At 50.5% G+C, this 57,671-nt stretch carries 49 protein-coding genes, 1 tRNA gene and 2 pseudogenes (1 of these 52 cut by a window edge); 28 read left to right on the top strand and 24 right to left on the bottom strand.

Translation table 11 applies throughout. From position 1 onward, the window contains the following. The first annotated feature begins 237 nt into the window (after positions 1-237). From P4D80_RS04480 to P4D80_RS04460, 5 genes are all read left to right on the top strand, one after another. Positions 238-792, top strand: coding sequence for a DUF2808 domain-containing protein (locus P4D80_RS04480; RefSeq protein ID WP_421657683.1), 555 nt, complete (start codon positions 238-240; stop codon positions 790-792). Between the two features lie 221 nt (positions 793-1,013). After that, entirely contained in the window at positions 1,014-2,204 is a 1,191-nt protein-coding gene (locus P4D80_RS04475) for a Coenzyme F420 hydrogenase/dehydrogenase, beta subunit C-terminal domain (protein WP_421657681.1), read from the top strand. A 146-nt stretch (positions 2,205-2,350) separates the two neighbouring features. Next, on the top strand, positions 2,351-2,542 hold the full coding sequence (locus P4D80_RS04470; protein ID WP_421657679.1) for a hypothetical protein: 192 nt from the start codon (positions 2,351-2,353) through the stop codon (positions 2,540-2,542). A gap of 61 nt (positions 2,543-2,603) precedes the next feature. After that, positions 2,604-3,431, top strand: coding sequence for a 4-hydroxy-tetrahydrodipicolinate reductase (gene dapB, locus P4D80_RS04465; RefSeq protein ID WP_421657678.1), 828 nt, complete (start codon positions 2,604-2,606; stop codon positions 3,429-3,431). A gap of 487 nt (positions 3,432-3,918) precedes the next feature. Then, complete coding sequence (locus tag P4D80_RS04460; protein WP_421657677.1) at positions 3,919-4,533, top strand: sensor histidine kinase; 615 nt, start codon at positions 3,919-3,921, stop codon at positions 4,531-4,533. On the opposite strand, the gene P4D80_RS04455 is transcribed toward P4D80_RS04460, so the two are convergent. From P4D80_RS04455 to P4D80_RS04440, 4 genes are all read right to left on the bottom strand, one after another. Beyond that, complete coding sequence (locus P4D80_RS04455) at positions 4,523-5,470, bottom strand: cytochrome c biogenesis protein CcdA (RefSeq protein WP_421657676.1); 948 nt, start codon at positions 5,468-5,470, stop codon at positions 4,523-4,525. The two genes, P4D80_RS04460 and P4D80_RS04455, sit on opposite strands and share 11 nt — an antisense overlap. A 31-nt stretch (positions 5,471-5,501) precedes the next feature. Beyond that, the gene (locus P4D80_RS04450) at positions 5,502-6,419 is read right to left on the bottom strand and encodes a hypothetical protein (RefSeq protein WP_421657675.1); all 918 of its coding nucleotides are present in this window, start codon (positions 6,417-6,419) and stop codon (positions 5,502-5,504) included. A gap of 34 nt (positions 6,420-6,453) precedes the next feature. Beyond that, positions 6,454-8,679: an O-linked N-acetylglucosamine transferase, SPINDLY family protein gene (locus tag P4D80_RS04445; RefSeq protein ID WP_421657673.1), complete on the bottom strand. Its 2,226-nt coding sequence runs from the start codon at positions 8,677-8,679 to the stop codon at positions 6,454-6,456. Positions 8,680-9,176: 497 nt separating this feature from the next. Next, the gene (locus P4D80_RS04440; protein WP_421657672.1) at positions 9,177-9,719 is read right to left on the bottom strand and encodes a type IV pilin-like G/H family protein; all 543 of its coding nucleotides are present in this window, start codon (positions 9,717-9,719) and stop codon (positions 9,177-9,179) included. Between the two features lie 167 nt (positions 9,720-9,886). On the opposite strand from P4D80_RS04440, the gene P4D80_RS04435 reads away from it, so the two are divergent. Continuing rightward, positions 9,887-13,432, top strand: a complete 3,546-nt coding sequence (locus P4D80_RS04435; RefSeq protein ID WP_421657671.1) for a tetratricopeptide repeat protein — start codon at positions 9,887-9,889, stop codon at positions 13,430-13,432. Between the two features lie 238 nt (positions 13,433-13,670). On the opposite strand, the gene P4D80_RS04430 is transcribed toward P4D80_RS04435, so the two are convergent. Together P4D80_RS04430 and P4D80_RS04425 are read right to left on the bottom strand one after the other, a co-directional pair. Next, positions 13,671-15,002 carry a class I SAM-dependent methyltransferase gene (locus P4D80_RS04430; RefSeq protein ID WP_421657670.1) on the bottom strand — a complete coding sequence of 444 codons (1,332 nt, stop codon included), beginning with the start codon at positions 15,000-15,002 and terminating at the stop codon, positions 13,671-13,673. Positions 15,003-15,005: 3 nt separating this feature from the next. After that, positions 15,006-16,337, bottom strand: coding sequence for a class I SAM-dependent methyltransferase (locus tag P4D80_RS04425; protein ID WP_421657669.1), 1,332 nt, complete (start codon positions 16,335-16,337; stop codon positions 15,006-15,008). 290 nt (positions 16,338-16,627) lie between these two features. Between P4D80_RS04425 and P4D80_RS04420 the strand changes: the two genes are divergently transcribed. From P4D80_RS04420 to P4D80_RS04405, 4 genes are all read left to right on the top strand, one after another. Continuing rightward, entirely contained in the window at positions 16,628-16,879 is a 252-nt protein-coding gene (locus P4D80_RS04420) for a YkvA family protein (RefSeq protein ID WP_421657668.1), read from the top strand. 69 nt (positions 16,880-16,948) lie between these two features. Beyond that, positions 16,949-17,479: a hypothetical protein gene (locus tag P4D80_RS04415; RefSeq protein WP_421657666.1), complete on the top strand. Its 531-nt coding sequence runs from the start codon at positions 16,949-16,951 to the stop codon at positions 17,477-17,479. A 348-nt stretch (positions 17,480-17,827) separates the two neighbouring features. Next, the gene (locus tag P4D80_RS04410; RefSeq protein ID WP_421657665.1) at positions 17,828-18,013 is read left to right on the top strand and encodes a YqaE/Pmp3 family membrane protein; all 186 of its coding nucleotides are present in this window, start codon (positions 17,828-17,830) and stop codon (positions 18,011-18,013) included. A 64-nt stretch (positions 18,014-18,077) separates the two neighbouring features. Then, positions 18,078-18,479: a phage holin family protein gene (locus P4D80_RS04405; protein ID WP_421657664.1), complete on the top strand. Its 402-nt coding sequence runs from the start codon at positions 18,078-18,080 to the stop codon at positions 18,477-18,479. A gap of 730 nt (positions 18,480-19,209) precedes the next feature. Here P4D80_RS04405 and P4D80_RS04400 read toward each other — a convergent pair. Next, positions 19,210-21,441 (bottom strand): phosphoketolase, encoded by a 2,232-nt coding sequence (locus P4D80_RS04400; protein ID WP_421657663.1) that lies wholly within the window; start codon positions 21,439-21,441, stop codon positions 19,210-19,212. A 389-nt stretch (positions 21,442-21,830) separates the two neighbouring features. Here P4D80_RS04400 and P4D80_RS04395 point away from each other — a divergent pair, with 389 nt between their 5' ends. Beyond that, a complete protein-coding gene (locus P4D80_RS04395; RefSeq protein WP_421657662.1) occupies positions 21,831-22,205 on the top strand; it encodes a hypothetical protein in 375 nt (124 codons plus the stop codon). 128 nt (positions 22,206-22,333) lie between these two features. Here the strand turns inward: P4D80_RS04395 and P4D80_RS04390 are convergent, their stop codons facing one another. The 4 genes and pseudogenes from P4D80_RS04390 to P4D80_RS04375 all read right to left on the bottom strand — a co-directional run. After that, a complete protein-coding gene (locus P4D80_RS04390) occupies positions 22,334-22,813 on the bottom strand; it encodes a DUF1643 domain-containing protein (protein ID WP_421657661.1) in 480 nt (159 codons plus the stop codon). Between the two features lie 137 nt (positions 22,814-22,950). Continuing rightward, on the bottom strand, positions 22,951-24,051 hold the full coding sequence (locus P4D80_RS04385) for an SIS domain-containing protein (RefSeq protein WP_421657660.1): 1,101 nt from the start codon (positions 24,049-24,051) through the stop codon (positions 22,951-22,953). A 587-nt stretch (positions 24,052-24,638) separates the two neighbouring features. After that, positions 24,639-24,899: a hypothetical protein gene (locus P4D80_RS04380; protein WP_421659624.1), complete on the bottom strand. Its 261-nt coding sequence runs from the start codon at positions 24,897-24,899 to the stop codon at positions 24,639-24,641. A 44-nt stretch (positions 24,900-24,943) separates the two neighbouring features. Next, a pseudogene (locus P4D80_RS04375) lies at positions 24,944-25,048 on the bottom strand (ISKra4 family transposase); the annotation flags it as partial. 863 nt (positions 25,049-25,911) lie between these two features. On the opposite strand from P4D80_RS04375, the gene P4D80_RS04370 reads away from it, so the two are divergent. Further along, positions 25,912-26,016 (top strand): nucleotidyltransferase domain-containing protein, encoded by a 105-nt coding sequence (locus tag P4D80_RS04370; RefSeq protein ID WP_421657659.1) that lies wholly within the window; start codon positions 25,912-25,914, stop codon positions 26,014-26,016. A gap of 131 nt (positions 26,017-26,147) precedes the next feature. On the opposite strand, the gene P4D80_RS04365 is transcribed toward P4D80_RS04370, so the two are convergent. Then, positions 26,148-26,220: transfer RNA gene (locus tag P4D80_RS04365), tRNA-His, on the bottom strand. Positions 26,221-26,372: 152 nt separating this feature from the next. Between P4D80_RS04365 and P4D80_RS04360 the strand changes: the two genes are divergently transcribed. Further along, on the top strand, positions 26,373-26,678 hold the full coding sequence (locus P4D80_RS04360) for a DUF4090 family protein (protein WP_421657658.1): 306 nt from the start codon (positions 26,373-26,375) through the stop codon (positions 26,676-26,678). A gap of 279 nt (positions 26,679-26,957) precedes the next feature. Here the strand turns inward: P4D80_RS04360 and P4D80_RS04355 are convergent, their stop codons facing one another. Together P4D80_RS04355 and P4D80_RS04350 are read right to left on the bottom strand one after the other, a co-directional pair. After that, the gene (locus P4D80_RS04355; protein WP_421657657.1) at positions 26,958-28,187 is read right to left on the bottom strand and encodes a sulfite exporter TauE/SafE family protein; all 1,230 of its coding nucleotides are present in this window, start codon (positions 28,185-28,187) and stop codon (positions 26,958-26,960) included. Between the two features lie 12 nt (positions 28,188-28,199). Beyond that, positions 28,200-30,020, bottom strand: coding sequence for an ABC transporter ATP-binding protein (locus tag P4D80_RS04350; RefSeq protein WP_421657656.1), 1,821 nt, complete (start codon positions 30,018-30,020; stop codon positions 28,200-28,202). Positions 30,021-30,253: 233 nt separating this feature from the next. Between P4D80_RS04350 and P4D80_RS04345 the strand changes: the two genes are divergently transcribed. The 4 genes from P4D80_RS04345 (at position 30,254) to P4D80_RS04330 (ending at position 39,390) form a co-directional block, all read left to right on the top strand. Further along, the gene (locus tag P4D80_RS04345) at positions 30,254-30,790 is read left to right on the top strand and encodes a hypothetical protein (protein WP_421657655.1); all 537 of its coding nucleotides are present in this window, start codon (positions 30,254-30,256) and stop codon (positions 30,788-30,790) included. 128 nt (positions 30,791-30,918) lie between these two features. Beyond that, positions 30,919-34,452: a filamentous hemagglutinin N-terminal domain-containing protein gene (locus tag P4D80_RS04340; RefSeq protein ID WP_421657654.1), complete on the top strand. Its 3,534-nt coding sequence runs from the start codon at positions 30,919-30,921 to the stop codon at positions 34,450-34,452. Further along, positions 34,453-36,354 carry a ShlB/FhaC/HecB family hemolysin secretion/activation protein gene (locus P4D80_RS04335; protein WP_421657653.1) on the top strand — a complete coding sequence of 634 codons (1,902 nt, stop codon included), beginning with the start codon at positions 34,453-34,455 and terminating at the stop codon, positions 36,352-36,354. Positions 36,355-36,804: 450 nt separating this feature from the next. After that, the gene (locus P4D80_RS04330; protein WP_421657651.1) at positions 36,805-39,390 is read left to right on the top strand and encodes a CHAT domain-containing protein; all 2,586 of its coding nucleotides are present in this window, start codon (positions 36,805-36,807) and stop codon (positions 39,388-39,390) included. A 197-nt stretch (positions 39,391-39,587) separates the two neighbouring features. On the opposite strand, the gene P4D80_RS04325 is transcribed toward P4D80_RS04330, so the two are convergent. Next, positions 39,588-41,726: an S-layer homology domain-containing protein gene (locus P4D80_RS04325; protein WP_421657650.1), complete on the bottom strand. Its 2,139-nt coding sequence runs from the start codon at positions 41,724-41,726 to the stop codon at positions 39,588-39,590. Positions 41,727-42,150: 424 nt separating this feature from the next. Here P4D80_RS04325 and P4D80_RS04320 point away from each other — a divergent pair, with 424 nt between their 5' ends. From P4D80_RS04320 to P4D80_RS04295, 6 genes are all read left to right on the top strand, one after another. Beyond that, the gene (locus P4D80_RS04320) at positions 42,151-42,492 is read left to right on the top strand and encodes a hypothetical protein (RefSeq protein WP_421657649.1); all 342 of its coding nucleotides are present in this window, start codon (positions 42,151-42,153) and stop codon (positions 42,490-42,492) included. Positions 42,493-42,546: 54 nt separating this feature from the next. Further along, on the top strand, positions 42,547-42,897 hold the full coding sequence (locus tag P4D80_RS04315; RefSeq protein ID WP_421657648.1) for a YtxH domain-containing protein: 351 nt from the start codon (positions 42,547-42,549) through the stop codon (positions 42,895-42,897). 22 nt (positions 42,898-42,919) lie between these two features. Continuing rightward, positions 42,920-43,468: a DUF948 domain-containing protein gene (locus tag P4D80_RS04310; RefSeq protein ID WP_421657647.1), complete on the top strand. Its 549-nt coding sequence runs from the start codon at positions 42,920-42,922 to the stop codon at positions 43,466-43,468. A 181-nt stretch (positions 43,469-43,649) separates the two neighbouring features. Continuing rightward, positions 43,650-45,134 carry a GTP-binding protein gene (locus P4D80_RS04305; protein ID WP_421657646.1) on the top strand — a complete coding sequence of 495 codons (1,485 nt, stop codon included), beginning with the start codon at positions 43,650-43,652 and terminating at the stop codon, positions 45,132-45,134. Between the two features lie 116 nt (positions 45,135-45,250). Then, the gene (locus P4D80_RS04300; protein ID WP_421657645.1) at positions 45,251-45,544 is read left to right on the top strand and encodes a hypothetical protein; all 294 of its coding nucleotides are present in this window, start codon (positions 45,251-45,253) and stop codon (positions 45,542-45,544) included. A 54-nt stretch (positions 45,545-45,598) separates the two neighbouring features. Beyond that, positions 45,599-46,504, top strand: a complete 906-nt coding sequence (locus P4D80_RS04295) for a S66 peptidase family protein (RefSeq protein WP_421657644.1) — start codon at positions 45,599-45,601, stop codon at positions 46,502-46,504. A gap of 23 nt (positions 46,505-46,527) precedes the next feature. Here P4D80_RS04295 and P4D80_RS04290 read toward each other — a convergent pair whose 3' ends face one another. The 5 genes from P4D80_RS04290 to P4D80_RS04270 all read right to left on the bottom strand — a co-directional run bounded on the left by P4D80_RS04290 (position 46,528) and on the right by P4D80_RS04270 (position 49,823). Beyond that, a complete protein-coding gene (locus tag P4D80_RS04290; RefSeq protein WP_421657643.1) occupies positions 46,528-46,815 on the bottom strand; it encodes a cupin domain-containing protein in 288 nt (95 codons plus the stop codon). Between the two features lie 335 nt (positions 46,816-47,150). Next, entirely contained in the window at positions 47,151-47,483 is a 333-nt protein-coding gene (locus P4D80_RS04285) for a hypothetical protein (protein WP_421657642.1), read from the bottom strand. A 98-nt stretch (positions 47,484-47,581) separates the two neighbouring features. Next, positions 47,582-48,535, bottom strand: coding sequence for an asparaginase (locus tag P4D80_RS04280; RefSeq protein ID WP_421657641.1), 954 nt, complete (start codon positions 48,533-48,535; stop codon positions 47,582-47,584). Positions 48,536-48,657: 122 nt separating this feature from the next. Further along, positions 48,658-49,143, bottom strand: coding sequence for a CGLD27 family protein (locus tag P4D80_RS04275; protein ID WP_421657640.1), 486 nt, complete (start codon positions 49,141-49,143; stop codon positions 48,658-48,660). A gap of 347 nt (positions 49,144-49,490) precedes the next feature. Beyond that, the gene (locus P4D80_RS04270; RefSeq protein WP_421657638.1) at positions 49,491-49,823 is read right to left on the bottom strand and encodes a hypothetical protein; all 333 of its coding nucleotides are present in this window, start codon (positions 49,821-49,823) and stop codon (positions 49,491-49,493) included. A gap of 692 nt (positions 49,824-50,515) precedes the next feature. On the opposite strand from P4D80_RS04270, the gene P4D80_RS04265 reads away from it, so the two are divergent. Together P4D80_RS04265 and P4D80_RS04260 are read left to right on the top strand one after the other, a co-directional pair. Continuing rightward, positions 50,516-51,784 carry an ABC transporter substrate-binding protein gene (locus tag P4D80_RS04265; protein ID WP_421657637.1) on the top strand — a complete coding sequence of 423 codons (1,269 nt, stop codon included), beginning with the start codon at positions 50,516-50,518 and terminating at the stop codon, positions 51,782-51,784. An 11-nt stretch (positions 51,785-51,795) separates the two neighbouring features. Then, entirely contained in the window at positions 51,796-53,001 is a 1,206-nt protein-coding gene (locus P4D80_RS04260; RefSeq protein ID WP_421657636.1) for an ABC transporter substrate-binding protein, read from the top strand. 408 nt (positions 53,002-53,409) lie between these two features. Here the strand turns inward: P4D80_RS04260 and P4D80_RS04255 are convergent, their stop codons facing one another. Both P4D80_RS04255 and psb35 read right to left on the bottom strand, forming a co-directional pair. Beyond that, a complete protein-coding gene (locus P4D80_RS04255) occupies positions 53,410-53,751 on the bottom strand; it encodes a hypothetical protein (RefSeq protein ID WP_421657635.1) in 342 nt (113 codons plus the stop codon). A 57-nt stretch (positions 53,752-53,808) separates the two neighbouring features. Further along, positions 53,809-54,003 (bottom strand): photosystem II assembly protein Psb35, encoded by a 195-nt coding sequence (gene psb35, locus P4D80_RS04250; protein ID WP_421657633.1) that lies wholly within the window; start codon positions 54,001-54,003, stop codon positions 53,809-53,811. A gap of 265 nt (positions 54,004-54,268) precedes the next feature. Here psb35 and P4D80_RS04245 point away from each other — a divergent pair. Next, a pseudogene (locus P4D80_RS04245) lies at positions 54,269-54,496 on the top strand (IS1-like element transposase); the annotation flags it as partial. Between the two features lie 219 nt (positions 54,497-54,715). On the opposite strand, the gene P4D80_RS04240 reads toward P4D80_RS04245, so the two are convergent. After that, entirely contained in the window at positions 54,716-54,949 is a 234-nt protein-coding gene (locus P4D80_RS04240) for a hypothetical protein (RefSeq protein WP_421659623.1), read from the bottom strand. A gap of 133 nt (positions 54,950-55,082) precedes the next feature. Between P4D80_RS04240 and P4D80_RS04235 the strand changes: the two genes are divergently transcribed. After that, a complete protein-coding gene (locus tag P4D80_RS04235) occupies positions 55,083-55,316 on the top strand; it encodes a transposase (protein WP_421657631.1) in 234 nt (77 codons plus the stop codon). Between the two features lie 202 nt (positions 55,317-55,518). Here P4D80_RS04235 and P4D80_RS04230 read toward each other — a convergent pair whose 3' ends face one another. Next, positions 55,519-57,078: a phytoene desaturase family protein gene (locus tag P4D80_RS04230; protein WP_421657630.1), complete on the bottom strand. Its 1,560-nt coding sequence runs from the start codon at positions 57,076-57,078 to the stop codon at positions 55,519-55,521. A gap of 451 nt (positions 57,079-57,529) precedes the next feature. Between P4D80_RS04230 and pruA the strand changes: the two genes are divergently transcribed. After that, positions 57,530-57,671, top strand: partial view of an L-glutamate gamma-semialdehyde dehydrogenase gene (pruA, locus tag P4D80_RS04225; protein ID WP_421657629.1) — the beginning only. The gene runs 2,915 nt beyond the window's last position; only the first 142 of its 3,057 coding nucleotides appear in the window; it begins with the start codon at positions 57,530-57,532; its stop codon lies off the right edge, out of view.

Below are 57,671 nucleotides of genomic sequence, written 5' to 3'. Positions count from 1 at the left end.
TCTTAACAGTCAATCGTTTATTTTCATTTACAGTGCTGCGATAGTTCATGATAACTAGTTTCTAATTCATCTTAACTTTTCTCCATTCTTCAAGTTTCTCCATTGCACTGACTCGGCGTATTCTGAAATACAATTTTGATTAAAATACAATTTTGATCAAGTTTAATCCTGCTCTGTTTCCTAATTTGGTTCTTAGTTTGGTTCTTAGTTTAAGCGTTGATTCGGAGTGCGTTTACCATGAGATTTCCCTGGCAATCTCTAATCAGCACAACATTATGCATTAGTTTCTTCAATGTGACTCCTCTAGATGCGGGGGCGATTGAACTGGCAGATGGCACCACCTATTTCCTTAACCCACCCCGTCTTTTATCTGCCTTCTCCAGTCAAGATGGTACCTACATTTGGGGAGCAACCTATTATTTCACCCTAAACCTGCCGGAAAATGCCGGAAGACCGCTTCAAAAAATCGCGATCGTTCAAGAAGGTGGCTTAGGTCGTCCTCTTTTTGATGCAGATAATACAAGAGCCTTTGAGGGTACTCGTAATCGTCCTGGAACAAATCTGCCTATCAAACAGGTAGAGTTTAACCCCGATTTCCCTGCTCTAACGGTTGAATTTGAACAACCCATCCTTCCCGGCACTACAGTTACAATTCGTCTGTATCCAGTCCGAAACCCTGGTATTGCCGGAACCTACTTATATGGCGTAACCGCATTTCCCACCGGGGAAAGACCCTACGGCCAATACCTTGGAGTCGGACAAATTCGGATTTACGATAGCAATCTCGATTGATTAGGGTATTCCAGGTAAGACAGCACTGGCTCCAGCTCTCCTAATGGCAAGGGAGGAGTTGCAGGGTTGGGTCAAGCTATAAACCAATTGCAGGCATATGATCTCAGCCTCATGAGGATTGGGTTTCCTTCGAGCATCCTAAATACTTATCCCAACCTATTACAGAGTGCAAGATTGAGGTATGGTGATCAACAGTGAGCTTTAATAAACATCTCCATTCCATGCCCCTAGCCCCTCATAAAAAGGCAAAAGCCCTTAAATCGACCAGTCGGCGTCCCGCAAAGGAACTGTGCAGCGAATGTGGGCTGTGCGACACCTACTACATTCACTACGTTAAAGAAGCCTGCGCCTTTATTAATCAACAGATTGCAGAACTGGAAAAACAGACCCACGATCGTAGCCGCAATCTCGAAAATCCCGATGACTGGTATTTTGGCGTTCACCAGGACATGATGGCAGCACGAAAGCGAGAACCGATTCCGGGAGCCCAATGGACGGGGATTGTGAGTACTATCGCCATTGAAATGCTGACCCGGGGCCTGGTAGAAGGGGTTGTCTGTGTTCAGAATACAAAAGAGGACCGCTTTCAGCCCAAACCTGTCATTGCCCGCACTCCTGAAGAAATTTTGGCGGCACGGGTCAATAAGCCCACTCTGTCACCCAATCTGTCGGTATTGGAACAGGTAGAACAGTCGGGCATGAAGCGATTACTTGTGATTGGAGTGGGTTGTCAAATTCAAGCACTGCGGGCCGTTGAAAAACAATTGGGGCTGGAAAAGCTCTACGTGCTGGGCACCCCCTGTGTGGATAACGTCACCCGCGCCGGGTTACAGAAGTTTCTGGATACCACCAGCCAATCGCCTAATACTGTCGTTTATTACGAATTCATGCAGGATTTCCGCGTCCACTTCAAGCACGAAGATGGTTCGCTGGAAACGGTGCCCTTCTTTGGTTTGAAAACCAATCAACTGAAGGATGTATTTGCCCCCTCCTGCATGAGCTGTTTTGACTACGTAAATTCTCTAGCTGACCTGGTGGTCGGTTATATGGGTGCACCCTTTGGCTGGCAATGGATTGTGGTACGCAACGATCGCGGCCAAGAAATGCTCGACCTGGTTCATGACCAGCTTGAAACGCAACCTGTGACGTCTCAGGGCGATCGCCACAATGCTGTTCAGCAAAGCATTCCCGCCTATGATAAAGGAGTGACCCTACCCATGTGGGCCGCCAAACTGATGGGAGTTGTGATCGAAAAAATCGGGCCTAAGGGGCTGGAATACGCCCGCTTTTCCATTGACTCCCACTTCACGCGCAACTATCTCTACGTTAAACGCAACCATCCCCAGAAATTAGAAACCCATGTACCAGAATACGCCAGGCGGATAGTCGGCCAGTATAAGCTTCCAGAGTGAGTCTCTTTTGAGGTTTTGCTGAGGCTAGATCACAAAAGAAATAAAAAATTTGTATATTTTGCTACTTTTTCTGTCATTCTTTCATCAAATTTGAAATAATGGGGAATAATACGAACGTTAGAAAGCCGTCAATTCGAGGTTGAGTGATGTTTGAGTGCCCTAATATTCCCCGTCCCAAAACTTCCAAGGAACTGGAACAGGCAATTCGCCGCTATCGCACCAGTGATTTGAAAGGAGTTGACCTGTTCTGTCAGTGGCTGGCGATTCGGGACGCCTCCTTAGAGCAAAATGGTTCAGAATTTGAAGGCGATCGCATTCCTGGAGAAGACAGTTATTAGCGAATCGAGTGGCTTCCCGGTTTAGAATACCTAAGTCCACTCAATCTTTACGAGTCAAGTTATGACCAACCAGCTTCCCATCCCGGTTCTAGTCAATGGTGCAGCGGGCAAAATGGGGCGCGAGGTCGTCAAAGCCGTTGCCCAGGCAGAAGATATGACGCTGATGGGGGCGGTGGATTTCAATCCAGAGCATCTGGGTAAGGATGCGGGAGAACTGGCTGGCTGTGGGACGCTGGAAGTCCCAATTACCAATGAATTTCAGCCTATGCTAGCGTTTGTCTCCCAGGAAAAGCAGCTTGCTGTCATGGTAGACTTTACCCACCCAGATTCGGTTTATGAAAACATCCGGTCTGCGATCGCCTACGGAGTTCGTCCAGTCGTTGGTACCACAGGTTTAAGCCCAGAACAGATTCAGGATTTGGCTGAATTCGCTGACAAAGCCAGCACTGGCTGTCTCATCGTTCCCAATTTTTCCATTGGGATGGTTTTGCTCCAGCAAGCTGCCATTCAGGCTTCCCAATACTTTGACCACGTCGAAATTATTGAACTGCACCACAACCAGAAAGCCGACGCCCCCAGTGGCACTGCTCTCCAAACAGCTCAAATGCTGGCAGAGTTTGGCAAATCCTTCAACCCACCCAGTGTTCAAGAAACTGAAAAGTTAGCTGGAGCCAGAGGCAGCAAAGCTGATGCCAATGTTCGCATTCACAGCGTCCGGTTACCCGGTTTAATTGCCCATCAAGAAGTTATCTTTGGCGCCCCTGGTCAAATTTACACCTTGCGTCACGACACCAGCGATCGCGCCTGCTACATGCCCGGTGTCCTACTGGCCATTCGCAAAGTTATCCAACTCAAGACTCTAGTGTATGGGTTAGAGAAGATTTTGTAGAAGTTAGGCGTACTGACCACAAAGCTGTACCTGGAGAGTACTGTTAGCGATAGCGTAACGCCACCGATCAAGTGGGAATAACGTCTTGTGTCATTACAGTTAGGAGACAGTTAGGAGTTGTTCATTGTTAGTGATTAGCGAGAGGGGAGTGGATGGGTGGATGCCCCTTCCCTCCGTTCCCCGCTTCTGACTCCTGGCTCCTGATTCTCTTATTTCACACCTGATTCCCTTACTTCACAAATGCTGTGACATAGCTTAAGTCACTGATAATTCTGAGTAAATCTTAAGAAAAAGCAAAAATCTCAGCAAAAAGCTGAAAAATTGTTACTTTCCTTAACAAGAAAGATTATGATTATTAGCATAACAACTACCTTTATTGGACACTATGTCCCAACAGAGCGCTCCTACACAAGTTCGCTCGAATTCTTTGCAGCAGATACAGGCAGAGAATGCTGAGCTTAGAAAATATTTATCCGCTCAAAAATCTGTGATTGAATCCTTGGAGCGGAGGGTGGGACGATCGCTCGAAGCATTTGTCAAGCAACTCCGTTGTCTGACAGAATCACCCCAGGGCTGTCCCGATTGGCAACCGCATCTGGATTCTATGCAGCAGGAAGTCAGTAGTCTATGTGACTTGATTGCGGATGCCATGCTGCTGCAAAAACTAGAAGCTGGCAAAGTCTCTGTTCGCCTTGAGTCCCTCGATCTCTATCCGTTATTAGAATCGGTTAGCCGTCATCTGATAAACACAAAAGCGGGAAGCACTGTTCGTCTGGTTTGTGAGATTGATCCACGGTTACCCCATGTTCTGGCAGACCGGGAACTGACTGAAGCAGTTTTGACCGATTTGTTGGCAAGGAGCATGAAATATTCCGATCCCGGCTCTCCAGTTGTTTTGGCAGCGAGATCGGTTGCAGGTAAAGTTTTTTTACAAGTAACCGCTCAGCGGTTTGCATCACCGGGCGATCGCGACTTTGCAACGGAAGTCGTTCTTTGCTGCCGTCAAATTGAAGTGCAGAACGGTCAGGTAACCTGCCAGCACCATCCCGATGGCTTGCAAACAGTAGTCATCACTCTTCCAGTGGCTCCTGCTACATTTTGAGAGTGGCGACAATCCAGCGACTGCCATCAACCACATAAAAACCACCAACCAGCAGCATTGCCAGACTGGCCAGGTGAATAATAGCTTCTGAGTGTTTTAGTAGGCCGCCAGTTTGTTTGGCTAGGCCGGTAAACAAACTGGCCAAAAAAATAATTACGGTGTAACCCAGAGCGTAACTAACCATTGTGAGTACGCCTGTGAGTACGCCCAATCCTTGAGAACCCGTCGCTGCACCTGCCGCCAGAACTGCAAACATAACCGGGCTGGTGCAGGGCGAACTTACTAACGCAAAAGTGAGCCCAACCCCATAGGGACCCGCAAGCAGCCCACGGATTCTACCAACTAATATACCAACTAATAAAGTAGAATTTTTTCGATGCTTCCCTTCCAATGGCTCCACAACTTGCACAAAATGCGGCAGCGGCAGAGGTAAGCGAATAATTCCAGCCAGGCTCAAACCCATGACCAGAATGATCATTCCAACCAGGACATGAAAGTAGCCGCGAAACCGAATCAGCACGATCGCAGCCAGGGAAGAAAACAAACCAAACAAGCTCAGGACTGTGACGACTCCCAAAACAAACAAACCTGCCTTAGAAAAGGCATCACGCCGAGAGGTAATTTCACGGGTGCCAATATAACTGAGGTTGACGGGCAACAAAGACAAAATGCAGGGCGAAATACTGGCAACCAGCCCTCCAGCAAAAGACAGAACCAGCAACAGCGGCAAATTCGTTGTTAGATTCTGCTGTTGAAACCACTGCCGATACTGGCTTCCCAAATCAGTCACAAATCGATCGAAGGCCCGTAGAGTTCCCACCCGGTTGAGGGATTCAACTCCCAACACCGTAAGCGCGACTGCAATACCAAGCAGCATGAACAGGAGAACCTTTGTCAGCCGGGAAGCTCGAAACAGGCTTTTAGTATCCTTTGTCATTTGAGCACTTTTGTCAGCTATGGCAGGGGAATTAGCCACCAAAATTACGAGAACCTTGATAACCCGAAAGATTAGCAAGCTCCTGTAAAGGATACCCACCCGGTGGGTAAAGGCGACCATTAATTTCCCATGTGGGGTAGGCAGCAATGTTTGCCTGGTTGCACAGGTCAGGCTGAGGATTGGAACCGCCAGGATCGCATTCTACATAAGTGATCTGGCTGAAGGCTGCTTCACCAAACTGTTCACGTTGCCAGTTGCAAACCGAACACCAGTAGGTGCCATACATCTTTGCCCCGCCTTTCCTCAGGTGCATCGCCAAAGCCATTTGAGGGCTGCTGGCAACAGGTTCAGGCGCACTGTTGGAAGAGGAATTTGAGGCAACTGATGTAGCGGGTGGGGGAGTTTTGAGGTCTTCGATGCGGGTCTGGGCAAGGCGGGCATTTGCCCGATCGCCCTGTTGTGAGAAGAGTTGGGCGGCTTTGTTAAAGTCGGCGATCGCCTGCTCCCGGTGACCCATTGCGGCGTACTCATCGGCCCGGTTGAGGTAAGCTGCTGCAAAGCCAGAATCCAGTTTAATGGCCTGGTTGTAATTCTGAATTGCAGCCTGACGCTTCCGCAAACCAGAGTAAGCGATCCCACGCCCCAGGTAAGCCTCTGCCAGGCGCACATCGGCCTGGATCGCCCGATTGAAGGTACTCAATGCCCCATTCAGGTCGCCTTTGGAAAGCTTTTCAACGGCCTGGTTATTGAGAGCCACAGCTTTTGGATTTCCCTTTCTGAGGGGTTTTGCTACAGGAGCTGGCAGCGCTTCTGGGGATGGACTGGGAATGACTGAAGGGGATGCCTGAGACTGGATACTCCTGGAATCTACCGACTGAGGCTTCTGAGTAGACGAGGAACAGCCTACCGCCATTGCCAGAAGAGCGATCGCCAATAGCTGACGCCCCATTGATGTAAAACGGATTATTGGAGTTATTACGATTTTAATGGCACATTTCCCACATCTTTTCATAAGCATTCTCCATTTGTCGGGTAAATGCTTTGGCGTTCCATAGTGGAGCTGTTGCACGAGATTTCCATAGCTTCCAGGCAATCTGTTGACGCAGTTGAGGGTCTTTCCCAAGGCGCACGCCCCATTCCACATATTCTTCATCCGTCCAGGCAATACCTTCTGTAATGCCTGCGTTAACCATCATGGTGTAGCTATTGCGGCTGGAAAAATGTTCTCCCACTCGCGTCACCATTGGAATTCCTATCCACAAAGTTTCTAGCGTTGTGGTTGCTCCGTTGTAGGGGTAGGTATCTAGCACCACATCGGCAATTCCCAGATTGGCCCGGTGGGTTTGCTCTTCTGCAACATCCGGCAAGAATCTCAATCGAGAAACATCTACTTCCATTTCCGCGGCCATTTGTAAAAAGTACTGCTGAATGGATCCTTCATCGTTAATTCCCTTAATCAGGAAGTAGCTGTTGGGCACAGCTTTGATGATTTGCAACTGCGATCGCACTGTATCGGGATGGCGCTTGTAGGCACTTTGCCCACTCCAGTAAATGACTGCATCGCCTGGGATATTCAAATCTTCGCGTCGCAACGTCGGCACTCCAACTTCAAACCCATCGACTGCAATGTAGGTCTGGGGTAAGCGCCAAATTTTTTCGGAATAGTGATTTTCGGCGTAATCTGGCAACACATAGGGATCGGCGATATAGTAATCAATCGCCGGAATTCCAGAGGCATCCCAACCCAGCCAGGTCACCTGCACAGGCGCAGGCTTTAGCATCATCACCTCACAGATGATGTCTGCTGTAATACTATCCAGGTCAACCAGGATGTCAATTTCATCTTCAAAAATTCGGCTGGCAATTTCCTGACTATCTCGTCCCAGAATCCGTGAGTGGTGCACCCGTTCCATAAACCAGCGCTGCAAGCTATCTGTCACAGGCTCCTGAGAATTCCAGAAGTAGCCGTAGAGATGAAACCGCTCCCGGTCGTGGTAGTTAAACAACCAGCGGCTGAGCCAGCCAACGGAATGCCGCCTCATACAGTGGGAAACATAGCCAATTCGGAGGGGGCGCGTTCTATCGCGACGGGCAGAGCGAGTGGCAAAACCCTGTTGGAAGCGATCAACCAGTTCCCTGGAATAGGTTTGCACACTGAACTGACACACCCTCATCAAACGGTTCTGGTTCAACCGATTTTTTACCAGTGAGTCGCGGATGTAGGGCTGGCAGAAGGTGGAGGTCGTCAATTGAAAAACCGTCGCCTGGTCGAGCGGCTCTACCTGAGTATTGACCAGGTCTTCAATTAAGGTATCTTGATGTTCAAAAATCGGGAAAATACTATCCCAGTAGCCCCCTGCCCGCAGCAGCGATCGCAGCATCACAAATGCCCCAAACACCTGATCGGGCAATGCGCGGGCGATCGTGCAATACTGCCGCGCAGCCTCAATCCCTTCTGCGTGCCGATTGGCATTCTGGTAGAAGTGCGACAGGTGGCCCAGAATCGATAAATTGTTTGGCAGCACCTCCAGGCATCGTTTTGCGTAATCAACCGCCACCAGCGGTTGCCCCATATTATTGGCAATTTCGATCGCCCGGTGCATCAGCACCAACACAAACTCCAGAACTTGGGAACTGTGCTTCAGACAGGCGGTTGCAAAATCCAGGGTAATCGGTTCCAGGGGAGCAATGGCGAGAAGGCGCTTTAAGGTCTGTAAAAGCAACTCAGAATCTACCGCATCTCTGGTTGCGGTCCCATGCATTAGGGGAATCACCCCCAGATCAGCCAGGTTTTCGACGGAAAAAGTACCCAACTCAATTGAAAGCTGCACCAGATGGAGCAAATTGGTTAAATTCCCTGGAGCAATTTCCCGGATGTGTTGGCGAATAGCCCAGGCCATTGAATAATCACCAGCTCCTTCCCGTCGCTCAACCTCAGCACTTAAAACAGAAACCAATTCTGCTGTCCATTGCTGCACCTGGCTGGTGTCTCCCTCCACCATTGCCAGCATCCATACCGTTTGGGCCTCAGCCTCCTGCTCCTGCAAAAGCAATGCCAACCCCAGATACCAGCAGTGCATTTTGGTTTCAGGTTCCGCTTCAATTAGCCGCTGGTACAGGTCGACTGCCTGAGTATAATTTCCTGCCAGCAAACATTGTTCTGCCTGCTGCCGCCAGCCAACCACTTCACTAGGAGTTGCCTCAATCATCGCCGCTATGGTGTAAGTTCATCGTGAATTCTAAGTAAGTAGCCAGACGCAATTACCAGACGCAATTAAATTAAGGATAATTTTGGGGTGGAGGGGGTGAACCCCCCTTGCCTGTGGGCGCAGCCCCCACTCCCCCCTTTACAATTAATGATGGCTACCTACTTAAGAGTTCCCGTATTGACTAGAAATACAGCGGTAGTCATTGTGGTTAGAACGGGGTGCAGGGGTGGAACCCCTGGCTGGGGGCGAAGCCCCAACTCCCTTTCTAATTCCAATGTCCTAACGCACCTGCGTAGAGCTATACTTAGGGACTCGCTGAGAAATAACCTTCCACTTTCATCCACCCATCCACCCCGTTTAATCTGGGATTTTATTTGTACGCTGATCCCTTACTATGGCAGGAGTCACCCACAAAACAGCGAGAGTGGATAGAAACTCTACCCACTCTCGCCAGGTTCTAGACCAAAATCACTGCGAAGGAGGTGATTGTAACCTTTTTAGTTGAGCAGAGGCTCGAAGTCGTTGGTGCAGGAAGGACCATTGGAAGCGTTAGCCGCACCAAATGTAACGCCATTAGGGTTACCATTGGTAGGCTTGGAACTCTGACACAGAATAGCCAGAGTGGTTGCTTCGTTCTGAGCGGTGAGGGCAACCTGTACACCACCTGTGTGTGCCCGTAGGGTGTTGGTGTTCTTGGGATAGGACAGGTTTTTAGCAGAGGTGTTGTTTGGATTATCGATAGCGTAGGTATAGTTCACGCTATCAGTGTTGATACCCAGACCCAGGAGAGAAATTGAGCTGGCAAAGGTATTTTTCTCCAGGAAGTAAGCTTGCTGGGTGCGGTTCATAGAACCAACGTATTGCTTGGACTCAGATTCCTTAGCCTTGTTTGCCTGATTCAGGAAGGAGGGCAGAGCGATTGCAGCCAGAATACCAATGATGATGATAACCACCAGCAGCTCAATCAGAGTGAAGCCTTCTTCTGGCTTTTTCTTCTGAGCCAGGTGCTGGATGAACTTAGCTTTGAATTCAGATTTCATGAGAGGTTTCTCCTTTAAGATGCGGGGTACTTGGTTCTAACTCCTGGATGTAACGTACCCCTCTCACTACGGTTTCATATCACCCTTGGGAAAATTTTTTTAGACCCAAATGAAGGGGGTGGGGCTCGATTCGTGGGAATTATGGATTTGAGCGATCTCTTAGAACTATGAATTTTCAACGATTGATCGACCGTTTGCCCGATTTGTATCGGAACTGGGGAATGTCTGCGGCTTGTCCCACATCCGCTCAGTTGGAGTCGTTTTTAGCGCAATCTGGATTGGTGCAATCTGAGACTGTGACAACGGCAGCCATTATGTCGTTGCTCAATGAAGCAGTTGGCTGCATGGCACCAGGGGAAGTTTACTGCGAGATTGGCTGCTTGTCGGGAGCTAACGTTGTTGCGGCCTTGCAGGGATATGGCGATCGCATGGCCTACGTGGTTGAAAGTCCAGCCCGCATAGACCCGCAGGGAGAAATGGTCGATCGCCTGCTAGAGAATTTGACCACCTTTAATTTGCAAGAGCAGGTTCTTTTTTGCGCTCAGGACACCGAAGACTTTTTTGCTGACCTGAGTGCCACAGGTTTAGATGATCGAATAGGTGTTTATTTTTACAACGGTGCATCGGATTATCGCTCCCAGTTCCTGGCCCTGATGCTGGCAAAACCATTTCTGGCAGAACGGGCGCTGATCATTCTGGCTCAGGCGGAGTTGGGGATGGTGCGGCAGGCCGCCTGGGATTTTTTGACTGCCTATCCCCAGGCACAGTTGTTGTTGGATCTGACAAAACAGGGGGGGCATTCTGCCTTTGGCAGTGGCCTATTGCTTGTGGGTTGGGATATGACGGTTTCTTCGAACGAGATCGTTCCTGGGTTCCAACGGCAGGAGGCAGGTGTAATTCACACAATTTTCTCCCTAGAACAGCACCTGCAATTTACAAAGCTGGAAAGTTTGCGAAATGAAGCAGCCCAACTGGTAGTTGAGGGGCGATTGGAAGCAGCAGAGGAGGTGTATCAAAAAGTACTCCTTTACGACAGGAGTAATGCTGAAGTCTGGCAGAATTTAGGGATGGTCCGCTATCTGATTGGTCAAGATAGGGCGGCTCTCGATGCACTACGGACTGCGCTTAATTTAAGTCCTCACAATTCGGTGTCCTACCAGATTTTGGGGCAGGCTCTGGAGCGGACAGAGCAGATTGACGAAGCTGCAGAGGCTTACCGGCAGGCGATCGCATTGAATCCGAATTACTCGAATGCACTCAACAGCCTGGGAGAGTTGCGGTTACGCCAGGGAGCCTTTGATGAAGCTGAGAAACTATTTCGGCAGGCGATCGCGGCAGCACCGGACTGGAGTACCAGCTATGTCAATTTGGGCGACGTGCTGATGAAGCAGGAGCAAGGGCAAGCCGCCATTGCTGAATATCGCAAGGCCATCAACCTGAACGGGCAAAATTCGGATATCTGGCAACGGCTAGTCAGCGCTTATGAAACCGAAGGTGATTTCAAACGAGCCAACTTCTGTCGAGTTTATTTGCTTTACTTTCAGGATCGGCATGAGGAGGCGATCGAACAGTTTCAAACACACTTCTCCATTGATCAGTTGGAAACCTATAACCAGTGCCTTGTTTTGTATAACAGCTACTTCCAGTGCGGATTGACCGAGCAAGTGATTCAGTGTGCTCAAAGGGCCGCTCAGCTAAGTCCTGAGGACGCTTTCCTACAAATTTTGCCCAATCTAGTTCTGCCCATACTGTACCAGACGGCTGAGGAGATTGCTTTCTATCGACAGCGTTACCTGGATGGCTGCGATCGCTTGAATCGCCAGGTCGAAGCAGCTCGCAGCCAGGGAAAGCCGATTAACTTCCAGGCTCTGGAAAACTTTACAAACTTCTATATTTCCTACCAGGGATTTAATGATCGCTCAATTCACATGATTCACGGTAATCTACGATACTGGCTGATGGCAGAACGTTATCCAGCCCTGGTGGAGCCAGTACCGATGCCTCCTGTAGTTAAGAACGGCAAAATTCGAATTGGCTATATTGCTGAATCTTTAGGAAATAACAGCGAAACCCGCTGGGCCGTGGGCTGGCTCAAGAATCACGATCGCAGTCAGTTTGAAATTTATTGTTACAGCATTGATGCAAACACTGATTTGCGAACCGAGCAGTTCCGGTTGTTGAGTGATGTCTTTCATCAATTGCCAAACGATCTGAATCGGATTTGCGAACAAATTCGTACCGACCAGCTTCATATTCTGGTGTTTCTGGCTCTGGGAACCCGCGTGAAGATCGGGACGATCGCGTCCCTGCGCTTAGCACCCGTACAGTGTAGTGCTTGGGGGCATCCAGTTACTTCTGGACTTCCAACTATTGACTACTTCCTGTCCAGTGAATTGATGGAACCCGACAACGCCCAGGAACACTACAGTGAACAGTTGGTACGTTTACCTAATATTGGGCTCTGCTACCCTAAACCCGTGTTTCCTGAAGCCACCAAAAAACGAGTCGATTTTGGGTTGCGGGAAGATGCGGTGTTGTATCTTTCCTGTCAATTACTGTTTAAGTATCTACCCCAGCATGATTATTTACTGGTTGAGATTGCGCGTCGGGTGCCTGATGCTCAAATCGTGTTTGTGCTGCGGTCCACTTCAAAGAATAGTGTGACCCCTCGATTAATGCAGCAGTTTCGCCAGCGTTTGCAGCGTGCCTTTGCTAGTGCTGGATTAAGGATGGAAGATTACTGCGTATTTCTGCCGGGTCAAGATTTTCAAGGGTATACCAGTCTGCTGGCCTGCACGGATATCTTCCTGGATACGCTTGGTTTCTCGGGGGGGCACACAACGCTGGAAGCGATCGCTGCTGGTCTCCCGGTTGTGTGCTGCCCTGGTGAACTAATGCGAGGTCGCCAGTCCGCTGGTATTCTGCGCATGCTGGGAGTTACTGATACCATTGCCCAAACCGAAGCTGAATACATTGATATTGCCGTCAAACTGGGGTTGGAACCCGATTGGAGACGGGTAATTTCGCAACGAATGTGTGAGTGCCACCCAAACCTGTTTGAAGATGTTGCCTGTGTTGCTGGGCTGGAACAGTTTTATCGGCAAACCATACAGGAACGGTTATCACAACAAGAAAATACTTCCCAGGAATGGTTGAACATGCAAACAACAGCGGCCAAATTGATTCTTCATGTAGGGTGCGGCCCCTATGATCCCGAAGCACTGCCAAGGCCATTTCGCACACCCGAATGGCGTGAAGTTCGGCTCGATCTCAACCCGGCAGTGCAACCCGATATTGTGGGCTCAATTACTGACTTGAGTGCAGTACCCGACGAGTCAATGGATGCGGTCTACTCTTCTCACAATTTGGAGCATGTTTATGCCCACGAAGTTCCAATTGCCCTAGGAGAATTTTACCGAGTTTTAAAGCCTGGTGGACGCGTGTTAATTAGTGTCCCAGATATTCAGGAAGTGGCAGAACACGTGGCAAAGGGAAATTTAGAGGAACCGCTGTACGAATCTCCCGCAGGACCGATTTCTGCGATCGATATTTTGTATGGGTTAAGAACGGCGATCGCTGGAGGTAACCACTTTATGGCACACCGCACAGCCTTTACCAGCGAAAGTTTGAGCCAAAAGCTGAAACAGGCAGGCTTTAGCAAAGTCGATATTCAGAAGGGAAATCTGAATATTTGGGCAGTTGGGTACAAGTAAGTAGCCAGTGGACGATGGCATCAGTCCACTAACTATTGGGTTGGGGAGTGGGGAGTCGGAGGGAGCCAGAATGGTATCCGTATTCCCGCCGTGCTGTACCAGGCGCAATTAAATGAAGGATAATTTCGGCGGTGGAGGGGGTGAAATCCCCTGCCTGGGGGCGCAGCCCCCACTCCCCCCTTTACAATTAATGGTGGCTACTTACTTAGGTGTACTAAGACTTAGGTGTACTAAGAAGTCAGGAGTCAGGAGTCAGAAGCACGTAGAGGAATGCCTCTAAACTGGTCAAGGTTTTGATGATTTCGTTCAGGGCCATTTCTGCTGTCATTGGCTCCAGGGTAACGGGGTGTAGAGGTTTGATCTTGAGTAGCCGTTCGACCAGTGCCATTACAGGCTGTGCTCCATCCCAAAGTGGTAGTAGGCAAGCAGCTATAAGAGGGGATAAGCGAACTGGTTTAAGTGTTAAGGCAGATAGATAGCGACTGATGCTGAAGGGGCTTCGCTGTCGTATACAGTGGATTAAATCCTCCCGTACTGTCGTCGTTCTAAGCTGGGGATGAAGATGTACCACTGCATTTTGCCAGTCACCGGTTTGCCACTGTTGGGGAGGAATGAAAGAGTTCGCCTGTCCCGGATGGCCACACCAAAAGTCAAGCAGTCGGTGAGCGGGATACATCAGCTCAAACATGTGGAGACGGGTTTCGATTGAAAGATGGGGCAAATTAGTTTGCCAGAATGGCGGCAGATGTTGAGGGTCTTTGAACAGTTCCATCAGATCCCATAACTGCCACTTCACCATGCTGATGAATTCCAGATCAGCCGTTTTTAGAGCGGCGAACAGATCGGGAATGGTGAAACCTTTGTCTCCTTGCAGCAGGTAGTTAGTTACAGCTTTGCCGTGGGCGGCAGCTCCTTCAAATTCTGAGTTCCAGGTTTGGGATTTGAGGGGAACGTCATCTTTTAACGCCTGTATCGTTTGTAATGCGATCGCCACTTCCGTGTCACCGGGATTAGAATCCATCAAGCCCATCAATTTGAAAAGTTGTTGTGCCCGAAAGAAGTTGCCTCGTTGGTACAGGCTATGCAGATTTCCCCGTAGAATTCCTTGGGGTTTGAGAACGGATTGGAGCGATCGCAATGCCAGTTTCAAGTCGGGCACCAGATACAACACTTCATCACAGTTGATGTAGTCAAATTCCATCCCCAACGAAGGCACCTGTTCAATTGACAGCGTATGAAATTCTGCATTGCTCACGCCAAAGTGTTGCATTCGCTGCCGCGCCATTTGAATTGAGGTATCTGACAAATCTACCCCAACAATCCTTGCACCGGGATTGGCGATCGCCAGTGCCAACGCTGTGTAACCATTACCACAGCCCGCATCCAGAATAGTGGCCTTGCTGACATCAGGAATTTGCTGGTTCCTCAGATAAAATGGCGTGATCAAATTGTGGATAAATAGTAGACTGGCATTTCCCTCTGGAGATTGGTCAATGGGGTATCCAGGGTAGGGAGCCCGATCAAACTGGAGGCGAATTTTTTCTAAGTCCTCAGAGGTTGGGGTATTCATAAATTAAGCAGGCAACTCTAACAACACGTAAAGGTAGGTCTCTAAATATGTCAGCAAACTTTTAATTTCCTCAAATGCCTGCACTTCAATTCTGGGTTCCAAAGTAATAGGGTCTAAAGGTTGAACGGTAAGCCAGCGGCTCACCAACGCCTGAATGGGTTGGGGTCCTTCCCATAGTGGCAATAAGCAAGTCGCCATAAAAGAGTTCAACGTAACGGGAGCCATGATTGGTGCAGAAAGGTGCTGGCTGATTGTGAACAAACTGTGATCATTAATGCTACGAACGAGGTCTTCCCAGACACTTTTCGTGACTAATTGTGGATGCAAATGCACCTTAGCCTTTTGCCACTCAGACATTTGCCACTGCTGAACAGGAGTAGCAGATTTTGCCGCATTGGGATGTCCACACCAGAAATCAAGCAACCGATGGACTGGACACATTAACTCAAAAACATGTAGCCGCAACTCATCTGGCAGATCTGGCAAATTCATTGCCCAAAATAGGGGTAAATTTTCTGGATCTTGAAACAGATCGAGCGGTTCCCACAGCCGCCAGTTCACCATACTGATAAATTCCAGGTCAGCCACTCTCAGTGCTGCAAACAAATCGGGAATAGTGAAGCCTTTATCTTCTTGCTGCAAGAAGCTGGCGAGTGCTGCACTATAACGCCCCTTTCCCTCAAACTTAGAACTCCAGGTAGAAGCTTTGAGCGGAACATCATCTTTCAATGATTGAATGGTTTGTAAAGCCGTTTCAATTTCAGTTTCCTCTGGGTTTGAATCCATCAGTCCCATAAGTTTGAAGAGCTTTTGGGCTCTAAAAGTATGGGCTTCTGTATACAAACTATGCAGGTTTCCCCGAATAATTCCTTCTGGTTTAAGCACCGATTTCAATACCTGAAGCGCTTGATGGAGATTGGGTAAGAGGTAAAGCGTTTCATCGCAGTTAATGTAATCAAAGGTTAAACCCAACGTTTGAACATCGTAAATGGACAGGACGTGAAATTCAACATTCTTAAATTGATGGTACTTCAAACGCTCACGGGCCGTCTGAATAGAAGCCTCTGATAAATCAATTCCAACAATAGTCGCTCCAGGATTTGCCTCAGCCAGGATTAAGGAAGTGTATCCATTGTCACATTCAACATCTAGGATTATCTTATCCGTTGTATCAATCACATTCTGGTTTCTCAAATAGTAAGGAGTAACCAGGTTATGGATAAATAGCGCGTTGGCGTCTCCTTTAGGTGAATGTTCCAGGGGATACCAGGGACAGGTATGCCAATCAAATTGCTGATGAATTTTATCCTGCAAATCAGAGGCTTCAGTATCCATTGGAAAGAGATCCTAGTTCACACCGTTGGCTAAGCCTAAAGATACCCGAAACTAGACCAACCCTAACGTTCCATTCATCAACCCATCGACCTCTTCGTCACTCCATTACTCATCCACTCCTTCTATCTTCTGTCTTCTGCCTTTCCCCTTACTGACGCGCGGTTTTCCCCACGACTGGATCGGGCATCCCTACTTAGAGTGGGACTGTTACGACAAAAGCACGGGTTTTCCACACCGGAGGTTTCACGATAAATCTGCAACGATGAACTTGTAGTCGGAGGGCAACCCAAATGAAATTTCTGATTCAACCGCTTTACAAGCTGTACCGCACGATTCTTAGAAATTCAAAATATCGTTGGTTGGTTGTTGCTGGTAGCTTGCTCTATCTTTTGAGTCCTGTTGATCTCGTTACGGATTTGATTCCAGTTGTGGGATGGCTTGATGATGGGGTGATTGCCACGCTGCTGGTGACTGAGCTTTCTCAGGTTGTGCTTGAGCAACGCAGAGCACGGAAGGAAAAGCAGGTCGAGGTGAGTGCTTGATCCACCACCTTGTTGCCTGTCGTCTGTAGTTTTTACGTTTGTAATTCTGTAACGTCCTTTGGAGGGAGAATGATGGCTGAGGTTCTTTCTGTAAAAGACCGTATTGTGACTGAGTTTGAGAAGGTTAAAAATCAGGAAAGGATGCGAGCAGAGCGGGTACAGGAAATTGTGCGGGAGGCTTTTTCGCAGGCAGTTTTTGAAGTGAAGGAAGGCTCCGGTGAGATTCGGGCGATCGCCCAAAATGCCATTTCTGTCACCGTTGAAGAGTTGAAGGAGAAGGGCAAAGACGCTAAAGAAAGCTTTGCTAATCCCTTTGATGCGGGTGCAGAAAAGGAAAAGCTGAAGGAGCAGTTTACCTGGTTAGGGAAGAAACTGGCCGAACTAGATAGCAAACTTACGGCCAGATTTAGTGAGCGTCTTGCCACAGCAAAACAGCGTCTGACCGAAAAAGCCAGAGGCTGGTATGGTTCTCTTAGCGAAGAGAAACAAGCCGAGTTGGAAAGCAAGTTTGTTGAAATTAAACAAACGTTGTTGGGAAAGCAGCAACAAATTCGGCAGCGGCTAAGGGAGATGTTGCAATCAACTGCCTCTAAGCTTTAGGCAGGCAACGTCTGAGGCAGTTCTTTAAAGTAACTGATAAAAATAACTGATACCACTCAGGACAAATGAGACTGCCTTCAAGAGATAGCTATCCTGGCTGGTTTAGTCCTACCAATCGCTCCACTGATAGATTTGCTTGCGAATGACTACCTGCAATACTCGAAATGATCCGAAATTGTAAGGTATCCACTTCTTCAGGCAGCGATTTAATATCTGAACGGAGTTTATTGATGCAGCAGATGTTTTGGAATGAAACTATTTAGCAAGTTTCTTGTTGCAGCACCTACTACATTGGGTTGAAACAGTCAGTATTTGTGTTCAGTCAAGTCTAAAAGGGGAGAAAAACCTATGAAATTCGTCCGTCTTCTACTCGCTATCTTCTTACCACCTGTTGGTGTGTTCTTGACCTATGGGTTTGGTCCAACCTTGCTCATCAATATTCTGCTTACGCTGTTAGGTTGGGTTCCCGGCAGTATTCATGCAGTGTGGTCATTTGCCAAGCATGAGGAAAAACTGGGTCAGGGAACGGTTTAGATGCCTGCATACGATCGCGTTCGCACGTTGAAATCACTTTATTGTTTTGTAAGGGAGGAGACCCATGTTGGGATTCTTTTTGACGACACTGGTTACCGCCTTAAGTTTGCTGGTGGTTGATCTGGTTGTTCCGGGAGTTAATCTTGCTACATTTCCAGCAGCAATCATAGCGGCACTGGCGATCGGACTGGTTAATGTTACCATCAAACCTGTTCTGTCCACCCTTTCGATGCCGGTTAATTTTCTAACACTGGGAGCCTTCTCTCTGGTTGTAAACGGTATCTGCTTCTGGTTAGCTTCATTGGTGGTGCCTGGGTTTAGCGTTTACGGCTGGCTGGCATTTCTGCTAGGCCCTGTCGTGCTATCCTTTACCAGCACTCTGCTGAATGGTTACTTTGCTGAGAAGGGCTATGGTCAATCTCTAACTGGAACCGCTTCTAAGACAGCTATTGAAGGTGACAAGTAAGTCCAGGTAATAGTCCGGTGTTAATCCAGATCCCCGAATCCTTTAGATCCCCGAATCCTTTAAGGAGTCGGGGATTTTAAGTTTTGGAATTCAAAACTGGAACGATGCGGGATAAAACTGAAACCTTCCCAAGATTAAGGATTTGAGAAGCCAAAAGCCAGGAGCCAGAAGTAAGATTTATCGCTTCAGTTCCCTTTACCATTTCCCTCACAGATCTGTACGATAAATTTGATTTCAGCACAGTTGAATAAACTTTTGGGGAAGGGTGTGAATCAACGTGGAATAGAACTTACGCAAAACTGGAGTTTCTATAAAACTGGAGTTTCTATAGCGATCCTATCTGGATTGTGAAAAGAGACTCCGCAGAAATCCCCTTTCACAAAGCCTTTTCATTTCACGAATGATTTAGGACCACTATAGCTATAGCCACCAGGCTTAGGACAGGGCAGGGGTGGAACCTCTGGCTGGGGGCGCAGCCCCCACACCCTCTTAAAGCCAATGTCCTAAGCAACCTGGCAACAGCTTTAGAGCTAAAAATGAAACACAAACATTAGCGCAGGGGCTTAAAACCTGGAGGTTCTGGTCAAAAATGCGTAATACCAATGTTTTATGAAGCTGTACATTATCAACCCCCGGCTGTCGCCGTCTCTCTTACTAGAAGGGATTACAGAGGGTTCTGATTCTACGCATCCTCATATTGACTTGGTATAAGTCTTGATGGAATCTGAAGTCAGTGCACTAACTCCAGTGCCCGCTTTGCCAGCGCTTCAGCCGTAATGCCGTTAAACGCCATCAACTCACCGGGATTGGCGGTTGTTTCACCCCGCTTCCAGGCAAAGGTATCTCGTCTGGCATTACTGCGCAACATCACCGGTTCCAGCATCAGACTGGCTCCCCCGGTTACACCAAGCAGCGCATCGCCTCCGAACAACGCTTCAAACCCCTTATCGCTGAGGAATTGGGCATCCGGTTCGGCACAGGTATCCCAGGCCACATCCGAAGGACGGTAGAGGCGACGCGGGCTCACCACGGACACAACCCGCACAGATAAGCCTTCTGCTTCCAGATGAGAAGCGGCTTCCAGAACAGGATTCAAGATCATGTCTCCCACAACTGCAAATACGACCCGTTTGACGTTCTCGCTTTCCGTACTTTTGCTTTCTTGCAGAATGATGGCCCCATCCTGCAATGCCTGGCGTGTTTGTTCAAAGGTGGTATGGATGGGTAAGGGAGACTTGCTAGCCGTGATGACAATTCCCTTATTTTTAGTACTCAATGCCCATTCGTAGCAAACCTGAATGCTGTTGGCATCGGTGGGAAAGAGGGGAAACACATTGCCGTTGCGCATCATGGCGGCAAAGTATGCCTCAATTTCTGGTCGCTGGTGAGTCCAGCCGTTGCGTCCCTGCTCCAGAGCACCAGCGGTAAACAGGGTGATGGTGGAGGGGGTGGGGCGGCGCAATTCTGCCATTGCCTGGGTGACGGTTTGCCAGATGGGTAAACCGTTGATAGCAAAGGACTCATAGGAACACCAGAGGGTACGGGAACCCATGAGGGCAAGTCCGGCGGCGAGTCCGGCACAGGCATCTTCACTGAGGGGTTCGTAGACCTGCCCACCGGGCTTTTGATTGTAGAGGGCATCTTCGGTAGGGTGGTTGATCTTGAGTGCCTGGTTAATGTTGGCGATGCCAGACGCCTCGTTCCCATCCGCGTTGGTCACTAGGTAGGCTGGGTCTGTTTGCCCGACTTTTCCAACCAGACGCCCCATAGCCGTGGTTGCCACTTTAGGATCGTCACCAATGGGGTATTCTTCCAGCGGGAGTGGTCCCAAATCAGGGAGGGAAAGGATGGATTCGGTGACAACGGTTTTGCTGGCGGGACCTCCAGCGGCGCGATCGCAATTCGTCCGGACCAATTCCCATGCGGCTGGAGTCAACGCACGGGCTTTCAAAGCTGCCACAATGTCTGGATTATCCAGTGTGTGCTGGGCATAGAGATTGTGGGACTTGGCTCCCCTGGCATGAACGCCTGCCCCCTTGAGTTGCTTGATAATCAGGGCCGTGAGTTTGCCATTGAGCGCAGAGCGAGCCGCCTCATACACTCCGACCAGAACGGCTCTGACAAACTCTATCCGCTGTTCTAAAGAAAACAGAGTGCTATCCACGTAGTTTCCGGGCTGCCCCTGGTCATCAAAATCTTTGGCGTCAATCAGCACAACTTCCTGAAACCCATGAGCATGCCAGTAAGCCATCATGCGCTCGTTAGTCTGAGTAGACACCATACTGTGGTGTTCCTGGGAATAGCCATTCCAGACGAGGATGGGCAGAAAATTAGTGACATCGGGATAGGCGGTGTGGAAATGTCCGAAGGAACTCATGACGTAGGGTTCACCAAAGCCGCCATCCCCTATGGTGAAGGGAAAGAGAATGTTGCGATGCAGGAGGGCGGCAGACATTGCAAAGTGTTGTCCCTGTCCCAATGGACCGGCTGGAGCCAGCAAACCGGGAATTTGCCCAGAGAGATGACCGAGTAAGCCGTGCCGCTCACGGAAGCGATCGCGCAATTGCTGGACGGTTTCAATGCCCATATCTTCTAGCGATCGGTCCAGAAACATGGCGGCGTAGAAACCCGGTGCGTGGTGTCCGACCTCTGTGATGATGTTTTTATAGCCCAGCATGACCAGCGCTGCGTATGCCTCCGCCTGGCTGGCAAACCCACCGGGGTGTCCCGATGCCTTACTGGCCGTCATTTGCAGGATCAGGTAGCGCAGAGCATCGGCATAGAGGAGGGTCTGGTAAGCGGCAGAAGGGTCTGTGGGGTCGGCGATCGCAGTCTTCCCCTCAGCAATCACCGGAGATTTGCCATAGGTCTCAAAACCAGGAAGTGACTCACTAAAGTATTGAATCCCCTCACAAAACGCTGGAATGTTGACGGATGAGGGATTGGGAGAGATTGCGGTCATGCTTGAGACACCTGCTGGACAACAAATGGTAAAAATGCCACTTATCAATAGTACACAGGCGTTTGTCCAAAAAGATAGCGCAGTGATACAGACCGTGCAGGAATCGGTATTGATTGTTGTCTATATCGAATTCTTTACTCGCTTTAGACAGTCAGTAGGTAGCCATCCTTAATTGTAAAGGGGGGAGTGGGGGTTGCGCCTCCAGGCAATGAGTTTCACCCCTCCACCCCCCAAAATTATTCTTCAAAATTATTCTTAATTTAATTGCGCCTCGCTACTTACTGAGTAGGATGGACTCTTAGGAGAGGAGGTAATCTCCAGTTATCTTGCACTACTCTTTCACTTCTTTCACTAGTAAGCCGGAAGAACCCTACTCCAAATGAGGTCTCATGAAACTGAGAGAGCAATTGAACCGCCAGCGCGTCAAACATATTATCAGCAGCTATCAATTGGAAGGGAATGAATCAGAAGTATTCAATCAGTATCTGGAAGACTTGTTGCGAGTCTACCCTTCACCGTTGATTGAACTGGCGTTAGTTGAAACATTAGTTGATCACTGGCTGAGGGTGCCAATGGTCAAAGGTTGGAAATTCCTTACGAAAGTCCATGAACAGCTAAAAAACTGGGAAAGGCAGGAAATTGTGAGCGCGATCACCCCTGAACAGTTCAAACAAATTACAGAGCTTGACCCCACTCCTATCTTCGGCCCAGCAGGAGAAGCAGGAATGAATTCAAAACTCAAAACTCAAAACTCTCCTAAATAATAAGTAGATAGTCATCATTAATTTATAAGAGGGGAGTGGGGGCCGTGCCCCCAAGCAAGGGGTTTCACCTCTCCACTCGAATCTATGCTTTAAATCTATGTTCAATTTAATTTTGTCCAGTTACTTAATTATTCAAAAGTCCATTGAATTGGCAATACATCGCCTTTGAGATAGAGGGGATGGCGGGGATGACCGGCCTTGGTGATTCCCAGGCAGTAAACAGGAGTATGGGTTGTAAATAAGGAGATAACAGTGCGATCGCGTCCCTGCAATCTACCCCAATTTCCCCAGGCCACAACAATTTTCCCAACTCGATTTCCTAGTGCAGCCAGATAAGCATCATTTTCCGTCCCTACCGGATCGGCTATGTGGCTCAACTCGAAAGGGTTTGCGGTCCGGTATGCAAACAAATTAACGACTTCCAGCCCGCCAAACCCCCAGGAACGCGCAAAGCCAATACACCTTCGAATTGTTGGATCATCAACATAGGCGTCTGCTCGACTGGGGTTTAACATCACAAAGCCAACCCTGGGTGCACGGAAGTTCCACTCTCGCCAGAGGGAATAGCGATACGTTTCTGTTGGGTCTAGAATTGCCCCTGCCTTCATCTCCTATGACATCCAATCAAATGCTATAGCTGCTGCCAGGTTGCTTAGGACATTGGCCTTCAAGGGGGTGTGGGGGCGAAGCTCCTACCCCCCTTGTTCACAAACTATTTGTGAACGCTATACAAGAACCGCAATCCCTATGATTCAGGTACCACCAGTGTTTTGGTAATATTTCTAGGGCGATCTACGTCTAAGCCTCGCTGGACTGCGGTGTAGTATGCCAGTAGTTGTAGGGGAACGATCGTCAAAAAGGGTGACAAAAGCTCATCGGTTGTCGGCAGAGTGATTTGATGATCCAGTATTTGTAGAGCTGCTGATGGAATGGTAGTTGCTGTAATTCCAATCACAGGGACATTATGAAACTTGACTTTTCGTACAGTGTTTATCACTTGCTCATAACTTTGATCAGGCATTACGATTGCAATCACTGGAATGTTGGGTTCCAGCAGGGCAACAGGGCCGTGGAGAAACTCGCCCGCCGCGTAACCTTCTGCATGAATGTAGGTGGTTTCCTTCAGCTTGAGGGCACCTTCCAGGGCGATTGCCCGGTTTACTCCCTGCCCTAACACAATACAATGCTTAGCCAGTGCCAGTTTTTGGGCTATTTCCTGGATGATATCTTGCTGCTGTTCAAGCACAGATGCAATCTTTGCTGGTAAGTATTGCAACTCAGTAATTAGCTGATGCGATCGCTCCTGGCTAATCGTTTTGAAACAATGAGCCAGATGAACTGTCAGGCAAGCCAGTACGGCAAGTTGTGTTGTAAATGTTTTGGTTGCTGCAACGCCGATTTCATTTCCCGCCAGAATTGGCAGAATATGATCTACCGTTCTTGCCAGTGAACTCTCAGACTGATTTGTAATTCCAATCAGTTGACAGGTGGACGTATCGGCCAGACGAGAATAATTTTTCTGCTGGCGGGCAGCAGCTAGGGTATCGCTGGTTTCTCCCGATTGGGTAATGGCAATAGTAAGAGTGTTGGCAACCAAAGGCAGGGGAGCAGATAAAAACTCTGATGCCGATCGCACACGAGTAGGAATGCCTGCAACTTGCTCTAGCCAGTACTGGGCCACCAGACCGGCATGGCGACTGGTACCACTACCGAGGATATGAATTTGACTCAGGTTCGAGGGAATAAACGAATAAGCAGAGGAACTAGACAGAGGATGATCCTCTGAAAGGTAATGAGATAGGCAAGTTTGCAGCACTTCCGGCTGTTCGTAAATTTCTTTCAGCATGAAGTGAGGAGGCCCTTTCCCATCAACCGGAAAGGGATCAGTCGGAAAGGGATCAGTGTTTGGATTGGAAGGATAAAAGTTCACCAATGGGTTTCATTCAGGTAAAGGTTCTGTTTTGATTGTTCCGTGACAGTGGGCGATCGACAAGCTTACAAAGCTACTAGTGGACAATGGCATAAGTCCAGTAACTATAGCGGTAGTCCTTAGGCATTGCTGAAAATTAGTATGAATCGAAGCGAAATTTCGAGCATACAGTACCTATTTCATACCTAAATTCAGCAACACCGTTTTTTCTGATAGAAACGTTACCTGCCTCCACAATCCGCGGATCAGCCAGACCCCCTGTCCTCTCGTTTTATTGTGGAAAATCCTGACAGGACAAGGCTTTTGGAGACTCTGATAGTTCAGGTTTCAGTGTATGATAAGGGTGCAAACCTGATTGTGGAGATTCAGCCGCTGGAGTACACTCCAGGCAAAGCTTCCATTCAAGGTGGGGTTCACCGATTACCTCAAATCGGATTAGTTGGAAACCAAAATCACTTTTAAGTTTGAGAGAGCACCTAATCTTGTAAAATTCACTTTGAGAACTACCCATTGAGGTAAGCACAGCGATGCTTGAGCAACTGTGGGATATTCTTTTTTTGCCATTGTGCGCCTGCTAGTTTGATGCGTCGACCAATCTGCTTGCCAGTTGACTCGACTGCGCCTGAACCAATGAAAATGTCTTCAGCTGGAAAATAGGCGTAGTTGACAAGCTGATGACGATACTTGTCCAAATAGGCAATAAAAGTACGAACCCGCTGATGATGCCACCCCCCTGAACTGGGCAGTTGCCTTGCAATAACCATTTTTCCAAGGCATCCAAGCGTCGTTGAGAGCCGCCCACCTTGCCCAAATTCTCGACTAAGGGATAACAGTCTAAAACCTCACGTCTTTGGGTCGGAGGTCCAATCTGGTCGTAGAGAGTCCAGATGCCATCATGTCCATCCCCCAAACACGTTATAGCTCTACGCGGGTGCGTTAGGACATTGGAATTAGAGAGGGAGTGGGGGCTTCGCCTCCAGCCAGGGGTGGAACCCCTGCACCCCGTCCTAACCATAATGACTACCGCTAATAACGGGTCAGACAACGGTTGAGCCTTGACCCAATTTACCAAACTAGGGTTGGCTTGAAAAAACGCACTGACAATTTGGTGGAGCAGGTTGACGGCCTTGTAATCGCGCCATTGACAAGGCTCCCCTTGAGAGGGGGCGGAGTCGAACTTTACCACCGTCTACACTCATTTCGGTAACCATTTGGCACACTTGCGGCTCCTCAAAGGTTTGACGATGCACTAACCGCTGTTGCGTACTATGGGCACGCCAATTCCAGTTAAACACTCAATGTCTTCGGCGGCTCGTGCGTAAGATTCATTCGCACTCAACAACAACCAACACTTGACCAAATGAGGACTCCAGCGAGTGTACGCTTCACCATTAGTACGCTTCACCATTAAGGATTTGAGCTTGTTTCTTACTGATGCTTAATTGTCCGAGGATGCTAGCGATGCCTCGTTTTCGTCTAGTGGTTGTGCCACTGCTTGTTTGGATAAAAAATTCCCGATTTCGGGACTGACATGCTCAAGTAAGTGACCTCGAACTGCTGCTTCAATGCCTGCGAGCGTTTTCACTTGTTGAGGGTCAGTTTCTTCGTACAATAAGACTGCAATCGCTTGTGCATGCGCTTGAATTTGAGCTTTTTGTCCGCACCCATAGGACTTTTACGGTGGAGAGAATTGCTCAAAGTGTAGTGTTATCTTTAAAAATTGGCTTAAGCATTTATACTTATCACAAAAGTGGGATGCACTCGATCCTTATCCCCATGTCTAGAACACTAGCAATCACCGAACTGGTCCTTTTCGGTTCTGTTCTGCGAGAGGATTTCTATCCCAATAGCAATACTGATATTTTAGTATTGATGTTTTAGTGGAAAACCGCTATGAATTTTGCGATATAGGTTTGCGACATAGGGATTTGAGGGTTCCATCTCTACACCCCGAAACGAACTTTGGTTCCGCTGTATCAGTCACTGTTAACCAGCCATTATTAATCACAAAGGGCGAACGATGGGATTCGAACCCACGAATGGCGGAACCACAATCCGCTGCCTTAACCACTTGGCTACGCTCGCCATCGCATTCTAAATTATAGCATTTTGGGTAAGGTTTGATCCAGGGAACGTCTTAAGGAAGGGATAATAGCGACTGGCGGGACCGGCAGAAAGGTGCAATTGAAAGAATTTTGATCGCTCCTTTGATACAATTCTCTTGGCGTAGGGTGGTGATGACGATGACTCTGGATGCAAATTTGCCGAGTACAACGGGCGCAGATGCAGTAGATGAGGCGATCGCTCGCGGGATTGATTTTGATGGCACGCCGATTCCCCCTGCAAAACTGGAACTGTATCAACAGGTGATGGAGCTTGAAGCCGGGCGGCAGCGAAGTGGGGTATCCAATACGATGCGATCGCGGATTGTGCGCATTGGCGCGAAACACATTCCTCAGGATGAATTGAACCAAATGTTGATTGCGGCAGATTTTGCACCTTTGAAAGATAAAGAGATTGCTTTTTACTACGGCGGCAAGTAGATTTTTCCCCAGGAAAGAAGTCAGGGTTCTGGTAGAAAAGAATAGCTGTCGCCAGGTTGCTCAGGACATTGGTTTTAAGAGGGTGTGGGGGTGCAGCCCCCAGCCAGGGGTTCCACCCTGCACCCCGTCCTAAGCCTAGTGGCTATAGCTATAACGTCTCAAGTAGGTAGCCATCATTAATTGTCAGGGGGGAGTAGGGGCTGCGCCCCCAGGCAGGAGGTTTCATGACAGACCACCAGCTACTTATCATGCGGTACGACACAACCTCAACTTCTGATGCTACTGTCCCCTCTTAGGGGGCGAATAAAAAGTTTCCACCCCTAAAAGGGCCCATACCCAGCGAGTACGAATGAGCAGGGTGGAGGTTGTGATCGCCACCAGCAGGGCAGACATTAGCTTCTGAGCCACGGTCCACTCAAGTCCACCCAGGTAGCTGGAGCCAAGCAAAAGGGTGTGGACGATCGCCAGAACAAAGGCTGGAACCGTCAGCAAGTGGATAACTCGCCAGAACTTGCCCAACTTTTTCACCATCCAGTCAAAGCTGGTGAGCGCGGCTGGCAGCATTAGCAACAGAGCCGCTGTTCCCATCCAGATGGCAATCTGGTGGACTGGGAGCATGAATGAGAGGGCTTCCGGGTTCCAGTTAAATGTGTGGTCTATCATATGAAGGGTGTGAGCGATCGCGAAGGCAAAGGCTCCTACCCCCAGAGCACGGCGATACTGCAACGGCTGTGCCCAAAACCGACTGATGGGACGGGCGATCAGTGCCATGATTAGGCAAATCAGTGCCCCGTGCCCGGTATAGTCCACTATTGCATCAGTGCGCAGCAAAGTCAGAATGCCGATCGCCAGCGTCACCCATCCCCCCAGGCGAAATAGCTGACTGCGCCGGTCTGCACTCAGTCGGGAACTGAACAGGCCAATACCCAGCATTGAGGGCACGGTTCCCAGCCCAAACGCCAGCATGGTGGCTCCCCCCCTCCAGAGGTCACCCGTTTCAGCCGCCTTGATCTGAGCCGCGTAAAGGAATCCGCAGGGGATTAGCCCCCAGGTCATCCCCAACAGGGCAGGAGTCCACCAGCGAGCCTGAAGGGAAAACTTCATCATCGCTGCACTCAAACGCTGGTGCCATCCTCCCTGTAAGAGGGGGTGCAGAAACGGAATCCGGGGTAACCCTTGGGGAGTAATTTGGGCTAACCCTATCCAGATCAGGAGGCAGCCTGTGAGGATGGTGAGCCCCCGCCGCAGGAGACTGTCAATTCCAGCAAGTTGCCCTCCGGCAACCAGCACAGAGCCGATCGCACCAATTCCCGCACCCACTAGGGCATAGCTGGCAATCCGTCCCAAATTCAATAGCCCATGAAAGGAAAGCTGCTGCCTCCAGTTTGGTGCAGCCGACTGGGGTTGGGAAGTCAGGGAAAAGGCAACGGTCAATGGCCCACACATGCCGACACAGTGACCAAAACTTCCTAAAAACCCCAATGCTATCACAAGCAACAAATCCACCATGGTGAGATCGTGTCAGGTTTCCAGCATTTGCAGTTGGTACAGACTGGCGTATAACCCGCCCTGGGCCAGTAACTCTTCGTGATTGCCCGACTCAACCAGTTGCCCCCGCTTCAGCACCAGGATGCGATCGCAATTCCGAATTGTGGACAGGCGATGGGCAATAATAATGGCCGTTCGTCCTTCCAGCAGGCGATCAAGGGCTTCCTGAATCAGGGCTTCGGTGCCCACATCCAGACTGGCGGTTGCTTCATCCAGCACCAGAATGCGGGGGTTGCGGATGGCGGCACGGGCAAAGGCCAGCAATTGTTTCTGTCCCCCAGAAAGATTGGTGCCCCGTTCCCGTAGAGGAGTGTCGTATCCCTGGGGCAGTTGTTCAATCAGGCGATCGACGTTGGTGCTGCGAGCTGCGGCCTGAATTTCTGCAAACGAGTAAGTCTCTCCCAGCGTGATATTGCTTTTTACATCCCCGGCGAACACAAAACCATCTTGCAAAATCACCCCTACATGGCGGCGCAGCTCTGTTTGGGGGAGCTCGCGGATGTCGATGCCATCGACCAGAATGCGGCCCTCGGAAGCTTCATAAAGGCGGCTGAGAAGACGGATAATTGAGCTTTTGCCTGCTCCCGTTGGACCCACCAGCGCCACCTTTTCACCAGGATGGATGACGAAGTTCAGGTCTTTGATGACATACTCATCAGGCTTGTAACCAAACCAGACATGCTCAAACCGAATTTCGCCTGTTGCACTGCTGGTATGCAGTGAAAGAGATTGGGGGTTCTCCGCATCCCGAATCTCGACTGGTTCATTTAAAATATCGCTGACCCGCTCAATCGAAGTCAGTCCCGCCTGGATGGCCGTGAACTTTTCAGCAAATTGCCGCAACGGGTCAAACAAACGCTGGGCAAACAGGATGAATTCTGCCAGCCGCCCAAAGGTGAGTGCATCGTTCAGGATGAGATTGCCGCCCAGCCAGAGGACAGCGGCGATCGCTACCAGCGAAATCCATTCCAGTGTGGCTGAAATAGATGAATCATGAAAGATTGTGCGGTCAACCTCTTTGATGTAGCGATGGTTGATTGTGCGGAAAAGGTCCGCATTGAAGGCTTCCCGGCGAAACAACTGCACCACTGCAATGCCCACAATGTTTTCTTGCAGCATTGAGTTGAGTGCAGAAAGCTCATCCCTGGCACGATAGTTTGCCTTGCGGTACTGGTTCTGGAAATAGATAATCAGCACCGTCACCGGCACCAGCATGACCACCAGCATCAGCGCCAGTTGCCACTGTTGCAAAAACATGAGGACAACCAGCATCAGGATGGAAAACAAATCACCCAGAATGCCGATCGCCCCAGTCGAAAAGACATCTCCTAACGCTTCCACATCACTGGTGAGACGGGTAATCAGCTTGCCTACGGGAGTGCGATCAAAGAAGCACATTGCCAGGGAGAGGACATGGTGAAACAGATCATCCCGGATATCTGCCGTAATCTGCTGCCCCACCTTTTGCACCAGAAATCCCTGCCAGGCATCGAGTAGCGATTGCGCCAGTAATGTAAACAACAACAACCCCGCCAGCAAATTAATTCCCATCGATAGGGGAAGGTTGCGCAAAAACTCCCAGGTCGTCGGTTCTTGCTTAATCAGGGAAACCACCTGCCCAATTAAAATGGGTTGCACTGCTCCAGCAACAGAAGCCGGAACTAGCAGCAGCATCGAAAACGTAAACAGGCGGCGATGGCGCAGCCCATAGGGAATCAACCGGGAGAACAACCGCCAGTCCGTTTCCCGAATGGGGCGCTTTCTAGACGTTTTAGAGAGATAAGAATCAGCCATTGGGATGCAGACTTACACCAGAAAAAGGGACGCCTTCCAACTGTAGCGTTAATGATGTTGCAAATGGTTGCAATTCCCGGAGAAAGGTACCCATCGGGGTACTTGAATAGAGTATCTAGCGTTTCTCAAAATGAACGAAAATCGCCCATTATCGTTTACATTCAGGTCCACCTAGCAGGGAAAGCAAGCTAATGTCCCGATTGACGCTAACCAGAATTGCACGAAATCAATTCGTGACCCAAAACCCATTTCTACAAGGGGATATCGTTGTTAAGTTTGGAGAACAGATCATTTGGGGCCCCTTTACCGTATCGCCAGGAAGCAGCATCGACTTACCCTCTTCATCACCGGGAGTGCCCATCCCAACTCCATCGGGCCCTTTTATTGCGCCGGGTTCCTTGGAAATTGCGCAGCGGTTAACCGATCAAGAGACGGGGATATTCCTGGATTTCCCCTTCTTTTTTGACGTTTCGCAAATTCCTGCCCTACCGCTGGGTCCAGGACCATCTCCCCGTACCCTCACCAGCCCGGACGACGGTACGGTTTATACCGTGAATTACGAATTGATTCCGGATGAACGGTTAGGTGCGGCGGGAACTGTATTGCTGGCCCTGGTGGGGGGAGTGACAATTGCCCTCATTGTCTTTGTCACAACCATTGTGCAACTGGTGGTGGGTTTCTTCAGAAGTTTGCCTTATGTGTTGGGCTTCCGGCCCCAGCGATTGCCAGAGGTCATCAACCAGAGCACTAAACGGGACGACATGAAATAACAGTCATGAAATAACAGTCATGTCTGACGTTGCTGGAAGATACTCCGCAATGCTCCCATGAGCGAGTTGGGCTTGATGATTCTGAGGGCGCATTTACCAGACCACGACCCTTCTTTTGCCTGAAAGTCATGAAGCCACACGGATATTTACTCTGGGTTTCGCCCCTGCTTTCCCTGGCGAGTTGGTCTCTGCTCACAGTAACCAGTGCGGAGGCTCAATTCGTCCAGCCCAATGGTTTGGGAACGGTGGTAAACACGATTCCCAATGCCGGGGGTGGCAACACCTTTGAGATTACGGGCGGCACAAATGTTGGCAGAAATCTTTTTCACAGCTTCAGCCAGTTCAATGTGCCCGAAAGAGGAATTGCCGATTTTCGGAATGAGTTGAATGCAGCGAACATCCTAGCCCGCATCACGGATGGTCGCTCTGACATTGCAGGCATGATTCGCTCCACCAGCAATGCCAATCTCTTTCTGATGAACCCCCGTGGGATTATATTTGGCCGCGGTGCCCAGTTGGATATTCGCGGTTCTTTTGTGGCAACGACGGCAACCGCGATTCAGTTTCCCGCCGCAGAGTTTTCCGCAACTTCAGCGGTGGAATCCACCAATCCTTTGCTGAGTGTTAATCCCTCAGCCCTGTTTTTTAACCAGGTGGCCGCTGCGATCGAGAACCGCTCTACAGCTTCGGCGGGAACCGCGATCGCCCGTGTTCCCGGCTTCCCATTCCCCATTCCAGTGGCCTTGACAGGCTTACGGATTGCCAATGGCAGAAGTTTATTGCTGGTCGGGGGAGATGTCATTCTGGATGGAGGACGGCTGAATGCCTTGCAGGGACGGGTAGACATTGCCGGGGTGACGGGCGGCAGTCCGGGTAACAACACAGTCGCTCTGGGTTTAGACAGCAACAATAATCCGTTTCTGAGTCAGGTTCCTGCGGTCAATGGGCGAGCAAATGTGTCGTTGAGCAACCGGGCCCAGATTAATGCCGCCTTTGGCAATACTCTACTGGGAGGAACTGTGGCAATCGCGGCGCGTGACCTGACCCTGGTCAACAGTGCCATCTTTACAGGCACCGCAGGCAGAGAAGCGGGGGGCGACATCCGGCTCAATGCCCAATCCATTACTCTCAACAACCAGTCGAGATTGGTAACATCTACAACTGGCGAAGGGCGTTCTGGCGATATCAGGCTGGAAGCGCAGGATACAATTTTCGTGCTGAATGGTAGCCAGATTTCCAATCAAACTCGCCGTCTGAGCGGTGCGACCCAGGTCGGAAATGCCGGAAATACCCTCCTCCAGTCCGGGAACGCCATCATTCTGGATCAGAGTTCCCTTTCCAGTAGGACCGCTGGACCGGGACCGGGCGGCTCGATTAAGGTCAGAACCGGGGCACTGATGTTGAAGGGTAGTTCAGAGCAGATTGCCAGTATTAATGCCGGAACAACAGGTGCAGGAGATGCTGGGAAAATTGTGGTGGAAGCGAATTCAATCAGCCTGGAACAAGGGACTTTGTCTACGGCGGCCCAACTTTCTCAGGGAGATTTAGGGCAAAGCGGCAATATTGAGATTCGTACAGGTTCACTCAGTATCAGTGGCGATCGCGCCGGACTCTTTACCTCCAACACGGGCAACAAACCCGCTGGCGATATTATTCTACGAGTAGGCACCCTGACCCTTACCAACAATAGCCAGCTCTCCAGCGAAACACGGGGGGAGGGGCGCGGCGGCAATATCGAGATTGAGGCAAAGACCGTCTTTGCCAGTGACAGCTTTTTACTGGCTACAACCCGTGGAGCCGGAACCGCAGGCAACATTCAGATTAAAGATTCAGATTCAGTGACGGTTGTGCGGCTGAATCCAGACCCGAACATACTCCGTTCTCTGGAAGTCCTTTCCAGTGGGCTTTTTGTCAGCAGTGTTGCGGATGGTAGTGCTGGGACTCTGACCATTGAAACCGGAAAGCTCCAGGTTCAGGGAGGAGCGCGTATTTCTGCTTCTACAACTGGTCCAGGGCCAGGAGGAACGTTACTGGTCAATGCTAACAATTCGGTTGAATTGGTAGGGAAAGCAATCGGTGGACCCTTCGGAGCGATCGACTCCCCCAGCGGTTTGTTTACCGAAACCTTTGGCAGTGGATCGGCGGGGAATTTGATCGTTACCACGCCTCGCTTGCTGGTTCGGGAGGGGGCACAAATTTCCGCATCCACATCCGCCACGGGAAATCCGGGCAATATTCTGGTGACAGGTGCAGATTCCGTTTCCCTCTCCAATGGTTCGATCGCGTCAACGGTCAATCCCACTGCCGTTCTCAACACTGAGGCAGAACAACTGGGCAACATCACCATTCAAACTCGCAACCTGTCTCTGGAGAACAATGCCCAACTCAGTGCCAGCACTTCTGGGCAAGGCAATGCGGGCAACATCCTGGTTCAGGCAACGGAGGCTACTGCGCTTAACCAGAGTTCCATTTCTACCGCTGTCAATGCAGGGGCGGTAGGTCGAGGTGGCAATATCGACATCCAAACTGGAATATTCTCTCTAGCAAATGATGCTCAAGTGAGTGCCAGCACAGTAGGTCAGGGAAATGCTGGCAGTGTCAGGGTATTTGCCTCGACTTTTGAAGCCAGTCAGGGGAGTCAAATCAAAACCTCGACAGCCAGTGGCAGTGACGCAGGCAGTATCAACTTATATGTTCTAGATGCTGTGACCCTGGTTGGGGAACGGACTGGCCTCTTTGCCAATACCGATAGCGCCTCCAGCGGCAATGGTGGCAGTATTTTCATTGACCCCAGAATCGTGACCGTCCGGGATGGGGCTAAGATTGCAGTGGATAGCCAGGGTAGCGGAACCGGGGGCAGCATCGATCTCCAGGCAGGTCGGCTCGTGTTAGAAAATGGGGAAATCTCTGCTCAAACTGCCAGCAATAACGGCGGCGACATCACTCTACAACTGCAAGACTTACTGTTGCTGCGTCGCAATAGTCAAATTTCCACCACCGCGGGGACGGCCCAGGCCGGGGGGAATGGCGGCAATATCCGCATCAATGCTCCCTTTGTCATTGCTGTTCGATCTGAAAACAGCGACATTACCGCCAATGCGTTCACTGGCACGGGTGGCAGAGTGACCATCACTACCCAGGGCATTTTTGGCATTGAGCCGCGCGATCGCCTCACCCCCCTGAGTGATATCACCGCCAGTTCTGAGTTTGGCATTGCCGGGGTGGTCACCATCAACACCCCCGATGTTGACCCCAGTCGAGGACTGACTGAACTTCCCGCTAACCTGGTGGATGCATCGAATCAGATTGCTCAGGGGTGTGGGCCCAATACTCATCAGGCTGCCAGTTCTTTTGTCGTCACCGGGCGGGGAGGGCTACCACCCAGTCCAACGGCTCCCCTGAACAATGAGGCTATTCAAACGGAGTGGGTGACGGTAGAAGGGCGACAGGCGACAGGCGACAGGCGACGGGTGATGAGGTTGGAAGGCGGACACGCAAAGGGAGGAAATTCGCAAGCCGCGCCTCCGGTTCCGCCCATTGTCGAGGCTCAGGGGTGGGTGAAGGATGGGAATGGGGAAGTCGTGCTTTTTGCTACGACTCCGGCGGTTCAGTCCCAGTCAGAACCATTTTCACAGACGCCCTGCCCGGTTCCAGCTAAATAATTGGGTATCAGGTGGAGCGATCGCCACTACAATGAACCCATCTATCTCTTTGGCAGTGAAAAATATTGTTTGATGGGTGCTGTACACACTCCAGCCCAAAACCAGCGATCGCTTAAAGTGACTCCAGAGTTTGCCAGCGGGAGTTCTTCTGGTTCTGTCTTTTCACCGCCTTGGGTTGGCGTAGCCCTGATGATGGCAACCCTGACCGCTTCACCTACACGGGCACAGGTAGCTCCCCCCCAGTTACCCCAGGAGCGCATCCGTATTGACAATCCACTTCAGCGTGAACCTCAATCGCCATCCGTTAAGCCCCAGCCAGAGCCGACCCCACCCGTCCCTCTACCACCGCCAGAGCAGCTTCTTCCAACTCCAACCCTGCCTACGCCAACTCCAGAAACGCCCCCTGGCGAAATTCCCCAAACCATCACCATTGAACGGTTTCAGGTGACGGGTAGCACAGTATTCAGTCAGGCAGACTTTGATCGGGTCACTGCTCCCTATACCAGACGTCCCATCACTGTTGCAGAGCTATTCCAGGCGCGATCGGCCGTCACTCAACTTTACATTGACAATGGCTACATCACTTCAGGTGCCTACATTCCGCCCCAGCGGTTGCAGGCAGGGGTAGTGGAAATTCGCGTGGTTGAGGGGATTCTGGAATCGATTCAGGTAACGGGAACGCGCCGCCTAAAACCCAGCTATATCGAATCCCGGTTGGAGATTGCGACTCGCAAACCCCTGAACCGCGATCGCCTCCTGGAAGCCCTGCAACTGTTGCAACTAAATCCGTTGATCCAGTCGATTTCGGCAGAACTGTCGGCGGGGACGCGCCCCGGAGAGAGTCTGCTGGAGGTCCGAATCACAGAGGCAGACACCTTCAATGCCCAAATATTGCTGAATAACGGGCGAGTGCCCAGTGTGGGTACCTTTCAGCGGCAAATTCAATTAAGCGAGGCAAACCTTTTGGGGTTTGGCGATAGCCTGACGGGGTCTTTTTCCAACACCGATGGCAGCAATGCCTTTGATTTCAGCTATGTCTTCCCGGTGAATGCCCGCAACGGCACCCTCCGCTTCAGCACTGGAATTTCCTACAACCGGGTGATTGAAGAACCCTTCGACATTCTGGATATTGAGTCGAGGTCTCGCTACCTGGAACTGAGCTTCCGTCAACCGATTTTGCAAACTCCCACGCGGGAAGTGGCACTGGGGCTGACCCTTACCCATCAGCAGAGCCAGGCTAGCCTGTTAGACGGAGAAATTCCCTTTCCGGGGGCAGGGGCAGACAATGAAGGGCGGACTCGCCTGGCAGCGCTGCGATTCTTTCAGGAAGCCATCTGGCGCAGCAGTATTGAAGTGATTGCGCTGCGATCGCAGTTCAGTGTCGGTATCAATGCCCTGGGTTCCACCATTAATGAAGAACCGCCCGACAGCCGCTTTTTTGCCTGGCGCGGACAGGCGCAGTGGGTGCGGTTATTAGCTCCCAATACATTACTGCTGCTGCGGGGCGACGTGCAACTCTCCGATCGCGCCCTGCTGTCATTCGAGCAATTTTCTCTGGGCGGCATTGATAGTGTACGGGGTTATCGTCAGGATGCTCTGCTGACCGATAGCGGCGTGTTTGCTTCGGCTGAAGTCCGCATCCCCATTCTGCGCCTGCCCCAGATTAACGGTCTATTACAAATTGCGCCGTTCTTCGATATTGGCGGCGGCTGGAACCGTTTCGGCTTTGCCGATCCCGACCCTAGCTTTGTCGCATCCCTGGGAGTTGGGTTACGATTTCAGATCAGCGATCGCCTCAATGCTCGATTCGATTGGGGCATTCCCCTGGTTGATTTTCCCGGAGGCAGAGACACCTTGCAGGAAAAAGGTTTGTACTTCTCAATTATTGGCACCCCCTTCTGAGTTCAGATGGCAGATTTGTAGATTTGGATTGCAAATTGCGGATTACAGGTCTAGAGCCGGGTTTTATAGCTATAGCCACCAGGCTTAGGACAGGGTGCAGGGGGGAACCCCTGGCTGGGGGCAAAGCCCCCACACCCCCTTTAAAGCCAATGTCCTAAGCAACCTGGCGACAGCTATAAAGAGAAAGCATCTTTAGGAGAAAGCATCTTTAGGAGAAAGCATCTTTAGAGCCCCTCCGAAAACTACAAAGTTTTTCAGCTGAGTTAACCCCAACTCTTTAAGGGGCCAGGGTTTAGGGGCTAAAGAGTGGTTTATGCATTTGTGAAGCTAAACCAACATAGGAAGCAGAAGCTTCTAATCGACATTGTCAGGCTCCTGACTGGCAACGAGACAACCGATCAGGGATTGCTCCTCCCTCCCTTCCCCCACCCTTCCCCCTCTACCTCCCATATGTATCCCTCCCTCATTGCTACAACCCTTCTGATTTGCATAGTTAGTTCATCCTGCCCGGCAAAAGCAGCGGCGATTCAATCATCCCCATCCATACCCCTCTCCCCCCCTCCCTCCATCAATCCCCCCGCTCCCCTCCAACAGGGAAAAGCGCTTTACGATGCCGGGCGCTTCGCAGACGCGGTGAAGGTCTTGCAGCAGGCCGTACAGGATTATCGATCGCAGGGCGACTCTCTACGACAAGCCGTAACCTTGAGTAATCTTTCCCTGGCCTATCAGCAGTTGGGAGCCTGGTCGGAGGCAAAACAGGCGGTTGAGGAGAGTCTGGGTTTGCTCAGGCAAGAGGCAACCGGCGACCAGCAACAGAGGCTCCTGGCACAGACATTGGATATCCAGGGGCGATTACAGTTTGGCATGGGGCAAACGGAAGCGGCACTGGCAACCTGGCAGCAGGCAGCCGAGTTGCATGTCAGGGGAGGAGACCAGACGGGCGAAATGCGTAGCCGTTTGAATCAGGCCCAGGCATGGCAGGCAATGGGATTTTACCGGCGATCGCTCGATACGCTCACAGAACTCAACCAGGCACTACAACCCCAGCCCGATTCCCTGGTCAAAGCTGTGGGGCTGCGATCGCTGGGTGATGCCCTCCAGGTAATTGGCGATCTGGAACAGTCCCGTCAGGTTTTGCAACAGAGTTTGGCGATCGCCCGCCAGCTCAAATCCACCGCGGAAGAAAGTGCGGCTTTGTTCAGCCTGGGCAATACCGCCCGCGCTCAACAGCAACCCCAGCAGGCACAGGAGTTTTACAAACAGGCAGCCCAGCGTTCCCCTTCCCCCATTTTGCAAACCCAGGCAAGGCTCAACTGGCTCAGTTTGCTGGTAGAAACGGGGCAACGAGCCGAGGCAGAAACGCTCCTACTCCACGTCTGGATGCAGGTAGAGGCCCTTCCCCCCAGCCGACCTGGGATTGATGCCCGGATTAATCTGGTGCAAACCGTGATGAGAGGGTGGAAGCCGGGAAGCAATTCACCACTGGCGACTCAGAAACTGGCGCAGATCCTGGCAATGGCCGTTCAGCAGGCTCAAAGCCTGGGCGATCGCCGGGCAGAATCCTTTGCCCTGGGTAGCCTGGGGGGAATCTATGAGCAAAATCGGCAATGGGCAGAGGCCCAGCACCTGACCGAGCAGGCATTGCTGTTGTCGCAATCAGTCAGTGCTGCCGATATTTCCTACCGCTGGCAGTGGCAACTTGGGCGTTTACTGAAGCAGCAGAATTCTATCCCAGGGGCGATCGCGGCCTACGAAGCTGCTGTCAACACCCTCCAGTCCCTCCGCAGCGATCTAGTTGCCGTTAATCAGGACGTGCAATTCACCTTTCGAGATAGCGTTGAGCCTGTCTATCGTCAAACCGTCGAGCTGCTACTTTCCCAGGGGGAATCTCCCAGCCCACAAAACCTGGACAAAGCCCGCCGTTTGATTGAGTTGCTCCAGCTTGCGGAACTGGATAATTTCTTCCGGGAAGCCTGCCTGAACGCCCAGCCAGTTTTACTGGATCAGGTGGTTGACCGGGAAAATCCCACCGCCGCCATCTTCTACCCCATCATTCTGGAAAACCAGTTGGCGGTGATTCTCAAAGCCCCCAACCAACCGCTGCGCTACCACGCCATTCCTTTGCCAGAAAAAGAGGTAGAACGAGTTCTGGCACGGCTGCAACAGGTGATAAAAGAACCAGATGCGGCGAAGGAGGTGCGATCGCTCTCCCACCAGGTCTATCGCTGGCTGATTCAACCTGTAGAAGCCGATTTGCAGCAGAGCCGGGTCAACACCCTGGTTTTTGTGCTGGATGGACTGTTGCGAAACATTCCGATGGCCGCGCTTTACGACGGTAACCAGTACTTGGTCGAAAAATATGCCGTTGCGCTTAGCCCCGGACTGCAACTGTTTGCCCCCCAACCCCTGGCTCAGACCCAACTCAACGCCCTCACCGCCGGACTGACCCAACCTCCCCCCGCCTACAGTCAATTTGCCCCCCTCCCCGAAGTCAAAGCCGAACTGGATCTGATCCAGCAGGCAGGACTCTCCACCACCCAACTCCTGGATCAAACCTTTACCCAGACTGCTTTAGAAAAACAGGTTAATGCCCTGCCTTTCAAAGTTGTCCACCTTGCCACTCATGGTCAGTTCAGTTCCCAGGCAAAAGACACCTTCATCCTGGCCGCCGATGGCCCTATCGACGTCAGCCAGCTCGACCGTATTCTTCGCAGCCGCACTCAAACTCCCGCTGAAGCCATTGAACTATTGGTTCTGAGTGCCTGCCAGACTGCTGCCGGAGATAACCGGGCAGCCTTAGGACTGGCAGGAGTGGCTATACGGGCTGGGGCACGCAGCACCCTGGCATCCCTCTGGCAGATTGACGATCGCTCCACTGCCCTCTTCATCGGCGAGTTTTACCGCGAACTATCAACGGCAAAAGTGACCAAAGCCGAAGCCCTCCGTCGGGCCCAGTTGACCCTGCTTAAGCAGTATCCCAACTACAGCCGCCCCGGTTACTGGGCTCCCTATGTTCTGGTCGGCAACTGGCTGTGAGAGCAGTCATTTATAGCTGTCGCTAAGTTGCTCAGGACATTGGTTCTAAGGAGGTGTAGGGGCTTCCACCCTCAGCCAGAGGGGCCACCCCTGCACCCCGTCCTAACCATAATGACTACCACTATAAATTTGGCTCCCATTCCCTGCCAGGGAAGAGGCTGGGGGTCAGGTCTGGCAAGCTTTAAGCAGCAACGACATCACACCACCACGATGTAAGGGGAGGCGATCGCAGCGGCTTTCCCTGCCCGGACGAGGGCCTGATAGACCATTGCAGACACTTCTGCCCGGGTGGCTTCTTGCAGGGGTTTCATCTGCCGCACATCGGGATAGCTGACGACCAGGCGCTGCTGGGTGGCGGTGGCGATCGCATTGCGGGCGTTTTGGGGAATGGTGTCGCGATCGCTGTAAACATTCAGAACTGCGACATCGGCAGCGGGTAACCCCAACCCGCTAACCAGGGAAAGCAAAATCTGAAGCCTGAGAACATTTTGATCCGGTTTGAAGGTGCCATCCGGGAAACCGGAAATAAAGCCCCCCCGATATGCCTGGTCAATCGCGGCTTTTGCCCAAAAATTGGCGGGAACGTCTGGAAAGGGAATGGCGTCTCGTTTGGGTGTGGGGTTAAACGCCTTTGCAATAATTGCTGCGTACTGGGCCCGATTAATGCTGGTTTCGGGGCGAAAGGTGCCATCCTCAAACCCGCGAATCAAATTCTGGCTGGCCAGCCCCAGAATAAAGTCTGCCGCCCAATGCCCCTGAATGTCAGTAAAGGCAGGAGCCGAAGTATCCGCAGCAACGATGTAGGGAGAGGGAATGGCCGGTGCCCGGTTTTGTAACACCAGTGCCTGGTAGATGAGTGCCACCACCTCTCCTCGCTTGATCTCCCGCATGGGTTCCAGTTGCCGCACGTTGGGATAGTTGACAATCATACGCCGTTGGGTGGCGGTGGCGATTTCATCCGTGGCATAGCTGGGGATCTGGGCGCGATCGCGATAGAAGCTGAGGGCATCCAGCACCCCTCCCGTCAACCCCAAACCATTCACCAGCGACACCATTGCCTGCACTCGTGTCAGGTTCTGATTGGGGCGAAAGGTTCCATCCGGGAACCCAGACAGAAAACCCATCTGAGCCGCCTTCTGAATCGCACCATAGGCCCAAAAGCTACTGGGCACATCGGAAAAATTAGCCGCTGGTTGCCTGGCTGGCAGGTCAAAGGCTTTAGCCAGAATCGCGGCATACTGGGCGCGGGTGAGTTGGGCTTCAGGCCGAAAGGTGCCATCTTCAAACCCCCGGATGAATTCCCGGCTGACCAGGCCCTGAATAAAACCTGCTGCCCAGTGCCCCTGGGTATCACTAAACCCGGAAGGAAAGGGCGTTGGAGTAGGGGTGGGGGCAGGTGTTGGAACAGGAGTGGGAGCGGGTGTGGGAACGGGCGTGGGAATAGGGGGTGGGATCTCGCTGGCAACAAAATCAACACGCCCCTGCACTCGAATTGGGTTCAGTTGATTCCCGACGGAGACAATGGTCAGCGATGTGGTGTTTTGCAGGTCAAATTCCCCATTGTCGCGAAAGATATTGCCACCGGGGTCCTGGCTTTTGCCCAGATCAGGCAGGGCGTTTTCAGTCACAACCAACCCCACTTCCGTATTCTTCTCCACCAGGTTTCCCCGCAAGACGGGTTTACACTGTCGATTAATCACAATGCCAGAACGGTTTTCAATAACGCGGTTGTCGGCAATCAGCGGAGCCGCATCGTCGCTGATGGCGAAACCAAAACCCGTCTTCTGGCAAACGTTGCGTCGCCACTCCCCTTTACTGTTGCGGACGATGGTAAATCCGGTGGAAGCATTTTGAATAGCAACATTATCTAAAACCGCAGGGTTAGCCTTACCCGTTGCAAACACGCCTTCTCGTTTGTTGTGGATAAAGGTATTGTGGGTGATCGCCGGATTGGTTGACTCAACCCAAACTGCCGTCCCCCGAATCTCCGAGTTGGTGACGGTTACTCCCCGCAGTTGGGCATTGTTTTCCAGACGAAACGTCACATTTTGACTGGCAAAGGTCGGGCTAACAAACTTGCCGCTCCCGGTCACCACAATGCCACTCCCCTTACTTGCCTCATTTCCCAGAACCGTTACCCCGTTGGGAATAACCAGGGGAAACACCTCGCCTGTTGCCGCACTATAAGTCCCTGGCGCAAGCTGAATCGTCGTTCCCGCCCTAGCCTGCTGAAGCGCACGAGTTATCGTTTTGAAGGGAGCAGTCTGAGTCCCACTGTTACTGTCATTCCCTGTTGTGGGATTGACATAGAGGATGGTTGAAGTTGATTGCACCATGATTTGTGTTGTGAGAAAAGAAGAGGTTAGGGGTTGGGGAGTGAGGGAATCAGGAGTGATGAGTTTTTAGTTGGTAGAGATGGGTGAGGGATGGATAAGTTTTGAGTTTCTGAGGAGGGTGTTCTGGAAACGGGGTTCTGGATCCTTGAAACCCTGGTTCCCTCGACCTCCTTTCCAGGATTGCCACAAAAAATTTGACAAACTCCAACCTTACTCCCTGCTTCTCCACTCCCCCAGATGTTGATTATTGCCTTCAATTTGGATATTGAGGATTTTGTGTTGCATTCATTGACAATTTCTTCTGGAGATGGGTTTCTCACAGCAGCAAGTAAATGCGATCGCCCCTTCCCCCTGACAAACAACAAACAACTCATTCAACTCATCCTCATTACAATGAGAGGAATGTTGAGACGGCGGAAAGAGGATGCTGACGATTGTTTTAATACTGAATGGATTAATTGGACTGGGCTGTCTGTTGGTTGCATGGCAACTTTGGCGATTGAAACGCCAGCTTGCCAACGCAGCAGATACTCTGACCGCTGTGGAACGGAAGGTTCATCGGGTACTTTCCCCTGCTCCAAAATATATTTTGATGGGGCAATCCGGGACTCATCATTTGCGAAAAAGTTTAGAGGGCGTAGAACCTCAGCTTCAACGCATTCAACAGATCATGAAGCTGCTTAGCCTGAGTCAAATTTTTTGGCGTTGTGGTTTTTTCCTGAGTCCGGCTTCTAAATTTGGTAAGCGACGGATCAGGAACCGTTGAGGCATCATGCGTCAAAATGGTGAGGTAGAGTGGATAGTGTCACGGGGATGGGAGATGTCAAATAATCGTTCTGGAGCATTCATTGGAGGTTTGATTGTAGGGGCTGCATTGGGTGCAGTCGCTGGTATTCTGGTGGCTCCCCGTGCTGGTCGAGAAACCCGGCAGTTACTCAGAAAATCTGCCGATGCTCTGCCAGAACTGGCAGAAGACCTGTCCAGCAGTGTTCAACTTCAGGCAGACCGTCTTTCGGAATCGGCGTTGCGCAATTGGGACAGTACGCTAATTCGTTTACGGGAAGCGATCGCTGCTGGGATCGAAGCCACCCAACGAGAACGTCAGGTTGTAGAAACCATGGAAGCCAAAGCCTCTTCTGAAGTAGACAAACCTGTCCGCGATAATTTGTAGGCATTGAACCTAGGCATTTGCCGTGACCGATCCCCTTTTCTGGCTAGTACTGTCACTGTTATTTGTCACCGCCAGTCTGACGATTGTGCTGGCAGTGGCAATCCCGACGTTGAGAGAGTTGTCCCGTGCCGCACGCAGTGCTGAGAAGTTGTTTGATACCCTCCGGCGAGAGTTTCCGCCCACCCTGGAGGCGATTCGGTTAACGGGGATGGAGATCAGTGACCTGACAGACGACGTTAGCGAGGGAGTGCAGAGTGCTGGCAACGTCGTTAAGCAGGTGGATGAAAGCCTGAGCAACGTTCGCAAACAGGCGCAGAAAGTTCAGTCAGGAACTCGGAGCGTTATGGTAGGTATCAAAGTGGCCTGGCAGACTTTTATGCGATCGCAAAAACCTTCCAGTCAACGCCGCTCCGTTGATCGCCTGCCCCCTCCCAGACCTGAATTTGAAATTCGGAATGGCATGCCTGCCCCAGAAGCCTACCCTACCCAAAAGCAGCCACAAACCTTCTCTGCCTCAACCGAAAATCCGACCAGTCCGCAACAACTTTCAACTCAAGATAGCGAGGGATGAAGGATATAGCAATCCTGTTTGGATTGTGAGAAAGGATTCCGCAGTTTTTACAAAGCCTTCCAATCTCACGACTGATTGAGGACTGCTATATGTTGTTGGTTGTTAGAGGGGAGAGGGAACGTGGAGGAGTATTGATCGGTCATAAGTCTTGAGCGAAACAGCGTCACTTTTCTAGCCATCCATGTCTGAACCAAACCCAAATTTGGGAACCCCATCTGCCTTTCATGAACTTAATCAGGAACTGGATGAAGCCATCTTCAGTTTCGAAGATATTCAGGCAGAACTGAATTACCGGCAGGCCCAGGGAGCGTTGCGGGAACTGGTAGAAAACCTCGACCTGACTCCCCAGGAGCGCCGTGGGCTGGAACCAGAAATTAGCGGCTTAGAGTTTATGCTGGACAAGCTCGATCGCCAGGTCGTTCACATTGCTGTGTTCGGTATGGTGGGGCGAGGCAAATCTTCCCTGCTCAACGCTTTGCTAGGGGATCAGGTGTTTGAAACTGGACCGATCCATGGTGTCACTCGTGTTTGCCAGAGTGCTAACTGGAAGATTACTCAGGAAACGGTCGAAGGGATTCATCATCCCCTTCTGCGCGTTTCCCTGCCCAGTATTGGCAACTCCTCCATTGAACTGATTGACACCCCTGGCATTGATGAGGTTGATGGGGAAGCGCGGGAAGCCCTGGCGCGACAGATTGCTAAACAAGCCGATCTGATTCTGTTCCTCATTGCAGGCGACATGACGAAGGTAGAGCACCAGGCATTGTCAGAATTGCGGGAAGCCAGTAAGCCAATCCTGCTGGTATTTAACAAAATTGACCAGTATCCCGATGCTGATCGCCTGGCTATTTATCAAAAAATTCGGGATGAGCGGGTGCGGGAACTGCTCTCCCCCGATGAAATTGTGATGGCGGCGGCCTCTCCTCTGGTTGCCAGGGCCGTTCGCCGTCCCGATGGTACCCTCTCCGCCCAGTTGAGTGTTGGCCGCCCCCAGATTGACGACTTGAAGCTGAAAATTCTGGAAATTCTGCACCGGGAAGGCAAATCACTCGTTGCCCTCAACTCCATGCTCTACGCCGATGAGGCAAACGAGCGTCTAGTAGAGCGCAAGATGATGATCCGGGATCAGAGCGCCAACCGCATCATCTGGAATGGAGTGATGACGAAGGCGGTGGCGATCGCCCTCAATCCCATTACTCTGGTCGATATCCTCAGCAGTGCAGTGATTGACGTGGCTATGATCCTGGCTTTGTCAAAACTCTACGGGATTTCCATGAATCAGCAGGGAGCTGTGAATCTGCTCCAGAAAATTGCCCTTTCCATGGGTGGTATTACAGCCAGTGAACTGATGACCAACCTGGGCTTGAGCTCTTTGAAAACCCTGCTGGGTTTATCCGCCCCCGCAACTGGAGGGGTTTCCCTTGCTGCCTACGCCTCGGTTGCCCTGACTCAAGCAGGGGTTGCCGGAGTTTCCTCCTACGGAATTGGACAGGTGACAAAAGCCTACCTGGCGAATGGTGCGTCCTGGGGACCGGATGGGCCGAAAGCCGTTGTTACCCGGATTCTGGCATCCCTAGATGAGGCCTCCATCCTCAACCGAATTAAGGATGAACTGCGGGCCAGGCTTGATCTAAGCCAGAGAGTACCCCGAACCGGAATCAAGTGAGTCGAAAATAGGGCGCCAGGCGGAGGGAAGGGGAGCGGAGAAGCAGGGTTAACCAGAGGAGAAGGGGATCTGGGGAGTCGCTATGATGAGTAAAATATAAAGTTTCAATCTTCTCCATGACCGACGACGAATTGAGACAGTTGATTGCCTCGAATGCCAGAGCCATTCAAGCGGCAGCGGATGAGCGCTCCGAATTGCACCAAACAATGTTGGATGTGGCGGATGAACGGGCACAACTACGGCAGGCAATTTTGAAGTTAACGGATATTCAGCAAGGTATTTCTAATTTGAGAAAACTCAACACAATATGGTTAGGACGGGGTGCAGGGGTGGAACCCTGGCTGGGCGCGAAGCCCTCCCTCTCTAATTCCAATGTCCTAACGCACCCGCGTAGAGCTATAAAAAAATAAAATTAATCGGTTGCTGGAGCGGCAGAACGACGATCGCTCACCCGAGTTTCCCCAATGAAGGATTGCCAACTTCCTCCTCCCCTAAAGCCCGGTGATCGGCTGCACGTCATTGCTCCCAGTGGCGCGTTACGGGAGTTGGAAACCTTTCATAAAGGCGTGGAAGTGTGGCGATCGCGCGGTTACCAGGTTGAACTGACTCCTGGCTTTCGCGATCGCTGGGGGTACCTGGCAGGCAGCGACGACAATCGCCGTCAGCAATTGATGACAGCCCTGCAAGATCCAGCCTGTCGCGGCATCCTCTGTGCCCGCGGTGGCTATGGTGGTGCTCGCCTGCTAGAGGACTGGGCATGGCCCTGCTCTGCTCCCAGATGGTTGATTGGATTCTCCGATGTCACCAGTCTGTTGCTTAGCCTTTATCAGCAGAGAATCTCTGGCGTTCACGGACCCCTGTTAACAACTCTGGCAGCAGAACCCGACTGGTCGATTGACCGCCTGTTTAATTGGGTAGAAGGTCGCCCATTGGAACCGCTGAAAGGAGTCGGTTGGGGAGGTGGGCAGACAGTCGGACCTCTGCTCCCGATGAACCTCACGGTTGCAACCACCCTCCTGGCAACCCCAATTCAGCCTGACTTTGCAGGCGCTATTCTTGCCTTTGAAGATGTGGGGGAAGCCCCCTACCGGATCGACCGGATGTTGACCCAATGGCGACTGGGTGGATTCTTCACCCAGGTTAAGGGAATTGCCCTCGGTCGCTTCAGTCAGTGTGAGCCACCGGCTAACATTCCCAGCTTTACCGTAGAGGAGGTTTTGCGCGATCGCCTCAGTGACCTAGGGATTCCGATTGTCTCTAACCTTCCCTTTGGCCACGATGGCGTCAACGCTACACTACCCGTTGGTGTGCAAGTTGGGTTAGATGGGGATGGAGGAGTTTTGAGCTTTATAACAGGCCGTGGGGAGTAGGGAAGAGGAAAGAGGGGGGCGATTTATCCAAATCGATAATGTTTTCTGACATCCTTCAAAATCTTCCAGGTGCAGGACATCCCTGCTGGGAAGGTCACCAGGTCGCCTTTGCCTATCTGCACCGGGTCTCCCCCATCTGGAGTGACACTCACCTCCCCTTCCAGGAAATAGCAGGTTTCCTGATCTTCATAGGTCCAGGGAAACTCAGAAGCTTCTTTTGACCAGGTTGGCCAGCGAAAAACACCCAATTGCTCAAGCGTCTCTATGCTGGGCTGATGTTCAATTCTAATTTCGGCTACAACTGGTTTCATAGGCTTCAAACGCTTCACTCATTACGCTGAAAAGTTTACCAGGGCATGTATAGCTATAGCCACTAGGCTTAGGACGGGGTGCAGAGGTCCCCCCCTGGCTGGGGGCTTCGTCCCCACACCCCCATGTTGCAAAATTTAGTGTTTGCAATACTAGTACAGCACGGCGAGAATGGCGAGAATACAGATACCCTTCTGGTTCTCTCCTGCTCCCCACTCCCCAACCCAATGGTTACTGGACTGATGCCATCGTCCACTAGTGGTTCACCAAAGTAACTTTGCCTGCTTATCTAAACCCAGAAAAACAAATTTACGGGGTTTTGAAGGGTTTATAACCTTCAAAATCTGCCTGGTAAACTACCAGGGTGGCGACGTTCAAACTGAGAAAAGTCGGGCTGCTTCAAAGTCTTCTGATCAATCTTCAGGATGCCTTCTGTCAAAAACTGGCGTCTCTGAGTCAAGATCTGGATTTCATCTTCCAGTCGCCGCTGGCCTCGATTGAAGAAGTCCTGAGAATTGAAGCGGTACAGCCCGCTCGAAATTCGTTGAATTTGAGCAGGAGTCAGGCGCAAAGGAGGTGGCGGTGCCTGGGCAGGTGCAGGCTGGTTCCATACTACCTGGTTCCATACTACTGGTATCAGGATTAAGGCAAAGAAAGGAATGAATTTCATTGTATAGCGCTTCAAGAAGAGGCTTGAATGGCGATCAAGTCCTCTCCCCAGCCTATCGTTTCGTGGCGCTTTATGGAGTGAGATCCAACGTGGTAAATCTACAGCATGGAAAGATCCCCTGATACTTCCAGGCGAGTGACGTTGCTGAGGGTCATAAAGTTCTCAGCCAGCGTTTCTGAAACGGAGGGGGTAATCCAGCCCATCTGTTTTAGCAGGTGAATAGCAACGGCATATTTGGCTCGTTTGGCACCATCCATGACCTTAATCGCCAGCCCCATCCCTTCACCCAAGCGTCCAATACACTGGACGCCTTCCGCTCCTGCCTTGCTGACCAACTCTCCCTGGGTGAGCCGCATCAGTTCTGTGTCAAATTCGCCATCACCTGCTACCATTGCTGGATGATGGATCATGGCTCGCACAATACGCTCCATGTCCAGGTTTTCGCTGGCTGAAAGCAGGGCATAGAGCGAAGCAATTTGACCCAACTGTAAGAAGTAGGTGGGAGCCCCGCAGTCATCCCGCGCACTAATGAATTCCTCTGCGGGCATCCGCAAAAGCTCAGCTACCTTGTGGATAATCAACTGCTGAACGGGGTGGCTGCGCTGTAAATAGCTGTTTAAAGACCAGTTGCGCTGCTGACAGACAGCCAGCATTCCGGCGTGTTTACCGGAGCAGTTGTATTCCAGCGGGCTGCGCCTGCCGGGAGGAACCGGACACTGCAAGTGGGAGGGATCGACATCGCTGCGCCAGAGGACGTTAAATACCTGACGCACCTGCTCAATTTTCCCTTTATGGGAGCTACAAATAATCGCCAGGTCGCGATCGCTCAATCCGTAGCGCTCCAATGTGCCGGTTGTGGTGACCGCCAGAGCTTGAAAGGGTTTCAACGCCGATCGCACAAACGTTGCCGTTTCCGCATTACCGGCCACCAGCAGCGTCCGTCCACGGCTGTCGCAAACCACAGCCTGAACGTGATGCCTCGATTCGATAATTCCTTCGCGCAGTAGCCTGACTTCCAGTTCTGCGGCTTGTACACGTCTTCCCCTAGTCATTCAATTTCGTAGCCATTAAAAAGGGCTAGCGTCAGCGTAACCCAATGAGTTAAATTCTTCACCAATCATGGGTAAGACTCTAGCACCAGAAGGGCATTGTGAAGAGAAAAGTTTTGCGTCTTTTACAACCAGACCCAGACCAGCCCACCACTCAACAGGGTCAGGGTCAGAATGGCGAGGGTCTTTTTCAGGCGTTTCAGTAGCGGCTGAACCTGATAAGTCACCACCAACCGATCCTGGGTAAGCACTTCCAGGGGCTTAGACCAGGTTTGACCGTCATACCAGCCCGATTCTTCGTAAAAGACGGTGGCATCCGAGAGGCGAGAACTGATATACGCCCAGCCCAGGTAGAGACGCAAAAGTACTAGAGAAAGGAATATACTGGCCCCCCCGGCACCCATCAGTAAGAAATGTACCGGGTCTTTGGTGGGAGGAAAACTGGCAGCAGCTACTGGACCGGCGATCGCCCAACTCCATAGCCAAACCCAGCCCAATTTTCTCAAATAGGGAGATAGATCCAGTGTTGCCCAGCGGAAAAACCAGGACTCATTCAACTCCCGGTATTCATTGAGGGGCATCTGTTCAGGCGGAACTGGACAGGCAGCCACAGACGATTTCTTCGCTAGGTCATCCGGTAACAAGCTGACACCCTCAAGGCTCTGGAGCAGATACTTGTCAGTATATCGCCTCAGTATATCGCCGCTCCCGCAATATAGCGGTTTTCATTTAAAGAAGGTACAGGAATGTGAAGTACATGGGGTGCTTTGTCACTGTACCTCACACCCCTGACAAGGGCTATACCAGAGTCTGATCGCCAACCTAAAAAGAAAATCTTAATAAAGAAAATTAATAAAGAAAATAAAGAAAACATCCCCCACTGTTTCAACGAGAATCAGTGAAGGGATGGAAACGTTACATCAAGCAGAAGGCGAAACAAAGTTGAGATCGCTGAGTGTTATTCAGAGAGGCTGGCAAGAGTGTCATCCTCTAGTCGAGCGGCTGTAACTGCACAGAAGGCAAACGCAGCAACAAGCGGCATGGGAGAGGAAAGAAAGTAGGCAGAAATACCCGCAGTGATGGTCCCTAAGACGGCTACCAAACACCAAATTTTTTCTTCAAAACATAGTCCTTTCTCTGCCTTAATGGTTCTTAAAACTTGATTAGGAATGGGTACTGGCATAACCGCATTAGGAGGAAATGCCCAGTAACGAGAGCATTCCATAAACCAGTCAGTCCAACCGTTCTCCTGGCACCATTCTTCAATCCATTGGGCAGAAAAGTGTTTCATAGCTTCGACAGTTTAAATCTTCGATGGTTGAAATCCAGCAGTAAAAACTATAGATACGAATGAATTAGAACCGCTGTTGTAATGACAGCTTTAATGACAACATTTAAGATAAAAGACCCACTAAATGAACAGAGCCATTTAATGAGCCTTTTCCATATTTGAAGCCTAACAGAGGATTTCTAAACAAAACAGGGAAAGATACCAAAGTTTACGAGCCAGAAGAATACTTGAAATGTTCCGTAATAAAGCTATTTTCAATTTAGTAAAACCGGAGTTGCTGAATTTGGGTATGAAATAGGTGCTGTATACTCGAAACTTCGTTTTGATTCATACTGCTTTTCAGCAACGCCTAGTAAAATCTTCTTGAGCAAGGGAATCTAGTGGTTTATCAGGAGTATTTTGAGGTGTTGAAAATTCTCAAAATACTCTTCAGAAATGGATTTTATAGATTTGAGCTACCCCTTAGATCGCTTGACGGACTACCAGGGAGCCAGGGGAATCAAAATGCCCCCTTAACTGATTGCTCGTAACCAGACTCCAGTCTGGTCAGGTTGGATAAGAAGCTCCCGCTTCCGATTGAGTCTAAGAAGCCAGAGCTTCCACCGATGGGTTTGCTAAGCGGGAGCTTAGCAACCAGGAGAACGTTAGGAAAGCCGGATTTCTGTAGGCATAGATTCCTGGAATGTGATGAAATGATTACTGCGATAACTCTACACACAGGCTGTTTTTTTACAGGTATGAATATTGCTTCTCGCTTTTCTGTTTTGCTGGGTTCGCTTGCGATCGCCCTCAGTGCTTGTAGTGCCAATAATCCCAATACAACGCCTGCAACGGGTTCTCCTCAGACTGGGGGAGGCGGCTCCGGCGGAACAATCGCGATCGGCATTGGTGTAGCCCAAACCAGCAACGTGGCTCTTTTAGGGCAGGAACAGGTGGCGGGTGCAAAAATTGCGGAGAAATACTTCAACGATAAGGGCGGAATCAACGGCACCCCCATCAAGCTGATGTTCCAGGATACGGGGGGGGACGAAGCCGGAGCTATCAACGCCTTCCAAACCCTAATTAATCGGGACAGGGTCGTGGGTATTGTGGGACCGACCCTCTCCCAGCAAGCCTTTAGCGCCGACCCCATTGCCAACAATGCGGAGGTACCTGTTGTTGGCCCATCTAACACGGCTAAAGGAATTCCGGCGATCGGTGAATTTATCTCTCGTGTTTCCGCCCCCGTTTCTGTAGTTGCCCCCAACTCGGTTAAAGCGGCACTAAAAATCAACCCAGGCATCAGAAAAGTCGCTATTTTCTTTGCCCAAAACGACGCCTTTAGCAAATCTGAAACTGAGATTTTTCAACAAATAGTGAAGGATCAAAAACTTGAGATTGTCACCGTTCAAAAATTTCAGACTACCGATACCGACTTTCAAACCCAGGCAACGACGGCTCTCAATCTAAAACCCGATCTGGTCATCATTTCGGGTTTGGCCGCGGATGGTGGCAATCTAGTGCGACAACTGCGAGAACTGGGCTACAAAGGCCTGATCATTGGTGGCAATGGTCTCAACACCTCCAACCTGTTTCCAGTCTGTAAAGCCCTCTGCGATGGTGTACTGATTGCCCAGGCTTACAGCCCGGAGCATCCCGGAGCCATTAACAAAGTCTTTCGGGAGGCTTACATGAGCCAGTACAAGAAAGAACCACCCCAGTTTACGGCTCAGGCATTTACGGGTGTTCAGGTTTTTGTTGATGCCCTGAGGGTGTTGGATAGGAAGCAGAAGGTAACTCAAATTCCCCTACCGCAGCTACGGGTTGAACTGAACAAACAACTGCTGGCTGGCAAATACGACACCCCTCTGGGCGAAATTTCCTTCACCCCGGAAGGTGAAATCGTCCAGAAAGAGTTTTACGTGGCCCAGATCAAGATGGACCCCGATGGCAACAACGGAAAGTTTGTGTTCTTGAAGTAAAAGCGAAACCAGTGTTCGTTCAAAAAGCCTTTATTATTGCATTTATCGTTCTTGCTTCCTCCCTTGCAGCCTGTCAGAATCCGGGCGAAAACCAGTCTTCATCACCTAGGAATCGTTTCTCCGCAGGAATTCCCATTGGGGTTGCACTGGCAGAAACCAGCAATCTCGCCCTTTTGGGGCAGGAATCTGTCAACGGTGCCAGGATTGCTGAGCGGTATTTCAACGACCGTGGAGGGGTAAATGGTATTCCAGTTAAGCTGATCTTTCAGGATGCGGGGGGTGATGAAGCCAGTGCCATTAATGCGTTTGTGACGTTGATTACGAAAGCCAAGGTGATTGGAATTGTGGGTCCTTCTTCCTCTCAGCAGGCATTTAGTGCAAACCCGATCGCCGATCGCGCAAAAGTTCCCGTAATTGGACCCACCAACACCGCAGAGGGCATTCCAGAAATTGGACCTTTTGTGGCTCGTGTGGCTTCCCCAGTCACCGTTCTGGCTCCCAACTCGCTCAAAGCCGCCCTTAAACTTAACTCCAAAATTCGCCGTGTGGCTGTGTTCTATGCCCAAAATGATGCCTTCAGCCAGTCAGAAACTCAAATTTTTCAGAATGCGATCAATAAACTGGGACTTGAAATAGTCACCATTCAGAAGTTTCAAACTACCGATACCGACTTTCAAATCCAGGCAACGGCTGCCATTAACCTCAACCCCGATTTAATGGTGATCTCGGGTTTAGCGGCTGACAGTGGCAATCTGGTACGTCAAATCCGCGAACTGGGCTATAAAGGGCTGATTGTGGGGGGCAATGGGTTTAACACCCCCAACATTTTTCCAGTTTGTAAGCAGCTTTGCGACGGAGTTCTGGTCGCACAGGCTTACAGCCCTGACCATCCCAGTGCAATCAATCGAGCATTTCGCCAGGCTTATACGGATCGCTACAGGCAAGATCCACCCCAGTTCAGTGCCCAGGGGTTTACAGCCGTTCAAGTGTTTGTAGAGGCCCTGAGAGCCGCTGACAAAAAGAAAAATTTGGTCGGACAACTTGTGGCAGAACAACGAATTGCCGTGAATGAAGCCATTCTGGCTGGCAAATACGACACACCGCTGGGTGAAATCTCGTTTACACCGGAGGGAGAAGTGATCCAGAAACAGTTTTATGTGGCGCAGATCAAGATGGAACCGGATGGAAAAAAGGGGAGGTTTGTTTTTCTAAAGTAGCCCGGAATTGCTGAATTTGGGTATGAAATAGGTGCTGTGTGCTTGAAACTTTGTTTCGATTCATACTGCTTTTCAACAACGCTCTCTCACTATCGGTCTGTCAAGACTATTTTGTTGAGGGGTTGAAAACCCTCAAAACACCCTGGAAATGGATTTTATAGATTGAGCTATCCTTCAAATCTATTCTGACAGACTACTATCTTGTATATGCAAGTTAATTGACCTTTTCCCCAAACCCCTTTCCGCTTCGGAGAGGAGCTTTGAATCTGGCTCCCTTTCCCTCGCAGGGAAGGAGGTGGGGAGCAGGTCTGCCAATAATAAACCCCCTCTGATAACCTGGGTCAGGCAATTAAGAGGGAGTAACCAGTGCATTTTCTCAATGGAGCTGGAGAGAAGCGATCGCATCACTTACACAATGCCCGATCCTTTACCGCGCTTATCGGCATCCTCGGTTAGGAGACCGCTTTCATCGTTATCGTTAATGTCGTGCAATTCCTGCTCACGGGTGGCTTTTTCAGCCGCTTTGATCTGGGTGCGATCGCCTGGAACTTCATAATACATTTCAGGCTCAACCGCATAATTGTTCAATAAACCTTCTCTATCAACAGTATAACCACCCGTGGTATCCAGATCGGATTCAGGTTCGGGAATATCTTTGTAACCTTCGCCTTCCCGCTCTTTGCGGGCAGCGGTTTCGGCGGGAGTAATGCCGCGATCGTACTGATCTTGTTCAACACGTTCAGAACTCATAATAAACTCCTAAGCTCACTTTCATTAATTAAAATCAGAACAGACGTAACCGCTTACTTAATCAATATCTGGAACAATGTCAGGGCGTTCTTTATCCTCCCAACCGAGAGGACGCTTTGAGTTATACCAGGCAATGGAGCCTATTCCGGCCGCTGCAATAAAACCAATTACGAAAATCAATCCTAGCGAGATTACAGGGCCTTTGTGAACGTTCTCGATAACTGCCAGGAAATGAATCAGTGCATTCAACATGATGGATGTTGCCTCAATCTGGAAATCAATACAATGTAGAACTGAATAATTGCGCTGAAACTGGTCAGCGTTAATCGATTTACTACTACAAAATTTATTGAGATCGCGACAAATGAACATCCATCTATAGGAGCAAATGGCAAAAGTACCTTTTACACTAGAGGCATAGAAACCAGAACTGGTCAGAGTGGTAATGTTCTAGACAGGGGGATAATGGTCAAAGAGAACAGAATGACTTGAATCTGTCAATCCCTTCTCAATTACAGTGAGAGTACTCAAACCCGTACATTATCCAACATGCAATAACCCGAATATCATCAAACACGGCAAGATAGCTGAGGACAAGCAGCGATATAAATGCTGCAATGCCGGATGCCCTCGTCATAACTTCGTCCTAAAGTATTCCTACCGCGGCTACTTACCTGACGGTAAGCAACAGATGGGTGAGATGGTACTCAATGGCAGTGGCATTTGCACTACTGCACGAGTCCTCATACCAATTCTATTTTTATCTGCTACAGATAGAGAAAGGAAGTCAGCAGGAAAGGAATTATCATGGTCGGGGTGTGCAAAATCAAGATCCCTCAAAGCGAAGCAGAACTACAAAGAACTGCTGCGAAAGCAGAAAACAGTAAGCAGTAAAGAATGGGTGCAACTGCCTTATCTGCTCAAAAGTCAACAGGTTGAGAGTATAACCCAGACAGCGAGCATCTTAGGACGCAACCGAGTCACGCTTGAACGGTGGTTTGGCAAATACCGAGAGGGAGGCATGGGACAGGTGCTTACGACTGAGTGGAAATGAGGCCGAAAACGGCATATTCCGGTTGAAGCGGAACAGAAACTGCAAACCCGACTTGAGCAACAAGATGGGTTTAACTGCTATGGCGAGATTCAACAATGGCTCAAACAAACCTCTGGAGTAGAGGTGAGCTACCCGGTGGTGCATCTACACGTGCGTTATCGGCCCAAAGCCAAGTTATAGCTCTACGCGGGTGCGTTAAGACATTGGAATTATAGAGGGAGTGGGGGCTTCGCCCCCAGCCAGGGGTGTGGAACCCCTGTACTTCGTCCTAACCATAATGACTACCGCTGTATCTGAGCAATTTCCCCATTCTCTCAACATCATTCAACTCGATAATGCCTTCGCTCATCCCACCAAGTCTTTGCAGGTGCATGACAACATCTTGTTAGGTTTTCAACCGGCTCATGCTCCAAAACTCAATCCAATTGAGCGGCTCTGGCAGCACCTCAAGGCAGCCTTTGCTTGGCAAAATTATGAGGATTTCAACCAACTGCGCAAAGCACTGGCATAGGAGGTGCAGAAACTAGAGTCACAGACGATCGCATCACTGACCGGATGGAACTTCATCCTCGATGCACTATCTGTAGCGGGTATTTCTGAATTGGTATTAGTAGTGGCAACCTGAGCGATCGCTCTCCGTCTTTAGAACGAATCTAACTGCGCTTCCAGAGGGGGATTTATTTTATGAGTGCGATCGCCTGCTATACCTGACGCTAAACTTCAACCAGTTGCCTGGATGGTGTTGATGACCTCCAGGCAGATTGACCTGTAATTAGCTCCACCACATCCATGCCATTACCAATTACCCCTGGCACACTGGGATAGCCTGCACTGGCTCCAACCAGAAAGAGGTTTGGCAATTCAGTGGTATATCCGAGCCGATTCAAGCCAACCTGGTTTGGAACCAATTTAGCACCATAGATGTTTCCCTGGGGTTGTCCCAAATAGTACTCGCTAGTTGTGGGCGTACCGTACACTTTCATGCGGGCATAGGCATCTACATCGGGAATTAAATCTCGAACGCTAACCATAATTTCCTTGTAAATCTCCCGCTTTTTGGCTTTGTAAGCGTTGAGATCGGTTTTGTGCAGTTCCTCAAAGAGAGCGTAGGGACAAACGGTGGCAATCTCCAGGACGTGATGCCCTTCTGGTGCCATGCCTGGTTCAGGGGACTTCATGGTTGGGCAGGAGAGAAAGATCCAGGGATGGGTGAGGTTGCCCTGCAATTGCTGCTGGTACTCACGGTTGAGGTCGCCTGTGGGATAGTACCAGATATTCCAGTTACCAATGCCATATCGTTCCGGCTGAAAGCGACTGTCTAACCCTAGGTAAATGTTAAACGCGCTGGCAGAATATTCATACCCGGTGAGGCGCTGATATTCTCGCTGTGATAGAGCATTGGGGTGATGCATCAATTGAACGGTAAGTTTGGGGTCCAGGTCGCTGATGTATGCCCGGTTCGCGTGGTAATTTCTTCCCCCTGCGGTGACGTACTGCACCTGGCGATCGCGGACCTCAATATGCTCAACTGGCGTAGACAATTGAACGATTCCATTTCTGGTAGTAATGGCTTCCACAATACTGTCTACAAAATGTTTGAAATGGTGTTTGGGATAATAAGCCCCTTCTGAGTAGTCCCAAACCAGAGAAGTGTGGGTAATGAGAGCAATTTCATTGGGGGGTAAGGCATAGTCGCCACTCTGCCCTGCCAGCAATGCCTGGAGTTTGGGAGAAAGCCCCACCTGGTCATACAAATCCTGTAAGGTCCAGTTGCGTTTTAGAAAAAGATTCCAGTATTTTGGCAATTTCAACCAATCGGTCCACTTCTGGTCAAACCAGCGCACCTCTCGCACCAGGTCGTGGATTTCATGGTGCAGCTGGGCGATCGCATCGCAATAGCGTTCAATTGCGGGGGCTTCTTCTGGAAATGTGGCAATCAAACGGGCCCGCAGTGTTTCCCAACCCAGGGGAATTTTGAAATCGACTTCGGGGGTAATGACTCGATCAATGCAATCGGGATCCAGACTTACAAATGAAACCTCCCGATCAATGTAGCTTAAAAACTGATGGATTGTTTGCCCCGGAGCACATTGTGAGATGTAGTGTACGTCTGCACAGAAGCGGTAATTCCCATAGTCAAAGGTATGGCAGCATCCACCCGGTAAATAGTGTTTTTCCAGTACGGCAACCCGGTATCCCTGACGCGTTAAGCAAGCAGCCGCTGAGAGTCCACCCAGTCCAGATCCCAAAATGACAAAATCAAAGCTTTCCATTTTAGCCTCCTCTGGTGATCTCGCTACTCTTCTAGGGTAAATAGAATCGCCGCAACTGTAACGTTGTAATTGTCTATGGCGGTTTTCATTTGAATGGGGTACTTCACACCCTTGAAAAGGGCTGTATAGATGGCTTTCCTGAAAGTTGGCTGACAGCCCAATCTCCGATTTCTCGACTAGATTGAACTGTAGCATGCGGATCGATAAAGAAGTCGGAGATCGGGTGAAGTCTGGCCCTTTGTTATAGCTGTCGCCAGGTTGATTAGGACATTGGTTTTAAAGGAGGGTGGGGGCTGCGCCCCCAGCCAGGGGTTTCACCCCTGCACCTCGTCCTGAGCCTGGTGGGTATAGCTGGAGTTCTTGAAAACATCCGTTGTAAACGTCCATTACAACAGGGATTCAACCATCAGAGCTACAATAATTGGATTCCCTAAGCCAGGAGTCTACTGCTGTGGTTGCTCTTTCGCCCAATCCCTACGAAGAAAAAACGATCGCGATCGCCCGTCAACTGTTATCCGCTACCCGTGAGAATCGTTCCTTTTTTGCCCAAATACGGGATCAGATGCGTTGGGATGATCGGCTGTTGGGGTGGG

It is taken from the genome of Leptothermofonsia sp. ETS-13 (genome assembly GCF_049200465.1).
GTDB lineage: Bacteria > Cyanobacteriota > Cyanobacteriia > Leptolyngbyales > Leptolyngbyaceae > Leptothermofonsia.
Note: the sequence above shows the minus strand (reverse complement) of the source record. Positions and strands in the feature narration are given on the sequence as shown.

Bases quoted from the DNA above. Each gene is read 5' to 3' on its own strand.
- P4D80_RS04420 (WP_421657668.1), top strand. From the start codon at position 16,628: ATGAAATTTCTGATTCAACCGCTTTACAAGCTGTACCGCACGATTCTT.
- P4D80_RS04455 (WP_421657676.1), bottom strand. From the start codon at position 5,470: ATGACAAAGGATACTAAAAGCCTGTTTCGAGCTTCCCGGCTGACAAAG.
- P4D80_RS04395 (WP_421657662.1), top strand. From the start codon at position 21,831: ATGAAACTGAGAGAGCAATTGAACCGCCAGCGCGTCAAACATATTATC.
- P4D80_RS04430 (WP_421657670.1), bottom strand. From the start codon at position 15,002: ATGAATACCCCAACCTCTGAGGACTTAGAAAAAATTCGCCTCCAGTTT.
- P4D80_RS04385 (WP_421657660.1), bottom strand. From the start codon at position 24,051: ATGCTGAAAGAAATTTACGAACAGCCGGAAGTGCTGCAAACTTGCCTA.
- P4D80_RS04380 (WP_421659624.1), bottom strand. From the start codon at position 24,899: ATGGTTATTGCAAGGCAACTGCCCAGTTCAGGGGGGTGGCATCATCAG.
- P4D80_RS04450 (WP_421657675.1), bottom strand. From the start codon at position 6,419: ATGGGGCGTCAGCTATTGGCGATCGCTCTTCTGGCAATGGCGGTAGGC.
- P4D80_RS04360 (WP_421657658.1), top strand. From the start codon at position 26,373: ATGACGATGACTCTGGATGCAAATTTGCCGAGTACAACGGGCGCAGAT.
- P4D80_RS04330 (WP_421657651.1), top strand. From the start codon at position 36,805: ATGTATCCCTCCCTCATTGCTACAACCCTTCTGATTTGCATAGTTAGT.
- P4D80_RS04340 (WP_421657654.1), top strand. From the start codon at position 30,919: ATGAAGCCACACGGATATTTACTCTGGGTTTCGCCCCTGCTTTCCCTG.
- P4D80_RS04290 (WP_421657643.1), bottom strand. From the start codon at position 46,815: ATGAAACCAGTTGTAGCCGAAATTAGAATTGAACATCAGCCCAGCATA.
- P4D80_RS04390 (WP_421657661.1), bottom strand. From the start codon at position 22,813: ATGAAGGCAGGGGCAATTCTAGACCCAACAGAAACGTATCGCTATTCC.
- P4D80_RS04435 (WP_421657671.1), top strand. From the start codon at position 9,887: ATGAATTTTCAACGATTGATCGACCGTTTGCCCGATTTGTATCGGAAC.
- P4D80_RS04285 (WP_421657642.1), bottom strand. From the start codon at position 47,483: ATGAAATTCATTCCTTTCTTTGCCTTAATCCTGATACCAGTAGTATGG.
- P4D80_RS04280 (WP_421657641.1), bottom strand. From the start codon at position 48,535: ATGACTAGGGGAAGACGTGTACAAGCCGCAGAACTGGAAGTCAGGCTA.
- P4D80_RS04350 (WP_421657656.1), bottom strand. From the start codon at position 30,020: ATGGCTGATTCTTATCTCTCTAAAACGTCTAGAAAGCGCCCCATTCGG.
- P4D80_RS04305 (WP_421657646.1), top strand. From the start codon at position 43,650: ATGTCTGAACCAAACCCAAATTTGGGAACCCCATCTGCCTTTCATGAA.
- dapB (WP_421657678.1), top strand. From the start codon at position 2,604: ATGACCAACCAGCTTCCCATCCCGGTTCTAGTCAATGGTGCAGCGGGC.
- P4D80_RS04325 (WP_421657650.1), bottom strand. From the start codon at position 41,726: ATGGTGCAATCAACTTCAACCATCCTCTATGTCAATCCCACAACAGGG.
- P4D80_RS04370 (WP_421657659.1), top strand. From the start codon at position 25,912: ATGTCTAGAACACTAGCAATCACCGAACTGGTCCTTTTCGGTTCTGTT.
- P4D80_RS04295 (WP_421657644.1), top strand. From the start codon at position 45,599: ATGAAGGATTGCCAACTTCCTCCTCCCCTAAAGCCCGGTGATCGGCTG.
- P4D80_RS04320 (WP_421657649.1), top strand. From the start codon at position 42,151: ATGCTGACGATTGTTTTAATACTGAATGGATTAATTGGACTGGGCTGT.
- P4D80_RS04425 (WP_421657669.1), bottom strand. From the start codon at position 16,337: ATGGATACTGAAGCCTCTGATTTGCAGGATAAAATTCATCAGCAATTT.
- P4D80_RS04230 (WP_421657630.1), bottom strand. From the start codon at position 57,078: ATGGAAAGCTTTGATTTTGTCATTTTGGGATCTGGACTGGGTGGACTC.
- P4D80_RS04240 (WP_421659623.1), bottom strand. From the start codon at position 54,949: ATGCACCACCGGGTAGCTCACCTCTACTCCAGAGGTTTGTTTGAGCCA.
- P4D80_RS04255 (WP_421657635.1), bottom strand. From the start codon at position 53,751: ATGAGTTCTGAACGTGTTGAACAAGATCAGTACGATCGCGGCATTACT.
- P4D80_RS04300 (WP_421657645.1), top strand. From the start codon at position 45,251: ATGACCGACGACGAATTGAGACAGTTGATTGCCTCGAATGCCAGAGCC.
- P4D80_RS04265 (WP_421657637.1), top strand. From the start codon at position 50,516: ATGATTACTGCGATAACTCTACACACAGGCTGTTTTTTTACAGGTATG.
- P4D80_RS04405 (WP_421657664.1), top strand. From the start codon at position 18,078: ATGTTGGGATTCTTTTTGACGACACTGGTTACCGCCTTAAGTTTGCTG.
- P4D80_RS04415 (WP_421657666.1), top strand. From the start codon at position 16,949: ATGATGGCTGAGGTTCTTTCTGTAAAAGACCGTATTGTGACTGAGTTT.
- psb35 (WP_421657633.1), bottom strand. From the start codon at position 54,003: ATGTTGAATGCACTGATTCATTTCCTGGCAGTTATCGAGAACGTTCAC.
- P4D80_RS04470 (WP_421657679.1), top strand. From the start codon at position 2,351: ATGTTTGAGTGCCCTAATATTCCCCGTCCCAAAACTTCCAAGGAACTG.
- P4D80_RS04445 (WP_421657673.1), bottom strand. From the start codon at position 8,679: ATGATTGAGGCAACTCCTAGTGAAGTGGTTGGCTGGCGGCAGCAGGCA.
- P4D80_RS04440 (WP_421657672.1), bottom strand. From the start codon at position 9,719: ATGAAATCTGAATTCAAAGCTAAGTTCATCCAGCACCTGGCTCAGAAG.
- P4D80_RS04355 (WP_421657657.1), bottom strand. From the start codon at position 28,187: ATGGTGGATTTGTTGCTTGTGATAGCATTGGGGTTTTTAGGAAGTTTT.
- P4D80_RS04410 (WP_421657665.1), top strand. From the start codon at position 17,828: ATGAAATTCGTCCGTCTTCTACTCGCTATCTTCTTACCACCTGTTGGT.
- P4D80_RS04235 (WP_421657631.1), top strand. From the start codon at position 55,083: ATGACTACCGCTGTATCTGAGCAATTTCCCCATTCTCTCAACATCATT.
- P4D80_RS04475 (WP_421657681.1), top strand. From the start codon at position 1,014: ATGCCCCTAGCCCCTCATAAAAAGGCAAAAGCCCTTAAATCGACCAGT.
- P4D80_RS04400 (WP_421657663.1), bottom strand. From the start codon at position 21,441: ATGACCGCAATCTCTCCCAATCCCTCATCCGTCAACATTCCAGCGTTT.
- P4D80_RS04480 (WP_421657683.1), top strand. From the start codon at position 238: ATGAGATTTCCCTGGCAATCTCTAATCAGCACAACATTATGCATTAGT.
- P4D80_RS04270 (WP_421657638.1), bottom strand. From the start codon at position 49,823: ATGAAACACTTTTCTGCCCAATGGATTGAAGAATGGTGCCAGGAGAAC.
- P4D80_RS04315 (WP_421657648.1), top strand. From the start codon at position 42,547: ATGTCAAATAATCGTTCTGGAGCATTCATTGGAGGTTTGATTGTAGGG.